Annotated in this window: 45 protein-coding genes and 1 riboswitch (1 of these 46 running past the window's edge); of the genes, 24 read left to right on the plus strand and 21 right to left on the minus strand. The window is 40.0% G+C overall.

The features are described 5' to 3' along the window. Positions 1-37 precede the first annotated feature (37 nt). The 4 genes from AAW12_RS10690 to AAW12_RS10705 form a co-directional block, all read right to left on the minus strand. Positions 38-1,330 (minus strand): sugar MFS transporter, encoded by a 1,293-nt coding sequence (locus AAW12_RS10690; RefSeq protein WP_084823138.1) that lies wholly within the window; start codon positions 1,328-1,330, stop codon positions 38-40. Between the two features lie 322 nt (positions 1,331-1,652). Beyond that, the gene (locus AAW12_RS10695) at positions 1,653-2,078 is read right to left on the minus strand and encodes a hotdog fold thioesterase (RefSeq protein ID WP_046673622.1); all 426 of its coding nucleotides are present in this window, start codon (positions 2,076-2,078) and stop codon (positions 1,653-1,655) included. Beyond that, entirely contained in the window at positions 2,044-2,592 is a 549-nt protein-coding gene (locus AAW12_RS10700; RefSeq protein WP_046673623.1) for a DinB family protein, read from the minus strand. The genes AAW12_RS10695 and AAW12_RS10700 overlap by 35 nt, the downstream gene beginning before the upstream one ends. Then, the gene (locus AAW12_RS10705; RefSeq protein ID WP_046673624.1) at positions 2,573-3,802 is read right to left on the minus strand and encodes a sensor histidine kinase; all 1,230 of its coding nucleotides are present in this window, start codon (positions 3,800-3,802) and stop codon (positions 2,573-2,575) included. Before AAW12_RS10705 ends, AAW12_RS10700 begins: the two co-directional genes overlap by 20 nt. A 121-nt stretch (positions 3,803-3,923) precedes the next feature. Between AAW12_RS10705 and gltX the strand changes: the two genes are divergently transcribed. After that, entirely contained in the window at positions 3,924-5,444 is a 1,521-nt protein-coding gene (gene gltX / locus AAW12_RS10710) for a glutamate--tRNA ligase (RefSeq protein ID WP_046673625.1), read from the plus strand. Between the two features lie 241 nt (positions 5,445-5,685). On the opposite strand, the gene AAW12_RS10715 is transcribed toward gltX, so the two are convergent. Further along, positions 5,686-7,257, minus strand: a complete 1,572-nt coding sequence (locus AAW12_RS10715) for an MFS transporter (protein ID WP_197084016.1) — start codon at positions 7,255-7,257, stop codon at positions 5,686-5,688. Between the two features lie 11 nt (positions 7,258-7,268). After that, positions 7,269-8,318: an HlyD family secretion protein gene (locus AAW12_RS10720; RefSeq protein ID WP_046673627.1), complete on the minus strand. Its 1,050-nt coding sequence runs from the start codon at positions 8,316-8,318 to the stop codon at positions 7,269-7,271. Between the two features lie 336 nt (positions 8,319-8,654). Here AAW12_RS10720 and AAW12_RS10730 point away from each other — a divergent pair, with 336 nt between their 5' ends. Then, positions 8,655-9,464, plus strand: coding sequence for a helix-turn-helix domain-containing protein (locus AAW12_RS10730; protein ID WP_046673629.1), 810 nt, complete (start codon positions 8,655-8,657; stop codon positions 9,462-9,464). 8 nt (positions 9,465-9,472) lie between these two features. Here AAW12_RS10730 and AAW12_RS10735 read toward each other — a convergent pair whose 3' ends face one another. Together AAW12_RS10735 and dapF are read right to left on the minus strand one after the other, a co-directional pair. Next, the gene (locus tag AAW12_RS10735; RefSeq protein ID WP_046673630.1) at positions 9,473-12,358 is read right to left on the minus strand and encodes a DEAD/DEAH box helicase; all 2,886 of its coding nucleotides are present in this window, start codon (positions 12,356-12,358) and stop codon (positions 9,473-9,475) included. A 254-nt stretch (positions 12,359-12,612) separates the two neighbouring features. Continuing rightward, positions 12,613-13,392 carry a diaminopimelate epimerase gene (gene dapF, locus AAW12_RS10740; RefSeq protein WP_046673631.1) on the minus strand — a complete coding sequence of 260 codons (780 nt, stop codon included), beginning with the start codon at positions 13,390-13,392 and terminating at the stop codon, positions 12,613-12,615. Between the two features lie 230 nt (positions 13,393-13,622). Between dapF and AAW12_RS10745 the strand changes: the two genes are divergently transcribed. The 5 genes from AAW12_RS10745 (at position 13,623) to AAW12_RS10765 (ending at position 18,261) form a co-directional block, all read left to right on the plus strand. After that, complete coding sequence (locus AAW12_RS10745) at positions 13,623-15,176, plus strand: Do family serine endopeptidase (protein WP_046673632.1); 1,554 nt, start codon at positions 13,623-13,625, stop codon at positions 15,174-15,176. Between the two features lie 596 nt (positions 15,177-15,772). Continuing rightward, the gene (locus AAW12_RS10750; protein ID WP_046673633.1) at positions 15,773-16,219 is read left to right on the plus strand and encodes a low molecular weight protein-tyrosine-phosphatase; all 447 of its coding nucleotides are present in this window, start codon (positions 15,773-15,775) and stop codon (positions 16,217-16,219) included. A 37-nt stretch (positions 16,220-16,256) separates the two neighbouring features. After that, complete coding sequence (locus AAW12_RS10755) at positions 16,257-16,604, plus strand: hypothetical protein (RefSeq protein ID WP_046673634.1); 348 nt, start codon at positions 16,257-16,259, stop codon at positions 16,602-16,604. Positions 16,605-16,662: 58 nt separating this feature from the next. Further along, on the plus strand, positions 16,663-17,421 hold the full coding sequence (locus AAW12_RS10760; RefSeq protein WP_046673635.1) for a peptidylprolyl isomerase: 759 nt from the start codon (positions 16,663-16,665) through the stop codon (positions 17,419-17,421). Positions 17,422-17,493: 72 nt separating this feature from the next. After that, the gene (locus tag AAW12_RS10765) at positions 17,494-18,261 is read left to right on the plus strand and encodes an exodeoxyribonuclease III (RefSeq protein ID WP_046673636.1); all 768 of its coding nucleotides are present in this window, start codon (positions 17,494-17,496) and stop codon (positions 18,259-18,261) included. 83 nt (positions 18,262-18,344) lie between these two features. On the opposite strand, the gene AAW12_RS10770 is transcribed toward AAW12_RS10765, so the two are convergent. Continuing rightward, positions 18,345-19,409 carry an Mrp/NBP35 family ATP-binding protein gene (locus tag AAW12_RS10770; protein ID WP_046673637.1) on the minus strand — a complete coding sequence of 355 codons (1,065 nt, stop codon included), beginning with the start codon at positions 19,407-19,409 and terminating at the stop codon, positions 18,345-18,347. Positions 19,410-19,910: 501 nt separating this feature from the next. Between AAW12_RS10770 and AAW12_RS10775 the strand changes: the two genes are divergently transcribed. Next, positions 19,911-22,085: a transglycosylase domain-containing protein gene (locus AAW12_RS10775; protein WP_046673638.1), complete on the plus strand. Its 2,175-nt coding sequence runs from the start codon at positions 19,911-19,913 to the stop codon at positions 22,083-22,085. A 27-nt stretch (positions 22,086-22,112) separates the two neighbouring features. After that, positions 22,113-22,652 (plus strand): hypoxanthine phosphoribosyltransferase, encoded by a 540-nt coding sequence (gene hpt, locus AAW12_RS10780; RefSeq protein ID WP_046673639.1) that lies wholly within the window; start codon positions 22,113-22,115, stop codon positions 22,650-22,652. 44 nt (positions 22,653-22,696) lie between these two features. Here hpt and AAW12_RS10785 read toward each other — a convergent pair whose 3' ends face one another. Beyond that, positions 22,697-23,098: a hypothetical protein gene (locus AAW12_RS10785; protein ID WP_156167617.1), complete on the minus strand. Its 402-nt coding sequence runs from the start codon at positions 23,096-23,098 to the stop codon at positions 22,697-22,699. Between the two features lie 105 nt (positions 23,099-23,203). Beyond that, a complete protein-coding gene (locus AAW12_RS10790; RefSeq protein ID WP_046673739.1) occupies positions 23,204-23,767 on the minus strand; it encodes a DNA-3-methyladenine glycosylase I in 564 nt (187 codons plus the stop codon). 123 nt (positions 23,768-23,890) lie between these two features. Between AAW12_RS10790 and AAW12_RS10795 the strand changes: the two genes are divergently transcribed. From AAW12_RS10795 to AAW12_RS10805, 3 genes are all read left to right on the plus strand, one after another. Next, positions 23,891-24,865 carry a DUF4271 domain-containing protein gene (locus AAW12_RS10795; protein ID WP_046673641.1) on the plus strand — a complete coding sequence of 325 codons (975 nt, stop codon included), beginning with the start codon at positions 23,891-23,893 and terminating at the stop codon, positions 24,863-24,865. An 11-nt stretch (positions 24,866-24,876) separates the two neighbouring features. Further along, on the plus strand, positions 24,877-25,647 hold the full coding sequence (locus AAW12_RS10800) for a uroporphyrinogen-III synthase (protein WP_046673642.1): 771 nt from the start codon (positions 24,877-24,879) through the stop codon (positions 25,645-25,647). 423 nt (positions 25,648-26,070) lie between these two features. Next, positions 26,071-26,940, plus strand: coding sequence for a cupin-like domain-containing protein (locus AAW12_RS10805; protein WP_046673643.1), 870 nt, complete (start codon positions 26,071-26,073; stop codon positions 26,938-26,940). 108 nt (positions 26,941-27,048) lie between these two features. Here the strand turns inward: AAW12_RS10805 and AAW12_RS10810 are convergent, their stop codons facing one another. Beyond that, positions 27,049-29,928: a PD-(D/E)XK nuclease family protein gene (locus AAW12_RS10810; protein ID WP_046673644.1), complete on the minus strand. Its 2,880-nt coding sequence runs from the start codon at positions 29,926-29,928 to the stop codon at positions 27,049-27,051. A 7-nt stretch (positions 29,929-29,935) separates the two neighbouring features. Continuing rightward, entirely contained in the window at positions 29,936-33,286 is a 3,351-nt protein-coding gene (locus tag AAW12_RS10815) for a UvrD-helicase domain-containing protein (protein WP_046673645.1), read from the minus strand. A 442-nt stretch (positions 33,287-33,728) separates the two neighbouring features. Here AAW12_RS10815 and AAW12_RS10820 point away from each other — a divergent pair, with 442 nt between their 5' ends. From AAW12_RS10820 to AAW12_RS10840, 5 genes are all read left to right on the plus strand, one after another. After that, entirely contained in the window at positions 33,729-34,250 is a 522-nt protein-coding gene (locus tag AAW12_RS10820; RefSeq protein ID WP_046673646.1) for a 30S ribosomal protein S16, read from the plus strand. Positions 34,251-34,369: 119 nt separating this feature from the next. After that, positions 34,370-34,894 carry a ribosome maturation factor RimM gene (gene rimM, locus AAW12_RS10825; RefSeq protein WP_046673647.1) on the plus strand — a complete coding sequence of 175 codons (525 nt, stop codon included), beginning with the start codon at positions 34,370-34,372 and terminating at the stop codon, positions 34,892-34,894. A 110-nt stretch (positions 34,895-35,004) separates the two neighbouring features. Further along, positions 35,005-35,856 carry a hypothetical protein gene (locus AAW12_RS10830; RefSeq protein ID WP_046673740.1) on the plus strand — a complete coding sequence of 284 codons (852 nt, stop codon included), beginning with the start codon at positions 35,005-35,007 and terminating at the stop codon, positions 35,854-35,856. A gap of 229 nt (positions 35,857-36,085) precedes the next feature. Beyond that, a riboswitch (SAM riboswitch) is annotated at positions 36,086-36,188 on the plus strand. Between the two features lie 70 nt (positions 36,189-36,258). Continuing rightward, positions 36,259-37,215 (plus strand): methylenetetrahydrofolate reductase, encoded by a 957-nt coding sequence (locus AAW12_RS10835; protein ID WP_046673648.1) that lies wholly within the window; start codon positions 36,259-36,261, stop codon positions 37,213-37,215. 244 nt (positions 37,216-37,459) lie between these two features. After that, positions 37,460-40,489, plus strand: coding sequence for a DUF2723 domain-containing protein (locus AAW12_RS10840; RefSeq protein ID WP_046673649.1), 3,030 nt, complete (start codon positions 37,460-37,462; stop codon positions 40,487-40,489). A gap of 144 nt (positions 40,490-40,633) precedes the next feature. On the opposite strand, the gene AAW12_RS10845 is transcribed toward AAW12_RS10840, so the two are convergent. The 4 genes from AAW12_RS10845 to AAW12_RS10860 form a co-directional block, all read right to left on the minus strand. Next, positions 40,634-41,299, minus strand: a complete 666-nt coding sequence (locus tag AAW12_RS10845; RefSeq protein ID WP_046673650.1) for an OmpW/AlkL family protein — start codon at positions 41,297-41,299, stop codon at positions 40,634-40,636. A gap of 456 nt (positions 41,300-41,755) precedes the next feature. Then, positions 41,756-43,426, minus strand: a complete 1,671-nt coding sequence (locus tag AAW12_RS10850) for a glutamine--tRNA ligase/YqeY domain fusion protein (RefSeq protein ID WP_197084017.1) — start codon at positions 43,424-43,426, stop codon at positions 41,756-41,758. A 178-nt stretch (positions 43,427-43,604) separates the two neighbouring features. Then, entirely contained in the window at positions 43,605-44,252 is a 648-nt protein-coding gene (locus tag AAW12_RS10855; protein ID WP_046673652.1) for a carbonic anhydrase, read from the minus strand. Between the two features lie 210 nt (positions 44,253-44,462). Next, positions 44,463-46,004: a SulP family inorganic anion transporter gene (locus tag AAW12_RS10860; protein WP_046673653.1), complete on the minus strand. Its 1,542-nt coding sequence runs from the start codon at positions 46,002-46,004 to the stop codon at positions 44,463-44,465. Positions 46,005-46,089: 85 nt separating this feature from the next. Here AAW12_RS10860 and AAW12_RS26730 point away from each other — a divergent pair, with 85 nt between their 5' ends. After that, complete coding sequence (locus tag AAW12_RS26730; RefSeq protein WP_262506854.1) at positions 46,090-46,221, plus strand: hypothetical protein; 132 nt, start codon at positions 46,090-46,092, stop codon at positions 46,219-46,221. A gap of 8 nt (positions 46,222-46,229) precedes the next feature. On the opposite strand, the gene AAW12_RS10865 is transcribed toward AAW12_RS26730, so the two are convergent. Continuing rightward, positions 46,230-46,568, minus strand: a complete 339-nt coding sequence (locus AAW12_RS10865) for a hypothetical protein (RefSeq protein ID WP_053003623.1) — start codon at positions 46,566-46,568, stop codon at positions 46,230-46,232. 167 nt (positions 46,569-46,735) lie between these two features. Here AAW12_RS10865 and AAW12_RS10870 point away from each other — a divergent pair, with 167 nt between their 5' ends. The 3 genes from AAW12_RS10870 to AAW12_RS10880 all read left to right on the plus strand — a co-directional run bounded on the left by AAW12_RS10870 (position 46,736) and on the right by AAW12_RS10880 (position 50,105). Next, on the plus strand, positions 46,736-48,277 hold the full coding sequence (locus AAW12_RS10870; protein WP_046673654.1) for a helicase HerA-like domain-containing protein: 1,542 nt from the start codon (positions 46,736-46,738) through the stop codon (positions 48,275-48,277). Positions 48,278-48,410: 133 nt separating this feature from the next. Beyond that, a complete protein-coding gene (locus AAW12_RS10875) occupies positions 48,411-49,322 on the plus strand; it encodes a sugar phosphate nucleotidyltransferase (RefSeq protein ID WP_046673742.1) in 912 nt (303 codons plus the stop codon). A gap of 99 nt (positions 49,323-49,421) precedes the next feature. Next, complete coding sequence (locus AAW12_RS10880) at positions 49,422-50,105, plus strand: TIGR02117 family protein (protein WP_046673655.1); 684 nt, start codon at positions 49,422-49,424, stop codon at positions 50,103-50,105. A 111-nt stretch (positions 50,106-50,216) separates the two neighbouring features. On the opposite strand, the gene dnaK is transcribed toward AAW12_RS10880, so the two are convergent. The 3 genes from dnaK to AAW12_RS10895 all read right to left on the minus strand — a co-directional run bounded on the left by dnaK (position 50,217) and on the right by AAW12_RS10895 (position 55,818). Beyond that, positions 50,217-52,121: a molecular chaperone DnaK gene (dnaK, locus tag AAW12_RS10885; protein WP_046673656.1), complete on the minus strand. Its 1,905-nt coding sequence runs from the start codon at positions 52,119-52,121 to the stop codon at positions 50,217-50,219. A gap of 132 nt (positions 52,122-52,253) precedes the next feature. Continuing rightward, complete coding sequence (locus AAW12_RS25440; RefSeq protein WP_053003624.1) at positions 52,254-53,138, minus strand: GLPGLI family protein; 885 nt, start codon at positions 53,136-53,138, stop codon at positions 52,254-52,256. After that, positions 53,131-55,818, minus strand: a complete 2,688-nt coding sequence (locus tag AAW12_RS10895; protein ID WP_046673657.1) for a TonB-dependent receptor — start codon at positions 55,816-55,818, stop codon at positions 53,131-53,133. The genes AAW12_RS25440 and AAW12_RS10895 overlap by 8 nt, the downstream gene beginning before the upstream one ends. Before the next feature lie 226 nt (positions 55,819-56,044). Here AAW12_RS10895 and AAW12_RS10900 point away from each other — a divergent pair, with 226 nt between their 5' ends. From AAW12_RS10900 to AAW12_RS10910, 3 genes are all read left to right on the plus strand, one after another. Then, positions 56,045-56,599 (plus strand): thioredoxin family protein, encoded by a 555-nt coding sequence (locus tag AAW12_RS10900; RefSeq protein WP_046673658.1) that lies wholly within the window; start codon positions 56,045-56,047, stop codon positions 56,597-56,599. Between the two features lie 499 nt (positions 56,600-57,098). Further along, complete coding sequence (locus AAW12_RS10905; protein ID WP_046673659.1) at positions 57,099-57,461, plus strand: MmcQ/YjbR family DNA-binding protein; 363 nt, start codon at positions 57,099-57,101, stop codon at positions 57,459-57,461. Positions 57,462-57,512: 51 nt separating this feature from the next. Beyond that, positions 57,513-57,671: the 5' portion of a PCMD domain-containing protein gene (locus AAW12_RS10910; protein ID WP_053003625.1), read on the plus strand. The gene runs 1,131 nt beyond the window's last position; only the first 159 of its 1,290 coding nucleotides appear in the window; the start codon lies at positions 57,513-57,515; its stop codon lies beyond the right edge, outside the window.

The raw sequence follows: 57,671 nt of genomic DNA on the forward strand, positions 1-57,671 counted from the left end.
GATGCCTTTTTTTCTTAAAATATAAGATGGATTTACGTTAATTCGTTTTTCCAACTTTATGACCTGCTATAGAGAAATACATAATGTATAGATAGCCTGGTACCATTGCATATAGGAATGCATGTTGAAAATCAATATGTAAATGATCTTTTAACAGCCCGTAGATCAAAGGCCATATCGCTCCACCAGCAATACCCATAATCATAATTGCTGATCCTGTTTTTGTGAATTTTCCCAGACCTTTAATTCCTAGCGGGAAGATGGCTGGCCACATGAGGGAGTTCGCGATTCCTAACAAGGCAACAAATATAAATGATGTTGTACCAGTTGTGAAAACAGAAATAACGGTGAATGTGATACCAATGATTGTGCAAATGCGTAGGGCCATTTGTTGTGATACAAATCTTGGAATGGAGATAATACCGATAATATAACCGATCAACATGCAAGATAGTGTAAATGCTGTTGCGTAGGTCGTAAAGAAGGGATCAACTTTCAGTTCGCGTGCATAGACGCCAATGATATCTCCCGCCATAACTTCGACCGCTACACAGAAGAAAATTGCCAAAGCGCCCAAGAACAAATGTGGATATTGAAATATCGATGTTTTCTTTGCCGCAACAGTTCCGCTTTCTGCGCTGTTTTCTTCTTCTGCATCCATATCGACCTCAGGCAGGTGAGTGAACTTTAAGAATATTGCGAAGGCAACGAATATAATTGCAAGAGAGATGTATGGCGTGTGTACGCGTTGAAGAAGATCATCTAAGATCGCATTCTTTTGGACCAGATCCGTTGTTGCTTCTAATTTTGCTGTTACTTTTTGAGCATCTTTTAAAAAGAGTGTTCCGAAAAGGATAGGTACAATGATACCAGCCGATTTATTGAAAAAACCAGCTATTGAAATACGTTGTGCTGCGCTATCAATAGGACCAATAATACTTAAGTAAGGGTTAACTGCTGTTTGTAATAATGCCATTCCTGAACCTTGAATAAAGATTCCTGTTAAAAATAGGCCATAGCTTCTGTTATCTGCCGCAGGAATAAAGATCAAAGACCCTAAACCTAATATAATAAGACTGACAACTAAACCATTTTGGAAACCAATTTTTTTGATGATGACTGAGCTTGGAAGTGCTAGGAAAAAATAAGCAATATAGGAAGCAAAGGTTACGAAGAAAGCTTGCAAATCTGTTTCGAGGTTACAAGCAATTTTTAAGAATGGAATTAAAGTTCCGTTTGCCCAGGTAATAAAACCGAGGATAAAAAATAAACCACAGCAGATGGCCATAGGGCGAAAAGCTGTTTTACCAACGTTAGGATTAGTGGTCATGTTTTGTTTTATTATATTTAGTTAAGTTATCGTTCGAGTAGTTAAGTTATCGTTCGAGGATTGGTAAATCAGTAGGAATAAGGAATGAACAAACGATTGCGCTTCATAATTACTGATTTTTAAAGTATCCATCCTACAAGACTACTTAAATTTCTTGAATATTGGAAATAAATAAAGGCATATTTTTGAGGGATTTTGATAATTAATTGACAAAAAAAAGGGGGATAAATTGTGAAATTTGTCCCCCCTTGCTTATAAACGTTGTCGAATTGTAATTGGAACGAGGTGATAAATCGAGTTAGCAAGAGCCGTATAATTATCGTTATTTTGGAACGATAGCTACTGTAAGTCTCGAGATACAATTTAATTTGTTGAAGCGATCGTACATCTTTATTTCCCAAATATGTGTGGATCGACCAATGTGTATTGGGCTACATTTTGCTGTTATTACGCCGCTACTGACCGGGCGTATGTGATTGGCATTTACTTCAAGTCCCACACCGCGGTATTTTTCAGGGTCAACCACGAGATTGGATGCGATACTTCCCAAAGACTCCGCCAGAACGACAGATGCTCCACCGTGTAAAATACCGTGTGGCTGTTTGACTTTATCTGTTACGGGCATGGTTGCTGTAATGGAGTTGTCGTCTATTTCTGTTGCTTGAATCTCGAGCAGACCCGACAGATATTTATTGAAGAATACGTTAATTTCCTCAATGCTGTAATGCTGAAACCAAATTTTTGACATCGTCTGAGTTTAAATAACGTTCCTGGATAATAATGCGGTGATGATTGAGATGGCCCGCAATGACATACAAAAGCGCTTTTACACTTGTTAGGCGTTCAGATGCCATCCCCTTACGTTCTAATTCCACGTCATTAAAACTGTTGAAAAGCATCATGTTAGCTTTGCGAAGAAAGGTGAATTCTTTGCTTAGGCTTTCTAATGTACGGTCGTTGTAACGGGAATATTGAATGAGATAGTCTTGGTCATATCCGGCAAGCTCTTTAAGATCATTACGTGAAAAACGCAATGCCCGGTAAGCCATGATACGTTCATTATCGATGACGTGGCCAACAACTTCTTTGATGGTCCACTTATCCTCGGCGTATTTAAAATTACCTCTTTCCTCAGGAATCGTGTCCAGAAATGCTGGAAAGGAGAGCGTTTGTTCTTCTAGTGCATCAAACACGTTATCGACGACAGTTTCAATATAAGGCGCGTAAACTGCTGGATATTCGTCAGATTTGAGTGGCTTCATATTTTAAATTGCTTTTTAAGATTATTCGAAATGTTGTTCCTTTACCTACTTCAGATTCTTTTACAAAAATTTGTCCTTGGTGATACCGCACCATTCTTTTTGTCAGACTAAGGCCAAGCCCCCAACCTCTTTTTCGTGTTGTGAACCCCGGCTGGAAAACAGATTCAAAATTAGATCTCGGAATTCCTTTGCCCGTATCACTAATGTCTATAAAAATTTCTTCTTTCGCAATATTTTCTGAAATATTAACAGTTATCTTTCCTTCTGTGCCAATGGCGTTTACTCCGTTTTTCAATAAATTTTCGATAATCCAATCAAAGAGTGGAATATTGAGCTGTGCTTCAAGATGCCTGTCGCCTTTTAATTCGAAAGTAATTTTATTACTGGTTCGTATGCGAAAATAATCCATATAATTTTTGATGACATCATAGAGGTTATGGTTGGTCAGTACGGGAGTAGATCCTATTTTGGAGAAGCGGTCAGCGACGATTTCAAGTCGTTTAATGTCATTTTCCATTTCATTTAGCGTGTCATCGTCTTCGGCATCAAATTTTATGCGAATCAATTCTAACCAGCCCATCAGTGACGAAATAGGGGTGCCCAACTGATGTGCCGCTTCTTTGGTTAGTCCGACCCAAACAAGATTTTGTTCGGATTTTCGGATGGAGTTGAAAACCGTATAGGCAATAATGAGAAAGAGGGCAATCAATGATAATTGTACATAAGGAAACACTCTCAACTGTTGCAAAAACCACGAATCCTTATAATAAACATGCCATTTTTGTCCATTTTCCAATTCCAATGTAATCGGAGGATGGCTCTTCTTCATAAACGCAAGCTGCTTTTGAAAATATGCCGGATCATAATCGAGATGTTTTGTAACACTGTCGTTGTGTCCGGGTTTAATATTTGTCTTTGTGGAGTCGAGGTTACGCCAGAAGATAATGTCTTCCTTATCGTCAGTAATAATTGCTGGTAAATTGAGACTGTCTCTTACGGCGTAAATAAACGTAATGAATTCATCATCAACGTCGGGCATGGTCATGATATTTTTGGTACTCATGGCCCATACCTCAGCCTTTGAACGTTCGGCATGCGCAAGATTTCGAACGAGGTAATTGGTATAAACCAAAGAGGCGACAGCAATGACTGCTGCAAAGATAAGCAAGATAAATTTCCAGCGTTGCTGGCTAATCTGATAGGGTTTCATGATTACGTATTCGTGTCCTTCATTTGCAAATTACTGAATAAATGTCTGTTTTCTGCACTTTTATTTCATTGAAGAAGTTAACGTACCATCCAAATCAAAAATTTTGTGGTAATTTTGCGGCATGAGTTCAGAAAGAAAAGTAAGAGTGCGTTTTGCACCGAGCCCGACAGGTGGTCTTCACCTTGGTGGGGTACGTACAGCTTTGTTTAATTTTCTCTATGCGCGTCAGCATCAGGGAGATTTTATTTTACGTGTCGAGGATACGGACCAAACTCGTTTTGTCCCAGGTGCTGAGGAGTATATCAACGAATGTTTAGCATGGTGTGGTCTTTCTCCAGATGAAAGCCCGTTAAAAGGGGGCGAGTACGGACCTTACCGTCAAAGTGAGCGAAAACCATCTTACCGGAAATATGCTGAGCAGTTGATCGAGAATGGTTATGCTTATTATGCATTTGATACTGCAGAGGAATTGGATGAGCAACGTAAGTTGCAGCCTAATTTTCGCTATAGCCACGAAAATAGACTTCAATTGCGTAATTCATTGAGTCTGTCTGAGACTGAAACTCAACAATTATTGGATGCGGGGACTCCGCACACCATTCGTATAAAAATTCCTACCGATGAAACGGTAACATTCACGGATATGATCCGTGGAAAGGTTGCTTTTGATACCAATCTTGTCGATGACAAGGTGTTGCTTAAAGCAGATGGCATGCCGACTTATCATCTGGCAGTTGTTGTAGATGATAAAGCTATGGAAATATCACATGTATTCCGTGGTGAGGAGTGGCTGCCTTCGGCGCCTATCCATATTTTATTGTGGGAATACCTCGGCTGGGGTGATAGCATGCCAGGTTGGGCACACCTTCCATTAATTCTGAAACCAGATGGAAATGGTAAATTAAGTAAGCGTGATGGCGATCGCTTGGGCTTCCCTGTTTATGCAATGAACTGGACTGATGCGAAATCTGGTGATACAACAAAAGGATTCCGTGAGATGGGCTTCTTGCCAGAAGCTTTTGTCAATATGCTTGGGGTGTTGGGCTGGAATGATGGAACTGAACAGGAGATTTTCTCCTTAGATGAATTGATCCAGAAATTTGGTGTTGACCGTATCAGTAAAGCTGGGGCAAAATTTGATTTTGAAAAAGCAAAATGGTTCAACCATGAATGGATTAAACGCACATCGACAGAATCTCTGTTGCCACAGATCAATACAGTTTTGGAGCATCATCAAGTAGAAGCCGATGCCGCTTATGTGAGCCGAGTATTGGATGCCGTGAAAGAACGTCTAACCTTTGTTGAAGACTTTTGGAGCCAGGCGTCCTTCTTCTTCTCGCAACCTGCGGAATATGATTTGAGCGCCGTGAAACCTAAATGGTCTGCTGAGAAAACAGCATTTTTTGAACATATTAACCAATCTTTCGAAGGGTTTAATACCTGGAAGGCTGCTGAATTGGAACCTTTCTTCAAAGATGCGATTCAGGCATCGGGAATGAAGATGGGCGAGCTTATGATGCCATTCCGGATTATGCTGGTAGGGGGTAAGTTTGGACCAGATGTATTTCAGATTGTTGAATTACTTGGTCAACAAGAGGTCATAGCGCGTGTGAAAAAAGCACTTAAAGAATTCGATGCTTAAATAAATTAAGTACAAGATACCGAAAAGGGGTTGTCTGCATTGCTATGCAAATAGCCCCTTTTTTCTGAACGAGGCTGTTTTATTGATTCCTGTTGTTTTTATCAAGTCATCAATGCGCGATTAAGTCATCAATGCGCGCGCGATACGCGGTTGATTAGCCAAAAAGAATCTTCCGTTCGGGTTCTTAACTGTTGTTGCTCGCGAAATCATGGAGCTTGTCTATAGGGGGGAGCGGCCTCATTTACAAGTATGGTATCCTTAGGCGCATGAAAAGTGTTTTGGCTGGGCCGAATAAAAATATAAGCCCCGTTATTAGTATTCCTAGTATCCCTAGATAAGTAAATATCTCCATGTTACTGATTAACGTTGCTTGCTGACTTAGGGTTCCCGAAATACTTTTGCTGGCAATACGGCTTGCTATCTGATCGCCATATATTCCGGCATATTTCTCCATTAATGTATCCCAATAGTTTATTGTTAAGGTATTGCTTGTATTCAATGTTTGTTCGAGTTGAATATAATGTTTTTGATTTAGTACATAACTGACGTTTTGGATAAGAGCAAATCCGACATTCGTACTCCAGAACCGAGCTGTTGTGCCCATAAGACCTGCATTGCCAACGTGATGGGATTCGACACCAGTCAAGATATAGATAACAAGCGGTGTAAAGAGCCATCCCTGACCTATTCCTTGAATAAACAAAGGAAGACCGATTGCCCAAATTGTGGTGTCAGGGTAAAATGTGGGTACAAATAGAAAACATGAGGTCGCCAAAATCAAAAAGCCGAAACCAAAGATATATTTAGGAGATACATCGCGCAGGAGTAAAAAACCTGAACTACCGACACCCAGTATTGTGCCAAACACGTTGATGTACTGTACATCAATAATATAATGCCAGGGCCACTTCCAAACTGTAGCCATTACAGTATAAACATTATTGAGGCAGCTACGAATAATATAAAACAGAAAAAACAGGGTAACACCAAAGATCACATTTTTGTATCTCAAGATCTCAAAATGAAAAAGGGGTCTTTTGACCGTCTTTTGTTTAATCATAAAGAGTGCGCCGAAAATAAGGGAAAGGGCGAAGTTTATGGTGATATTGGCGTGTTCAAACCAATAGTATTTGCGACCATAAATTAAGACATAAGCTCCACAGCTCAATGATATCAATAAAAACAAGCAACTTGCCAGATCTAATTGATAGAGGGGGAATTTTTTACCCAAGCGATTATTGTTAAGTAACAGCAAAGCTATTGCAATCACAATCAAATGCCAATAGAGCACGACGTGGATCATATCTTGCCATCCATAATCCATAATACTTTCTTTGAGTAAGGAGGTCGTTAAAGTTGATCCCGTAAGCATAAAGGTGTACAGGAAAAAATAAGCAATCGTACGGCTTTTGGCATGCCTAATCTGCATCATAAGCAAGGGAAGAAAGCAAGCTCCTTCCAATACACAGAAAATACCTTCGACCACGCGTAGAATGCCAATAAGAAATGGATCTCTTGTCAGCGAAATACCTAGTAGGATCAAAATGGAAAGACTGCAGGTCAAAAGAATATATGTTCTAACTCTGAAGAAGGAAAATAGCCGCTGAAATAGAAGTAAAGCAACGACTATGGCACCATACATCAAGGACAGAAAATACTGAATATCCTCGGCTTCGATATCCAGTGCCGAAGCGGTAAATGCTGTATTGGAATGGAAGAGCGACATTAACATCAGGTGTGGGAACATCGCTAATATCATTAGCGGAAGTTTTATCCATTCGGGCACCCAGCTATAGTATAAAGATTTATTCATACGCATGATAATTAGGATTGATGGGTAGCATGGATAACCACATTCATACCGGCACGCAATTTCTTAAGATCCTGTTTTGGATCAAATACAATTTTAATAGGAATCCGTTGTTCAATCTTTACGAAATTTCCGGTTGCATTGTCTTGAGGTATCACGGAAAATTTGGAACCTGATGCTGGGGAAAAAGAATGAATTTTTCCTTTAAAACTAAGTTTGGGAAAGGCATCAACCTGTATCGTGACTACAGTACCTTCTGAAAGGTTTTCGAGTTGAGTCTCTCTAAAATTAGCGTTGATCCATTTTTCCTCGCTAATGACGTTGGCTAGTGTCTGGCCTTCCTTTACAAATTGTCCTGGTTGGATCGTTCGTTTGCCAACAAAGCCATCGTAGGGAGCGGTTACTACGGTATAGGAGAGAAAAAGCTGTGCATTTGTTTTCGCAGCCTTTTTGATATTGATATTAGCTCTTGCCGGCAATTCGTTTGCTTTTTCTTTGCTGCTGTTCAGTTGAGCTGAATTATATTCTTCCGTAATGGCGTGCAATTGCGCCAATGCGATATCGTATGCTGCTTTGGCATTATCGTACTGCTGTTTGGTGGCAGCCTCAGCTTCAAATAAATTCTTGAACCGATTGTAATCCTGTTGGGTCTGCCATACACTTACTTTTGCAGCCTCTAATCTTGCCTTTTGAACCGAAATACTATTAGCTGCCGCATCGGCTGTTTTGCTGAGAACCTCGGCATTTCTCTCACTACTTTGGAGTTCGGCATTCGCCATATCCACCTTGGTTTGATACTCGCTCGCGTCTATAATAAGCAGCGTGTCGCCTTGATGAACATATTGATTTTCCTCAAATCGTACCTCTTTAACAAAACCAGCGATTCTACTGGCAATGGGTGTTACATATTGATCAATTTGAGCGTCATTTGTCGTGACATACTGATTAGTAAAAATGAGGTGTCTGACTAAGACGCCAATACCGGTCAATAATAATAGGCTGGCAAATATGACGAGCACTTTATTAAATCCCTTTGTTTTGTCTTTTTTATCTTCTTTATTCATTGTTGTTTAATTGCGCGTTTTTCAATTGTGTGCTTTGTCTGTGCTTATTACTTTGTACGTGCTTGACGTATCCATTTACCTTAAAATCATCAAAGCTTCCAGCTAAAAAGTCTCGGAGCCATTCTTCCAGTTCAGCTATGCTGTACTCGGAGTAGCAATCTTTCTGGTTTTGTATTTGACTTAAACAGGAGTACTCGGAATACGAGCAAATTTCCTCTGAGCACATGAGCCTATGGCTGTACAAAGATACTGTGAGATAGAAATGTTTTGTTTTGTATAGTCGGACGAATATCTGTTCATTTGCGCCATGTTGTAGGAAAAGTGTAATTTTAAGTTATGGAAGAGGAAAAACTGGCAGCTATTGATGCTGATCAATATGATTTTTATATAGACCACATGTATGTCGATCGTATCGATTCTCGTGAGTATAAACATAAAAAGGCACGGTTGCTCTATGCCGAGGGTGGAATTGTTCATGTGTTTACGGAAACGAAGCACTGGTACTTACCGGCAAGATTTTACATGTGGATTCCGGCAAATACAACCTATCATCTGGAAAGCACAAGCTCCCGTATCCCCCTATATAGTTTTTATTTCAAGGAGCGGCAGCAGATGCCGTCCGTACTTTCAGTACCGAATATATTTCTTAGCAATGATCTGGTGCGTGAAATGTTTTTATTTGCTCAGGATTGGAGCGGAGGGGTCAGTAAAACGGCCGATTATTCAAAATACTGTCTCTTGCGCGCGATGATGGCTATCATTCCGGATACAAGTTCACCAATAGATGCTTTCCCGATGCAGCATCCCTATCCTAAAAGTGAGAAACTCAGGAGTGTGGCTAGATATCTGAACAGCAACATTGATCAGGCCTTTACCATAGAACAGATTGCGGCTCGCTTTGGAATGAGTAGCCGCTCGTTGTCCAGACTTTTCAAAGACGATATGGGCATCAGTTATATTCGGTTTTTAAGAGCCATACGAATTGCAAAAGCTTTGGAGCTGATGTCCGAGAATAGCTATTCCATTCTAGAAATAGCTATGCGCGTGGGATACAACGAGCTGTCTTCTTTTAGTAATATTTTTACGCGTGTAACGGGTATCCGTCCATCGATATATATGGCGAAGATTAATGAATATAAACAGTAATATTTTATTTAGGCCAAAAGTTCCTGCAGATCTTCCTGAGATAGTGACTTGATAAAGCTTTCTTCTGTCGTGATCAGGCTTTGTGCAATCGATTTCTTTTTATTCTGTAAAGCCAGTATCTTTTCTTCGACGGTATCTTTACTGATAAATTTATAGATAAATACATTGCGCGTTTGACCGATGCGGTGTGAACGGTCTACGGCCTGTTGTTCCACAGCTGGGTTCCACCACGGATCCAGAATAAAAACATAGTCCGCTTCAATCAGATTGAGTCCCACCCCACCTGCTTTTATCGATATAAGGAATAACTTAGTATCGTTGTTTTTACGGAATTGGCTAACGGCTTCATCCCGATTCTTTGTGCCGCCATCCAGGTAGGCATAATTTATTCCTTTATTATCGAAATACTGACGGAAGATATTGAGCTGTTTTACGAACTGGGAGAAAATCAGTACTTTGTTGCCCCTTTGCATGACCATTTCAAGCGTTTCAATGACAGCGTCGAACTTGCCGGAAGCACCCGAGAACTTCTCATCCACCATTCGGGGATGATTGGCTAATTGTCGGAGCTTTGTCAAGCCCTGCAACAGCGCAATTTGGGTAGATTTTGGCTTGCTGTCCAATTGTCCGTCAAGAATGGCATTGCGATATTCAGATTTGACTTTTTCGTACAACTCGGATTGTTTTTCCGTCATTTCACAATAAAGTACCTGTTCAGTTTTTGGCGGTAATTCTGTTGCCACCTGATCTTTTGTACGTCTTAATATAAAAGGTTTGACAATCGCTTGAAGACGCTGCGCCTTTTCTTCATCTTTTTTCTTTTCTATGGGCTGCACAAATTCCTTCTGAAAATAGGTATAGCTTCCTAGTAATCCTGGATTGGTGAAGTGCATCTGTGCCCAAAGATCCGAAACGGAATTTTCCACTGGAGTTCCACTCAAGGCCAATTTGTTTTTGCTTTTTAGGCTCTTGATAGCTTTAAACGATTTGGAAGTTGGGTTTTTAATATTCTGGCTCTCATCAAGGATAATGTAATTAAAATAAAAGCCACTCAAGGTTTCTTCGTCAATACGGGCAATCCCGTACGTGGTAATTATCAAATCATATTTGGCGAAAAGCGAGGCATCTTTAATGCGGTTGTTTCCGGTATGAAGGTGAATATTAAGTTGGGGCGCAAATTGCTGTGCTTCTTTTTGCCAGTTGTATACCAATGATGTTGGCAAGACCAAAAGTGAGGTACGGACATCCTGTTCGTCTTGGAGTTGTTCTTTTTGCTGTTGCAATAAAGCTAAAGTCTGTATGGTTTTACCTAAACCCATATCATCCGCCAGACAGCCGCCAAATTTATACTGCTTCAAAAAATTAAACCAATTGTATCCTGCTTTTTGGTATGGGCGAAGGTTTCCCTTGAAATGTTTTGGTTCGGGAATATCAGCAATCTCTTCAAAGTTGGCTAGATTCTGTAGTTTTCGTGTAAATACCAGTTTTGTATGCTCACTAATTTCAAAGAGTAGACCAATATGTACCTTATTTAGTTTGAGCTCATGTCGGTCTGCAGAAAATTGGAAGAGATGGTTGTATTTTGCAAACCATTCTTCCGGAATCATGGCAATTTCTCCATTTGGTAAGGTGAATTCCTTAATATTATTAAGGATATGGTTGCGCAGCTGAATAAATGGAATCTCATAGGGCCCAAATTTTGCGATAGCACTTATATCAAACCAATCATTGTCTTCATCAATGGAGATATCTAAGGAGGTGTGTCCTATGAAGAAGCGTTTTTCTTCACTATTTTGTATAATGTGGAATCCAAGAGCCTCCAGTTGTTCTTGATGGTTGTTCATCCAGTCAAATACTGAAAGCCGTTTTCCAGTATGGTTTGCTGGCGTTAATAAGCCGAGTTGGAGATCAACATCCTGTAGTCCCAATTTTTTTAAGCTTTCATGTTGTTGTTCTTCCCATTGCAACGATCGTTTGACACGGTGGAATATATATTGATCATCTTGCACATTATATTCCATACGAACAGTAACTTTATTCTCGGCTCCCGCGGTAAAGGTATGCGGTCCGTACTTGAATTGCAGTTGTAATTGCGAGGCTCCATCCTCGACATAAATCAAATGGAGGAGTGGAATTGCTTGATGCTGGTGGGTCTGAATTTCAAATCCTTCGGCATAGACATGATAACGTTCAATCAGTCCACATACAAAGGTTTCGAAATATTTTTTTTCAGTGCTTCTACCGACAGAAATGTAACGTTTATTCAGGAAAGGGCTGAGCTTCTTGCCCTCAAGGGCCTGATCGAAATAATATAGGGTATTGTTTAAAAGTAACCATGCTTGTACATTGGTCAAGACAATGGCATTTTTGAACATAAACTCCAGACGCTGATTTTCGTATTTGATTGTCGGGAAATAACGTGTTTCTTCTTCGTTTCGTCGAAAATGAAATAGAATCGATGCCGCAGAGGTTGCCAATTTAATTTCTTGATCTGCTGGATAACCATCCTTGCTCATCATGAAAAGTGGTTTGTCTCCAACAGCTTCAAAAAATTGGATCATTTTTTCATCTATTTTAGGCCGAAGAAGTTCATACAACTTTTTATCAAAAACTTTGGAAAAGAAATCGACAGGTCTAATTGCTTTTTTGTAGTATTTTTTAATAAGGTGCGTTTGTTCGATTTCATCAAGCAATCGAATTAGTTTGTAATCTACTTCATCCAATTCCGCGGCGTAAGCATCGACAGTATTGCTAAATATGCGTTGATAGCGCAGTGAGTAAGTCCCGTTGGGATTGAGTTTGACCATGTGTGGCTCAATAAGATAGCCAAGATAGGGGTGCTCACATATAGAATAAACGATTTTATATACTGGAAATGACTTTGACTGTTGCATTAAAAATAGCGGACCTTATAAATAAAGGTTTCTAATATACAATAAAATATACCATAAATCGCAATTTGCACGTTGAAATTTTAAAAAATCGATTCCAAGGGATAGCCTCGTTAAGATGCTGTACTAACCTTCATTATGAAGTTGTTCACAGGTATCGTTAAATACCAAAGATAACAGGTCGTCCTTCACGGCTTGATTTACCTGAATTGAAAATTTGGGTTGTAATTAGCTTGACTCGCTATAGGAGTAAAAATCTAATAGTTTCCTTCAAAGACAAATTGTGCTGGACCTTTTAAGAATACCTCTGAGAAATGGGAGTCCTTCTTATGGAATGAAATATAAAGCTGCCCTCCTAATACGCGGATAGGAATAGTGATATCACCTTCTAAATTTTGCTGCAGGGCAACAGCCATCGCTGCTGCAGTTGCTCCAGTGCCGCAGGCATAGGTTTCATCTTCAACACCGCGCTCAAAAGTACGGAGGAAATAACCATCTCCTTCCGCTTCAATGAAATTTACATTGATGCCTTCTTTTTCATAAGTAGCATTGTTGCGAATAGCGTAGCCATCTTGGAAGACATTTTTATCCTGCAGATTTTTTACAAACTCAACATAATGTGGAGACCCCGTTTGTAATACATAAGCTTCACCATCACGTGTATAATCTTGTACATCGATCATTTGCAGATTGACAAGGTCTGCTGCTAGCGAGGCATGGTGTATGCCGTCTACTGCCAAAAAGACAGTTTTGTCAGTAATGATGCCTAAGTCGCGTGCAAAAGCGACGATACAACGGCCCCCGTTACCACACATGCTGCCTTCTCTGCCGTCGGCATTATAATAAATCATCTCAAAATCGTAATTTTCCTTGTTTTGAAGCAGCATTAAGCCATCGGCACCAATGCCAAACCGACGGTTACAGAGCTTTTCTACCAATGCTTCATCTGCGCGGTCAAATGCACTGTCGCGGTTGTCTACTAAAATGAAGTCATTTCCTGCGCCCTGATATTTTGAAAATCTTACTTTTGATGCCATTACGTTGATTTGTAGTAACAAAAATACGTTTTTTTGTTACAAAAAACCGGGTAAAAGTTAAGATTTGTTAAAATGATTGCATTTGTCTAGCAATTAACATTTTTTAACGTGTCGGATTTTCCGAAGGCCTTGAAATGGTATTACATTTGAACATATCCGAATAAAATCGGTAATTTTAGGAGCAAAAGTTATCAGCATATATTAGGACATTTTAAAATAGAAATAAGTTTATGAATAAGGTCGGTTTAACGCTATTAACGGCTGTTTTCGGTGGAGCGGTAGCATTAGGTGGTTACAAGCTTATTGAGAATAAGAAGTTGGATGGTATGTCTTTCGAAGACAAACAAAAAGTTTATTTTGCAAACAATCCTACAGGAGTTATGTCTTCAACAGGCAATCCTGATTTCACCCAGGCTGCCGCAATAGTGTCGCCAGGTGTAGTGCATATTAAGACAACCTATAGCCGTAAAGGATCACAGCAATCGCAAGGTTCTCCGTTCGATATGTTTGAAGAGTTTTTTGGCATGCCACAAGGTGGTGGACGTCGTCAAATGCAGGCGCAACCTGTGCAGGCATCCGGATCAGGTGTAATTATCTCGGATGATGGTTATATTGTAACGAATAACCACGTCGTAGAAGATGCAGATAAAATTGAAGTCGTATTAACAGACAAACGTACGTTTGAAGCCAAATTGATCGGACGTGATCCGAATACAGATTTAGCCTTGTTGAAAGTGTCAGGCAAGGGGCTTCCTGTGGTCAAGTTAGGTAACTCAGATAATGTCAATGTCGGTGAATGGGTGTTGGCTTTTGGATACCCGCTAGGGCTTCAATCTACAGTTACCGCAGGTATCATTAGTGCAAAGGGTCGTCAGATCGGTATTCTGAGTGAAGGTCAGCAACAACGTGGTAATCCATTTGGTGGTGGACAGGATCAAATCCCGGTGAGTTCAGCGATAGAGTCCTTTATTCAAACAGATGCTGTTATCAATAAAGGAAATAGTGGTGGTGCGTTGACGAATGCTTCGGGAGAATTGATTGGTATTAACTCTGCTATCGCTTCTCCGACAGGAACCTATGCGGGTTATGGTTTTGCGATTCCGGTCAATTTGGTGAAAAAGATTGTCGATGACTTTGTCGAATACGGTAATGTAAAACGTGGTTATATCGGTGTTACCTATACCGAAATAACACCTGAACTTGCTAAAGAGAAAGGTTTTACAGATGTTGATGGCTTGTATGTTCAAGACGTTGTAGCTGGTGGTGCCGCAGAGGCTGCAGGTGTTAAAAAAGGAGATATCCTGACCAAGATTAATGGAAAAGTGATCACAGGTTCACCTGTCTTAAGTGAAACTATAGGTCGTGCGCGTCCTGGAGATAAGGTCAATGTCACCTACAAACGTGATGGTAAGGAAAAACAAGTAACCATGACATTGAAAGGGGAAGAATCCTTGAAGACCGCAAATACCGGCGGTAAAGCTTCTAAAAGTGCAACGGAGATTTACAATAAATTGGGTGCAAGCTTTATTCCTGCTTCAGCTCAGAAGAAAAAAGAGCTAGGTGTCAACTCTGGAGTTGTTGTGACCCAAGTGAATCGTGGTGGCATCTTTGATTACTTCGGTGTAGAGCGTGGATTGGTCATTACTGAGGTTAATGGAAAAGCTGTAAATACAGTAGACGATGTTGAAACTGCGCTTGGCGCAACACAACGTAATATTGTGCGATTGAAAGGGGTATCTCCTCAAGGTGGTGCTGTTCAATTGAGCTTCCCAGTAGAATATTAAGCGTTGAATTAAGAATTGGTTGATTAATATAGTTTAGGTGGTTCTAGCCGTAAGGTTAGGCCACCTTTTTTTTTCTGAAAGTGTCTGATCTTATTGGCCAGAAAAAACCTTCAGTTTGCTTTCATTGCTGTTGGTGGCTGCGAAGTCATGAAGGTTTTATCCTTTGTATTATGATCACGTTTTTTCATTAAGGGAGTAATGAACTCGCTATGCTTGGTTTACTAAGCATTATTTAATTTCATTGGCTTTAATGAACTCAGTTATTGGTCAGAATGATTTTTAGGCGGGTTTTTCCGCTGTTTTTGTATGCGAAATCAGGAAAATTTGGTGGAAATGCTATGTCACTTGGTAACATGTAGGTCAATTTTAAGCTGGTTGTTTCCTTAATAATTTTAGTTTAGCTATTTTGCGGAATGAAGTACCAAAACAGCTCCAGTATTTTTATGCTGAGCCGGTTTGGCCTGGTGATTTATTAGATATTTTGCTATTGGCAAATGTGAGAACCTGATTGTGTGAGCTAATAAAGTTCTTTACTTTGTTTCGTTGGATCGCAGAACGGTATTACTCTTGTTTGATAGTTTTTTTTAATTATAGAGATGAAAATTTTAATGGTTTGTTTGGGCAATATCTGTCGTTCGCCCCTTGCACATGGTATATTAAAACAAAAAGTTGCGGATAATCAATTAAATTGGGTCGTTGAGTCGGCGGGTACAGGTGACTGGCACATTGGTGAAGCACCCGACCGTAGGGCGATAGCCATTGCAAAGAAGTATGGTGTCGATATTTCCGGTCAGCGGGCCCGACATTTCAAGCCGAATTTTTTTGCCGAATATGATCTTATATTTGTGATGGATAGACAAAATTATGAAGATGTATGCGCTCAGGTGATTGATAAGGAAGACCTGAACAAAGTGAAATTGTTTTTAGGAGATGATGTTGTTCCCGATCCGTATTTTGACGATAATTTGTTCGATCCAGTTTTTCAGATGATTGATCAGCGCTGTGCAGAGGTTATTGCAAAAGGAGGGAATCTAACGGCATAAGTGTATTTATTTATCTTAGTTTGTTTAAAACAAAAAAATGAAGGCAGCAGAAGTAAATAAGAAGTGGAGCATTCTACAGGATGAAATTGCTTCACTATTCGATATGGAAAAGCCGGACATCAAAGTCTGTTTATTCCTCATTGGTGTTCAGGAATTGGGTAAAGGTGCTCAAAAGTTCTCAAAACGGGAAAAAGAAGAATTGATGCATATTGCAACTTGCCGTCTTTTCAGTGCAATGGGATTTTATAATCTGAAAGGTCTGGATGAAGAGGGGTGGCCACATTGGGAATTGGTAAAACCTATTCCTAACTATACGCTTTTGGAACAAGAACTGATTATGAAGTCCTTGATCATAAATTATTTTGAGGAATTAAACGTTATCTAGAAGATAGCACAATTGAAAAAATTGGAAGTTCTAATTGGGAGCATATAATTATTAACAGATGAAATTTTTAAAGGCTAGTTTAATAGCAGTATTCTGCTTTCTGCAGGTTTTGGCATTTGCGGCTAAACCCGAGTTTAAATATGTACAGATCGTTACTGACAAGGGGACCTGTGTGCTGCGGTTGTATAATGAGACACCTAAACATCGGGATAACTTTGTCAAATTGGCAAAAAGTAAATATTACGACGGGACTTTGTTCCATCGTGTCATCCAGAATTTTATGATTCAGGGTGGTGATCCTGATTCAAGAAATGCCGTTGGCGGCGCTCAATTGGGTAATGGAGGACCAGGGTATACAATTCCTGCAGAGATTCAGGATGGTTTATTCCATAAAAAAGGTACTATCGGAGCGGCTCGAGATAATAATCCCGCAAAGGCTTCTTCAGGTTCTCAATTTTATCTCGTTCAGGGAAAGGTATTCACCCCTGAAGACCTCGATCGTTTGGAGCAAACACGAATGAACGGTAAGAAATTTTCGGAAGTGCAACGTCAGGCGTATACGACTATTGGTGGAGCTCCGCATTTGGATTGGAATTATACCGTATTTGGTGAGCTGGTCAAAGGCGTGGATGTCATCGATCAGATTGCAGCTGTGAAAACCGATAAGCACGATAGGCCAGAAGTCGACCAAAAAATGAGCATGCACGTGCTCACAAGACGAGAAGCGTTAAACCTGGAGCGAGAACTAAAAGGTCTAAAACCTCAGACGGGTATCTTTTCTAAAATTGGTGATCTGTTCTCTTCCAAGGATTATTAATGTCGTTATGATTCGCAAATCAGGGGTTGAAGAGCTTTTTCCCTTATTATTTAGCATCTCAATATTCAAAAAATGAAAATAGTAACCTATAATGTGAATGGTTTACGTGCAGCCTTGAAGAAAGATTGGTTAGGCTGGTTGAAAACTGTAAATGCAGATGTCATCTGTCTTCAGGAGATTAAAGCTACACCGGATCAAATTCCTGAAATTGCTTTGTTGGAACAGATGGGCTATGAGCATTACTGGTATCCCGCTCAAAAAAAAGGCTATAGCGGAGTCGCCTTGTTTACGCGTATCACACCTAAGCATATTGAGTATGGTTGCGGCCATGAAGATTATGATTTTGAAGGACGTATTATCCGTGCTGATTTTGATCAGGTTTCCGTGATGAGTACCTATTTTCCATCAGGTACAACAGGAGACGTGCGACAGGATTTTAAATACCGTTTTCTGGCGGATTTTCAGTTATATAGCGACAAGCTTTTGATCGAAAAACCGAATTTGGTCGTTTGTGGTGATTATAATATTTGTCACCGTGCTATTGATATTCACAATCCAAAATCAAATGCAAATTCTTCGGGATTTCTTCCAGAGGAGCGCGAATGGATGGAGAATTTTATTAATTCGGGCTATATCGACTCTTTTCGCCATTTAAATCCGGATCCGCACCATTACAGTTGGTGGAGTTACCGTGCTGGAGCACGTGCGAAAAACCTAGGTTGGCGTATTGATTATAATATGGTTTCAAAGCCTCTGGCAGAGAAAATCAAATCTTCAAGCATAATGCCAGATGCTGTCCATTCCGATCATTGCCCGGTATTGTTGGAGCTTGCCGTCTAATTAGATGGCATCTCACAAAAAAAGGCTTTCATAATGCATGAAAGCCTTTTTTTTGTGAAGCACGAGGGACATTTATTAACTAATTATTTCCCCTGGCTATGGATAATGGAAAGTTGCTGGGCAACTTTCTCTGCGATCGTTAAAAATGATTTCGTTACAGGGTCTTCCGTATCTATGGCAACTGGGAAACCATTATCTCCAGCATCAGAAATGCCTTTTAATAAAGGGATTTCACCAAGGAAAGGAACTTTATATTCTTCTGCTAAACGTTTTCCACCGTCTTTACCAAAAATATAGTATTTATTCTCTGGCAGCTCAGCCGGGGTAAAATAGGCCATATTTTCTACGACACCCAATAATGGAATATTGATGCTATCCATTAAGAACATTCCGATTCCTTTGACGGCGTCGGCCAGGGCAACGTGCTGCGGCGTAGTGACAATCACAGCTCCGGCAATAGGGAATGTCTGCGATACGGTGATATGGATGTCACCAGTGCCTGGAGGCATATCAACGACCAAGTAATCCAGTTCGCCCCAATGCGCATCGTTAAAAAGCTGCTTGATTGCGGAGGTGGTCATTGGACCACGCCATGGAATAGGTTGGTTTGGATCGGTGAAAAATCCTATTGAAAGTAATTTCAGCCCAAATTTTTCAAGCGGTTCAATTTTAACCTGTCCGTCTGGCATTTCTACCGAACCTGGCTTAGCGCCTTCCAATCCAAACATAATCGGAAGCGATGGTCCATAGATATCGGCATCTAAAAGTCCTGTTTTAGCACCTTTGGCATGGAGAGCAAGAGCTAGATTGGCGGCAACCGTAGATTTACCAACTCCACCTTTGCCTGAAGATACCAAAATGATATTTTTAATACCCGACACTTGTGCACCTTGCTTCCCAATCACATTGGAAGTCATATTGATCTGAACTTCGAGATTTTTGTCGATGAAATGGGCTATAGCGTTTCGACAAGCATGCTCAATATGGTCTTTAAGCGGGCAAGCTGGCGTAGTTAAAATGACATCGAAAGAAATTTTTTGGCCTTCGATTTCGATATTTTGAATCATATTCAATGTTACAAGATCCTTTTTCAAATCAGGCTCTTCAACATAGGATAATGCATTTAATACTTGTTCTTTGGTAACCATCTGTTATTCATTTGTAATCACGGATTACAAAACTACTCATTGCAGATCAATTTCATGTCATTTCTTTGTTTTTAATGGGATCTAGAAAGCTGTATTACACCAAAAGGGATGGGACATTAATCTTCCATAGTTCAGGTTCAAAACATGAAGTGAATATTTCTATTCTTTAAACGGACCTAATAGGGACCTGATAGGGACCTCATTCGGATGAATCCCTATAAAACCCGTTTTAAATCCCTATAAAATAAGTTGTAAATTCCTGCTAGAAAATAAGCTTATTGGAAGTTGTCATGCCATTGGTCGGAATGGTTTTTATCATTTTTATCCGTCTATGTGTGCTTAGAAAAACTTCATGTATATTTCCTCAATAAATAAATTCCTCAATAGGCAGAGGAGAGATCGATAAATTACGTATATATGCTACGCAATTAAATTGCATATAAAAGCTAATTTATCTAAGTTTGACTGTTGATATGCACGAATTTGCATTAAGTAATAATTATGTCCAATCGATTTATAACATCTTTTAAGTCCCGCAAGTGGCGATGGCTTTATATTGCGCTAGCTGCTATGCTGGTTTTGGCTATTGCAGTTGGTACCTATGCTTATCAGAAAAGAGATGCCATGCTCATGGGAGCAATCAACAAAGCGAAAGCAAAGTTGCTTGAAAAGTATGATATGGAATTGAAGATCCAATATTATGCCTTCCAGGGAATTAGTGCAGTACAGTTTAAGAATATACAATTGTTGCCCAGACATCGCGATCAATTGGCACAAATCAATGATCTGACGGTATCTGTAAAATTGTGGCCTTTGCTATTCGGAGATGTAAAATTGGGGCAGGTTATTTTGGATAATGGGACCGTTTCTCTTGTTAAAAAAGACTCGGTCAGTAACTACGATTTCTTATTCAAGAAACAGAAAAAAGATACCGTAGAAAATGATAACCCAAAACAGAATCTGGCAGCTTTAGCAGATCGATTGTTGAAAAATGTGTTTTTTAAGGTTCCAAATGATCTTGATCTCAAGAATCTTGAGCTTTCCTATCGCGATGACAGCACTTCACAGCGCATTGTCATTCCCTCTGCGGTGATCGACGGTGGAGATATGGAAACGAAGTTCCTGCTAAACGACCATGAAGCGGCCTGGAATCTGACTGGAACAATAGATTCGGATAATCAAGAATGTGACCTTCGCCTTTTTTCTGATAAAAAGGAGGTAAATCTTCCGTTGTTGCAACGCAAATTTGGTCTTGCAGTAAGTTTTGATGAAATATCCTTCCGACTGGACAAGGCGCACAGGAGGAATAAGGAATTGCTGGAATTGCATGGGCAATGGGGCTTTAAAAATTTGAAAGTAAATCACTGGCGTATTTCTAGTAAAGATGTCATCTTTCCTGAAGCCATCATGCAGGGGGCATTGAATATTGGAGCATCATCGATTGAAGTGAGTAAAGAAAGTACCGTACAGGTCAAAGATTTTGTGTTTTCACCTTATGTCAAATATGTGCACAAGCCGGAGAAAGAGCTCTTCTTCGCTATTCACACAGATAAGATCGAGGCTCAGCACTTTTTTGATGCCATGCCAGTTGGATTATTTCCAGGTTTAGACGGTATTCAGGTGGAGGGGCACATTCAATACGATCTAAACTTTGCGCTCGAAATAAAAAAGCCCGAAAAGCTTCTTTTCTCTTCCAAAATGGATGATAGGGATTTAAAAGTCGTTAAATGGGGAGAGGCTGATATTGCGATGCTAAATACACCTTTCACGTATACAGCTTACGAAGATGGTAAGCCGATGCGGGAGATTGTGGTGGGGCCTCAAAACCCTAATTTTACACCGCTAGATCAAATATCCCGTTATATGCAGATTAGTTTGATCAATACAGAAGACCCCTTTTTCTTTAAACACAAGGGCTTTGAGGAGAAGGCTTTTAAGCTCTCCATTGCTACAAATATCAAGGAAAAAGGGTTTAAGCGCGGGGCGAGTACGATATCTATGCAACTGGTAAAAAATGTTTTTCTAAATCGGAATAAGACCGTTGTGCGGAAGCTGGAAGAAATTTTGCTGGTATGGCTGATGGAGCGTTCACAGCAAGTCAGCAAACAACGCATGTACGAGGTTTACCTGAATGTCATCGAATGGGGGAATAATGTATATGGTATCACCGAAGCTGCGCGTTATTATTTTGGAAAAACACCAGCACAGTTGGGGCTTGGAGAGAGTATATTTTTGTCCAGTATCGTTCCACGACCTAAAAAAGGACTCAACTTTTTTGATTGGACAGGGCACCTGAAAGGGAATATGTTGCGCTATTTTAATACCTATGGTCATATTATGACCAAAACAGGGCAGATTAGTGTGGATTCAACAACTTCAAATTATGGTTTTTATGAAGTTGTTCTGCAACCGCATCTGCGGGCAGCTCGACCAGCTGTGGTAGATTCGGTTGATGTATTTGATATGGGAGATGATCCATTGTTGTTCGATCGTCTCGAAAGTAGCTCTCCTGCCGATAATCTTGAAAGTGTATCTGTTCCAAAGAAGCTAAAACAAATGGATCTAACGGAAAAGAAAGATGAGGAGGCGACTGAACCAGAGAAACCAAAACGATCGCTATTTGACAAGATATTGGGACGTAAAAAAGAAGAAAAACAAAACGACGCACACAAATAGTGTCTGTGACGAAAGAAGGATATTAACATGAAAAAGATAGAAATTGACGGATTGCTTTTCGAACCTTTATTTGAAGAAGAACAAATTCAGAAGCGAGTGCGCCTAATGGGGATTGATATAAGCCGGCGTTATGAACACAAACTGCCTGTTTTTATAGGCGTCTTGAATGGATGTTTTATGTTTATGGCAGATTTGCTTAAGCAAATTGATGTTCCTTGTGAGATGTCCTTTATTAAGTTGGCATCTTATATTGGAACGGGACAATCTGAATTAAACGAGCTTTTAGGCCTTGGTATCGACCTTGAAGGCCGTGATGTGATTATTGTAGAAGATATTGTCGACTCCGGGCATTCACTTAAATACACCTTGGATGCAGTAAAAAAATTAAATCCAGCCAGTGTGATTGCCTGTGCACTTCTGGTGAAACCTGAGGCACTGCAGTATCATTTCGAGGAATTAACTTATGTTGGCTTTGAAATAAGTAAGGAATTTGTAGTTGGGTACGGTATGGACTTTAATGGTCTTTGTCGGAATCTCCCCGATATTTATAAAAACGTAGCAATCTAATGTGCTATCAAGTGATCGTTAGATTTTAATGGTAGAATTTCGCTCTATTCAAGCGTTTGATCGCTGTATAATGCTTTCAGATTGATGAGCAAAATTTCCAGATCAGACAAGGGGAATTTAGAGACAGTTTCAAACATTTCCTTTTCATCAAATTTAATGACCAAGACACCTTTATGATCTTCTTCATAGCCCGCTTTTTGTATTGTAAAGTCTATCTTTTCAAAATCAAATTCTTTTAGACTTCCTTTAAACCATTGGTAGTTAGCTGCGTAATTAAATTTGTTTTTTTGAAGTGTTACCCCGTCATTGAGAACATTGGCAATGAAGCCGCCTAATGGGAGAATTATCGTCATTATGGTCAGTAAATAGATGAATATTCTGGCAATTAGCGGCCCCTTTTTTTCTTTCAATACCAATTGGTTTTGTGTTAGGTCGATTTGATTCATAGCTGGCATTTCTGTTCTGAAAGGTTCGTTTTTTATGGGGTAGAACACTTGTTTTGAATTCTTTCAAATTGATTTGCGAAATCGATGCGCATTTTACTGGCTAGTCTATTTAAACGAACAGGTTTCGATATGGTCGTTCACCATTCCAACGGCCTGCATGTACGCATAACAAATGGTAGAGCCGAAAAATTTGAACCCTCTTTTCTTCATATCTTTTGCTATCTTATCAGAAATAACTGTCGTTGCAGGTACCTGTTGCAAACTGCTCCAGTGGTTTACAATCGGTTGTTTTTCAGGTAAAAAGCTGTATAAGTAGTCATAGAAGCTACCATATTCTGCTTGGATTTTCTTGAAATGTTGCGCATTGGTAATGGTGGATTCAATTTTATTTCTGTGTTTGATGATTCCCGAATCGCTCAAAAGCCTCGCAACATGTTCGTTGGTATAGGCCGCGACTTGATCAACATCAAAGTTGGCAAAAGCTTCTTGGTATGCTGCTCTTCGACGAAGAATTGTAATCCAGCTTAAGCCAGCTTGTGCAGACTCCAGGATCAAAAATTCAAATAAAGTTTTGTCATCGCGGACTTGTCGCCCCCATTCTTTATCGTGATAGTCTACATATTGCGGATCAGACCCGCACCATTGACAACGTATGATTTCTTTGTACATGTTCTCTGAAGATTTTTTGAATGCAATATAACTTTTTATCCTAACTTTACGACCAAAATTAAAGAGTTTCGAATAGAGACGGTTCATGAGTATTTCATTGCCGTTAAGAGACAATTCATTTTAATGAGCGTAACTATCTTCAAATATCATCTTCTATTTGTAGTGCTTCTGCTATTTTCAATTACGGGATTGAATGCGCAGCGGCGGACTTTTCGGGCGGTTGTACAAAACAGCAGCACAGTTAAGGCCGATAGTCTAAATGTAGTAAAAGATTCTGTTGAATCGCCAAACCAGAAAGTCTTGGCATCTTTGAACCCTGCGTTACAGAATCAATATCGGATCGTAACCGTGAACGGGGAAGGGCTGAAGGTTCATAACATTTATAATTTTGATGTACAGCAGTATTTTCAGGGTGAATTAAGAAGTAGCAATTTGGATCGGCAATATGGCACGCTCAAGGCTCATCGTGAAAATTGGATTTTATTTACAGTTCTCGCATTAATTTTTGGTGTTGGGATGATTCGGGTATTCTTCCCGTCAGATATCAAATTGGTTTTTCAGGGCTATTGGGACGATCGGGTCTTACTATCAGTAAGTAAGGAGGATACGATCCTGACATCTTGGCCATTTATTTTTCTGTTTATATTATTCTCTGGGGCAATAGGCTTATTTGTAAGTCTATTTTATGCGTATGAATTAAATAGATTTGATTTTATTACTTTTCCCAATTATATGAAGACTGTGGGAATGGTTGGCGCTTTGTTTGCACTAAAAATCGGGTTTATTCGGTTCTTATCCTTTGTGTTTCAAATCAGAAAGTTGGTAAAAGAATATGTGACCGTGCTGTATCTGATTTATTTCAATACACTTTTTTTAATGCTTCCTGTATTATTAATTTTGAGTCTTGTGCCTTTGACATCGGTGGGTGTGGTGCTGCATTTGGCCATCGTTGGAGCGGCCTTACTCTTTTTCTATCGATTTCTGAAGACAGCGACTCATATTATGTCCATGTATAAATTTTCAATTTCCTATTTAATTTTGTACCTTTGTTGCCTAGAAATAGCACCAATATTAATACTGTTAAGATTATTGAGCTAAAACTGGTTAATATGCAAACTTCAGACGTAGAAAGAGCAAAGAAGGTAAAAAGTGTACTGGTGACTTTACCAAAACCTGAAAACGATAAGTCCCCTTATTATGATTTAGCAAAGAAATACGGGTTAAAATTAGATTTTCGAGGTTTTATACACGTAGAAGGAGTTCCTGCCAAAGATGTGCGTAGGGATAAGGTTAATCTAGCAGATTATTCTGCCGTAATATTTACGAGTAGAAATGCTGTAGATCATTATTTTAGAATTTGCGAAGAGATGCGGTTTGAAGTGTCTGCAGAAATGAAATATTTCTGTATTTCAGAGACGATTGCCCTTTATCTTCAGAAGTATATTCAATATAGAAAACGGAAGATTTTCTTTGGTAAACAGACCGCGAAAGACCTTGAAGAGGTATTGAAAAAACACAAAGGGGAGAATTTTTTGTTCCCTTGTTCGGATGTTGCTAATGAGGAAACAAGTAATTGGTTACTACAAAACGGCTATAAATTTACACCAGCTGTGCTTTTTAGAACTGTGGTAAGCGATTTGACGGATTTGAAAGATGTTTTCTACGATGTTATCGTGTTCTTTAGTCCTTCAAGTGTACAGTCCTTATATGATAACTTCCCTGATTTTAAGCAGAATAATACAAGGATTGCAGCCTTTGGCGCTTCTACGCAACAGGCTCTTTTAGATCACGGATTAATTTTAGATATCCCTGCTCCAACACCAAAAGCGCCAAGTATGACGATGGCTGTCGAAGAATATATCAAAAAAGTAAATAAGTAGTAGCCTAACATAAGGTAAATAACAAAAAAAGGGTTCTTAAGACCCTTTTTTTGTTATTTATGCAATTTTAAGTACCACAAGATCGCTAAAGACTTCTATGGGGAAGGGCGTTTTATCATTCCGAATCGATGTCGGTACGACGACAATTTTACGTATCGGCAGATGGTCAATAGGTGTGGTATGTTCCTCTTGTAAAAGATAGATGAATAGTATGTTTATCTGTAGGGGTGTAGAAATGGTTGCGAGTCGAATCGATGATGTTAAAATGTAATAAAAGTGACGAAGGTCATGGAGATTTTAAATATATTTCTATTAAATTGCTAGGAGTAATTTGTTCCAATTAAAAATAAAGCATAGGCAATATTTTTAAAATTTGATAGAAATATTTTTTTTATGTTTGTAATTAAGCAAAATTAGTCAGTCGTGAAGTTAAAGCAAGTTGATAAAATTTCGGGCATTCAATCAGAGGACTTCTTAAAGAATTATCTGAAACCAGGTTTTCCTGTAATTATATCAGATTTTATCAGTGCAGAAAGTCCAGCATGGAAGAAATGGAGTTATGATTACTTTAAGGAAATCGCAGGAGATATAAAAATAGATGTCTATGGAAAAGAGGAGGAATCAATGGACCGTGCTGCCAGTGCTCCTGTTGGCCATATGACATTTGCAGAGTATTTGGATCTGATCACAAAAGAACCTACTGAGTTACGGTTGTTTTTGTTCAATCTGCTCAAAATACGTCCTGAACTGAAAAACGATGTTATTTATAATGATGTCACAGGAGGTAAGGTCTTGCAATGGTTGCCATTTATGTTCTTTGGTGGAGAGGGGTCAAGTACCCGTAATCATTTCGATATTGATATGTCACACGTATTTATCTCTCAATTTCAAGGATTAAAACGTATTTGGCTTTTTCCGAATGATCAATCTGATTTGATGTACAAATTGCCCTACAATTTTCATAGTATTGCCAACCCAAAATATAGTAGTGAAGAGGAATATCCCGGGATTAAGTACCTAGAGGGTTATGAAGCGGTCATTCATCCTGGCGAAACCTTATATATGCCAGCAGGCTGGTGGCATTACATTCAATATGAGACCGAGGGCTATTCGATTTCTGTTAGGGCATTAGCAAATTCGATCAGTGAAAAGTTGAAGGGGGCGCGTAATCTGTTTATCACGAGACATTTTGACAATACCATGCGAAAGATCTTCAAAGACCATTGGTTCCATTACAAAATCAAAACGGCGAAACGTCGAGCCAATAATGCAATTAAAAGAAACAAACGTTAATATAGAAAGGGGAATGTAAAATTCCCCTTTTGTTTTTAAATACACTTTATGTACCACTGATGTACCGCATTTAGTTTGATCTCTCCCTAATTAAAGCCTTTGTTGTACTTATTCTTCTGCATCAGCCCATTTACTCGCTTCCCGGTAGAATAGTGTATAAGGGTCGCTTGGATAAACTACCGTGTCCGGATTATGTCGAAATGGAATAGCCGGATTAAAGATTTCCTGAAGAGTATCCCGCAAGAATTCGACAAAACTCTCTTTCTGGAAAGCAAGGAATTCATCGGTCAATACCCCTTCTTTACCACTGAATAATGTTCCCTCTTCCCGCATTTTACGCGCAACATATAGATGGGGTTCAAGTTGTTTTCTTCCTGTCTTCTGTTCGAATACATAGGCATAGAATAGGGTTTGGACCATCGCCTTATTTTCGGTGTTTGGCGCAAATACCTGATCAATCCCTTTAAATATGATCGAATCACCACCTGTTTTGTAATCGACAATTCTACTGATAATACGATCGTCGTGTGTTACGACCTCGTCTACCCGGTCAATAATACCGTAAAGTGTGACCTGTTGTTCTTCTCCATTGATCTGAATAGGAAAGGGCAGTACATAATCGTTGTCATTCTCGAGTTCAATAATCCGAAATGCTTTGTAGTTGTTGATGTCATATTCGAGATACATCTTGACATACTCGGAGGCAATTTTCAGCATGATCCGCTGCAAGCTGTTTAAATCATTTGTTGCCTTTAATTCGATCTGATATTGCAGGCCTATTTCACGGATCACCTGTGCCTCTACCTTGTCGAACTGCTTCTGCAAGACACTTGTGGGCGTAAAGTCCTGTTGTCCTTTGAACGGTAGGAATATCTTCTCCATCACATTGTGGATGACAGTTCCCAGTTTATTCATCTCAAATTCCTGAGAGATGGAAGGGGGCTCTTTAATGCCGGCAATATGTTTTAGAAAAAATTGCAACGGGGACTGCAGATAAGTCGTCAGTGCCGTTGCAGATATCCGTTTCTGGTTGACGATAAAGTCCTGGTACATCTTTTCCCAAACCTCGCCACGCTTCTCAATAACAATTTCTTGGGCTTTATCCGCAAATTGAATGGTCTGTTGCTGAATTTTTCGGTCAAATCTAAATTTACTTTCAAACTCCAGCTGTTTGATAAAGCGACTTTCTTCGCCAGTAGAGCTTTCGTCAACCAAGCCATTGTAGAAAATATGTATTCCTTCACTGTATTGAAAATGGCGATAAAATAAATAGGCCGACAAGGCATCCTGATTTTCTAATATAGGAAGCCCATAAGCACTTCTTAGGCTGTTAGGTATAAAAGTAGGTGAATTTGACGTTTTGGGTAGAATGCCTTCATTTGCTCCTAGAATATAGACGTTGTCAAAATTTAAACAACGACTTTCCAAGAGCCCCATTATCTGAATACCTTCTAGGGGATCACCTTCTATGGCCGAATTTATTGGGGCGATGGCTTTTTTAATCAAGCCGATTTGGAAGCTGATACTTAATGGAGCAACAGTTTCAAAGCCCAATAGCAGCTGATTCAATGTTTTCTTTGTTTCAATCAGGAGGTTGTTGTCAATTTGGCGGATACGCTCCTGAGAAGAAATACTGTGCAACAGATCATCAACGAGCAGGATGAGCGAGGGTATCAAATAGGCTGAATTTTCAATCGGTACAAAAAATTGAGGCAAAGAGCTTTTGATATGAAGTTCTTCCAATGCGATCTCAAAGAGCTGTTTATCGGCAATCTCTTTCTGAATCTGAAGTTTGTCGGCTAAAGAAACCATACTGAGCGGATGGTTGATGAAGGTTTCAATTATCTGATAAGGAATCTTCCGTTTCTTGAACTGGGATATCTCCAAATGAACTTCCAACCATAGGTCTAGTATTCCGTAAATAGGAGACTGTGTCAAGGGATATCCTGTTGTGATATTGGGTTTGACCTCGGGTAGACTTTGCAGCAAAGGGACAAGTAGGTTTTCATCCGCTAGGAGAATGGCGGATGTTTGTTCCATTTTATTATTGCGTTCGAGAATGTCATACAGCAATTTTGTTTGGCTGATCTTTCCGGTACTGGCATATAGATTTACGGTTGAGGTCCTATTGCCAATAATATTCGGGCTATCGCCTAAAGCGTTGACCAAACCTGTTTGAAAAATATTACGTCGAATAAAAAGGCCGGCCTCTTGCATCGTGTCTTCGAGGTAATAAGCATCGGCATCAAAGTAGAATAATGCACGGCCTTCATCCTGCCATTGTCTAAATAATTTTGTTTCGGCCTTATTCAGTGCATTGAAGCCGACAAAAAGGATGTGCTGGAAGGAAGATGCAAACTGCTGATTTGTGGCCTTACCTTCAACCAGATCACGGTAGACTGTCGGATAGTTCGTTTGGCCTTCTGTTTTAAGCTTTTCTTTGAATCGATCATATAATATGGGCAGTCTTTTCCAAAGTTGAAGAAAACGCTCTTGTACTCCACTATGTCCCGCAATAGAAAAGGACTGCCAAAATTGACGGATAAACCCTTGCTGCTCTTGTGTGAGATGTTGAAAAGCAAGGTCGATTTTGGTATTGTCATAAAGTTCTAAGTAAATCTGCTCGATGGGGACGAGATCGTAATCCAGTTGGCCGAAGTCGCTCAATATAATTTCGGCAATCGGATAAAATTCTTCCAGCGTTTCTGGCAGTTTGCCTTCAGCGACCAATAACTCATTATGAATATTAAACAAGTGGAAAAATTGGGTTAAAGGACTGGCTTCGGTATCATCGGTCGAAAGCCTAAGAAACTCTTGGATCGTAAAGAACTGTGGCGACCAAATGGCCTGTCCGTACACTTCAGAAAGATGTTTTTTGAGATAGGTAATTGGCCGTTTATTATTAAACACGATGGCTATTTCACTCAGGTCGTTTCCAAAACGCTTTTGAATGTCTGCTGCTACTAATTTTAGAAAGGCTGTTTGCATCGTGCTATTATTTTACTTCAGTTAATTGATTTGATTTCGCATAGTAGAGATAGGCTTTAACGTTGCTGTAGCCCAGGTTCTCCAAATTCTTTTTATAATTGTCGACTTGATATTTGTGTCCGATATAATCTGTTTGTGTGAATTTAAAATCAAGTACAATTGTTTCCTCTTTGGAAGTGAAGACTTTATCAGGACGAATGGTCTCTCCTTTGGCGGTAATGATGCTTGCTTCGTTCCAGATTTTATAGTTTCCTGTGAGCCATTTATTGATCATGGGGTGCTGCCAGATCTGATTGATTTCCTGCATGAGAAAAGGCTCTTCTTCCTTGGAGAGGATCCCTTCCTGAATCAGCTGGCGTACCAGTTTGTGGATATCTTCTTCCTTTGAAATTTGGGCCATAATATCGTGGGCCAATATGCCGTACTGTGCGGCTTTCTCCAGCATCATAATATCGTTGATGTTGCGCGTACTGGATTTTTCTAAGGCCATTTCCAATTCTTTGGAAATGGGATAATGGTGAAGGGAAATAATATTGTTTTTTTGAGCCTGATTTTTTTTTCGTTCGATTATCTGATCGATATATATGCCTCTTTCTTCCAGTGTAAACGGGGATGTTGAAGTCTCTAAGACCTGATAGAGTACATCGCTGATATATTCATCTTTGATATCATAACCAGTAATTTCGCCCGTCTTCTTGTCAACAGATTCTTTGAAGGAAGGTGCCGTAATATAGAGGTGTTCAACAGCACGTGTTGTTGCTACATACAATGTATTGAGGGCATCCATGTAGTTGAACAGCATCTCTTCAAAATATTGCTTGAAAAATACTGATTTGCCGACCGTGGAAGTATATTTTATTGGAATTTTTCCCAATTGGGCAAAAGGGGTATCTGATGTCTCGATCCAAAAATCGCCATTAATCATTCCGTCAAGATCCCACGAACAGAATGGAATCATCACAACATCATAAGCCAGGCCTTTTGATTTGTGGATTGTCGTTACCTCGATCGCATCAATTTCTCCGTTGGAAGGGAGCACAGCCCGATTGCCATCCTCTTCCCAAAATTCCAGGAACTGTATAATGCCACGTTCGCCATTGGTGGAGAAAGCTGAGATCATATCCTTGAAAGCTAGGAGGTAGGGGAGGTGGATATTGTCTTTGGTTGTGAAACCGTAGATTTCAATAAGTTTCTCAATTAAATGGACTAAAGGCTGCTTCTGTGCCATTTCCCAGGAGTCAATCAGCGCCTCAGGGAGATAATCTTTCAGGGTACGGATGTCATTGCTAGCAAATTTTAACCATGCATTCTGATCGATTGTCTTATTTTGAATATGCTGGTAGAGATAGACCATCTTTGCTTTATGGATGGTATGTTTGTCCGAATTATAGACTAAAGCCTTCAACGTTTCGATCAATAATCCTACAGCATCATTGCTCGCTAGGGATAATGCATCGCCTGATATCACTTCAAATGTAAGCTGTTGCTCTTTTTTGAAATCCATGAGCTTTTGGATCACCAATTTAGCCTGCGCATTACTCCGTACCAGGATACCGATCTGCTGCGCCTGATAACGACCGCTGCCGATCCAGTCGCCTATTTTTTGACATAGCTGTAGGAGCGATTCTTCAACAACCTGATTTCTTCGATAGCGTCCATCAGTGACAGGAATGTAGGAGATTTCAATAGATCCTAATTGGTCGAGTTTTCCTTTTTTATGCTCAGGGACCTCTTGTTGACTGTTTTCATAAGCTTTGACCAACATGTTGTCATTGCCGGCAGAAATCCACCACTGTTTACCTTCTTCATCGAGGCTTTCGGATACTTTTTCATTCAGTACCTGCTGCAGATGTTGGGGGATACTGCTAAAGAGGTAGTTGTTTAAATGAATGATATTTGGAAGACTTCTAAAATTGGTGTCAAGGCTTCCGTTTTCGATAAAGGTTGTTTTGCTATCCTCGTCCAGGTGAAAGGTATGACCAATCTGTTGTTCTACCTGTTGGAGTAAAATTCGCCAATCACCATTTCGCCAGCGATAGATACTTTGTTTGACATCCCCAACAATGAGGTGTTCGCTCACTGTGCCCTTGGCATCGGCCAATGCATTAATCAAAAGCGGACTATAGTTTTTCCATTGGATACGCGAAGTGTCCTGAAATTCGTCAAACAAAAAGTAATTAAAACGATTGCCTATCTTCTCCCAGATAAATGTTGGATCGCTATTTTCATCCAATCCGAGTTTGTTTAATAGAATTTGTGAGTCAGAGATTAATTGAGCGCCATTGTCCCGTCGCCATTGCGTCAGTAAGTCGCTCATTTCCTTGAGCAGGCGTAGATAATAGAGATTATTTTGTACCGCTTGATAAGCGATGTAGGCGGATAGATTATCATGTAGCTTCTGGAAAGATGCCAGGATGGGGCTGAGTGCGGCGATAAGATCATAACGTATATTTTTGTCACTATCTGTAAACGCATCTTCATTGTCGATCAACTGCAGGTACTTTTCCAATACTTTGGCGATTTCAGAAGCGCTCAGTTTTTCCGTTTTTTTGTTGGTTTTGCTAGCGGAGATTATTTTGTTGCGCGATTTGCCTTTCAGGTCATTTTCGGAGATGTTAAAATTTTTGAACGTTTCACTAAACGCTTCAATCGTCATGGAGAGCGCTTCGGTAAAGGAGTTTATCTTCTGTTCAACCTCCTGATTCAGGAGATTAAAAACCTCCTTGGGATTAGCAGAGTTGATATAGCCGTCAAATTCCTGGAAGTTTTCAGAGAAAATAAGGCTTGCCAAACTCATTAATTGTTGGCGGTAGTTCCAATTTTCATTTTTTGCTATTTTCTTTTCCGCATACGCTATAATCCAGTCAAGTAAGTCGGGGCGTTCATCCAGCAATTGATTAAGCATGACTGTTAAGTCATTTTTCACTTTATTGACATTCATTTCAATCTTATAAGCTGCATCAAGATTGAGTTCATAAGTAAATGCACGAATGACTTTTTGGGAAAAACCATCAATTGTACTTATGGTAAAATGACTATAGTCATGTAGGATACGACGGTAGACACGGTAAGCTTTCTCTTGTATTAGATGCGGGTTCCAATCTGGCTGTTGCTCGAGAAGAAGCTTTCTGAAATCTTCAATTTTAGGGCTACGATCGCCTGTTGCCAAGCCATGGAGTACCGAAAGGATACGTTCCTTCATCTCAGCGGTTGCTTTATTGGTAAATGTCACCGCCAAAATCTCCTTATAGCTATTCTCGTTGGATAGTAGGAGTGTGAGATAGTGTAAAGTTAAGCTAAAGGTTTTTCCCGAACCGGCCGAAGCTTTGAGTATTTTTAATGGCGCAACAGATTTCATAGAATGAAGGTAGAAAGTAAAAAGTGAATTGGCAAAAATGTCAGTGACTATTTCGAAGGCATAGGACGCAAACAATTCATCCTGTTTACATTTGGTAAAATAGCTTTTTTTTGAAAGTGTCTTATTTTATTGGCCAGAAAGAACCTTCAGTTTGCTATCATTGCTGTTGGTATCTGCGAAGTCACGAAAGTTTTGAAGAAAAGGGCTATTTTGTACACTGATTTTTTGAAAGACTTGTTTCACCTACAGTATGGTAAGGGCAAAATCTTAACGTGCGTAGGACGTGTTTAACCTGAAAGAGGTTACTGAAAGAAGCTAACCCTGTCGTTTTCAGTGAAGTTTTATTAAATTATAACGCTGATTAAAAAAAAATAACTATCTTTGCATCCCCTCTAGTATGAAGCTCGGGGGATATGTTGAATACATAAAATAAAATTAAAAAATGGCAACTAAAATCAGATTGCAAAGACACGGTAAAAAAGGACGTCCTTTTTACCACGTAGTCGTAGCGGATTCTCGCGCTCCACGTGACGGTAAATTCATTGAACGTATTGGTTCTTACAACCCAAACACAAATCCAGCAACTATCGTTTTGGATTTTGAAAAAGCTTTGGATTGGATGAATAAAGGTGCTCAACCAACTGACACTGCTCGTGCTATCCTTTCTTACAAAGGTGTTCTTTACAAAAAACACTTGCAAGGTGGTGTGAAAAAAGGTGCTTTTGATGAAGCTGCTGCTGAAGCTAAATTTACAGCTTGGACTGACGCTCAAGAAGCTAGAATCTCTGGTAAAAAAGATGGTTTAGCTCAAACTAAAGCTGAAACTAAAAAAGCTGCTTTAGCTGCTGAAGCTAAGAAAAAAGAAGAAAAAGCTGCTGCTGTAGCTGCTAAAAATGCTCCTGTAGCAGAAGAAACTGCTGCTGAAGAGACTGAAGCTCCTGCATCAGAAGAAACTGAAGGTTAATTCTTTCATAAAGTATTCGAGAAAGCCGACTCAATCTTGAGCCGGCTTTTTTTGAAACAGCCAATAGGCTAATCGTTTGCCAAATCATGTCTCACAGCTAATCGCCAAATAAGAAAAATATGACTATTGATCAATGCTTTTACATCGGTTACATCAGTAAAACAAGAGGTCTTAAAGGAGAAGTACAACTGTTTTTTGAATTCGAAGAATACGAGAGTTTGGATATCGATGTTGTCTTTGTAGAAGTGAACAAAAAGCTTGTTCCTTATTTTGTTGATGCCATTAAATTTCAAAAAAATAGCACTGCTTATGTAACATTTGAGGATGTGGATCATATCGATAAGGCTCAGGTACTCGTCCGTAAAAAGCTATATCTTTCCAATGATAAAATGCCCGAGCGCGACCCGGATGATTTTAGATATACTGATTTAATCGGATTTTTAGTGATCGATGAAAACCATGGCGAACTGGGGCAAATAACAGATGTTCAGGAATTCCCACAACAATTTGTCGCCACAGTAGATATGGATGGCAAAGAACTGATGTTTCCGCTGTCCGACGATTTGATCTTAGGAATTGATGGCGAAGAGGAGATCATTGAAGTTGAATTGCCTGAGGGATTGGTCGATCTGTATAAGGAATAGGCATATCCCCAAGCTTATTCAATTGAATATCCTATACTTACTATTGCAGTAATTTCTTATCTTGGTCCTTATATATTAATATTACTATTGGCCATAATTATTAATTGATTTTGAAACCGTTATTACTGCTGTTACTCACACTCTCATTGTCTTCGTGTACTTTCTTTGGGAAGAAAAAGGAGTTTCCTGAAGGCAACTACCAAATGATATTGGGCTATCCAAATGATGAGTATCATAAATTAAAAAGAGAATCTCCCCAAAATGTGGAGGCAGATACCTATGGTAATGATCCTATTCTATACCGATCCTTTCTTTCGCTTCATGATAAGGACCAGTTTGTCATGGCGATCGATGATATTTTACTCTTTGGTAAGTACAAATTTGACGGTGATAGATTAGAATTGACGGATGAGAAAAAAGGTAGTGTCGCTTTGGATATTGTTAAAATAAAAAAAGATTTTGTTCAGCTGAGAGGTGATTTTTCACAGTTTAGCTCAGCACGTATACCCACTAGTGAAAGACTTTATATCAACTTTGCGTTAGATAAAACCCTTATCCGGGAAACGCCCAGTAAATTTGATAGCCAAGTGAATTTATGGCGAAATGCTCCGGTAAAATCAGAAAGTGAAAAGGAGATAAAAGCGAGGGCCTTGAATTTCGTAGATTATTCTATCGCTTATTTCCAACACATATCAAGTTCTGGCACCCATCACGATTATCGAATGGATGGTGTCGAATCACCAATTATTTATGCTGAGAATGGCATTGTGCTCAAGGCATGGGCAGATGTTCCCGATTCTTGGAAGGAATTATTTTACAACGAACAAGAGGCATTGGTCGCCTATCACTATTTATTTGACGGATTTAAATATGGATCGAAAGAGGAGTACCATGTTACAGGACTCTTATTGGTCACATTTTATCTCAAAAATTTACGAAATTCTTTGGCAGCTAATCTTTAGCCAATGTTCTTGTGGCATAGTCAATCTCTTCGCTGTCAATGATCCTCGATCGTTAATTCTACTGGTTTTTCTAGGTCTTTTGCTCTTGGTAGGGCGAAGAATCCTGTCGTAGCATGGACACAAAGCTAAAGTGACGTTGAAACATCGTTTATTGAAGTCTTTTTGCTGCTATTTTTGCCTTTTCGAAAAATAATTTTTGTCTTTTGATTTTTTAAAACGATATTAGCAACGCTTATAGAGAAAGGCCGAGGGACTAGACCCGTTGAAGCCTTAGCAACCTGTATTGTTCAAGGTGCTAAATTCTACCCTACTCCATGTGGGAAAGATAAGTTACATGTAGATAAACGATTCCTCGACGTGTGCGTTTCGATGTAAGCCAACCAAACTAAAAACAGTTTTTTAATGAAGATTATCGATCATATCCAGAATGCCAAAGGAAAAACATTGTTTTCTTTTGAGCTATTGCCACCGGCGAAAGGGCAGGGCATCCAAAGTATTTTTAAAACCATGGATGAACTGATGGAGTTTAAACCTCCTTTTATCGACGTCACCTACCATCGGGAAGATTATATCTATAAAGAGCATGCGAGTGGATTACTGGAACGTGTTTCCTATCGTAAACGTCCTGGGACAGTGGCGATATGTGCTGCAATCATGAATAAATATAAAGTGGATGCGGTGCCACATTTGATATGTGGGGGTTTTACAAAAGAGGAAACTGAAAATGCATTGATCGATTTGAACTTCCTGGGGATAGATAACGTTTTGGTGTTGCGGGGTGATGCACGTAAGGGCGATGCCGATTTTATACCAACCGATGGTGGACATGCTTTTGCAACAGACCTATTGGAACAGGTAACCGATATGAATAAAGGAAAGTATCTGCATGAAGACATTATCACGTCGGAAAAGACCGATTTTTGCATCGGAGTAGCCGGGTATCCCGAAAAGCATTTTGAATCTCCAAATTTCAATACTGATTTTAAATATCTGAAACAAAAAGTCGATATGGGAGCAGAGTTTATTGTGACTCAGATGTTCTTTAATGTTGAAAAATACAAGGAATTTGTAACAAAATGTAGGGACAATGGAATCCATGTGCCCATTATTCCGGGATTAAAACCACTGACAACAAAAAAGCAATTGGTGACCTTGCCAAGAATTTTTCATTTAGATATTCCAGAGGAACTGAGTGACGCTGTCGCGGCATGTAAAACGAATGCCGACGTCAGACAGGTAGGTGAAGAGTGGTTGGTACAACAGTGTCAGGAGCTGATTAAATTTGGCGCTCCGGTATTACATTTTTATACGATGAGTAATCCTGGTCCAACAAAGAAGATTGTTGAAAAACTAGCCTAACTCATAAAATGATAAAAAAGGGAGCAGATAAGCTCCCTTTTTTTATGATAATATTCATTGTGAAAGCCTGAAATAGGTTGAAAGTCTCGGCAGCGTGGTTTAGGTCGATCTCTATATTCAGCGTTGAATAGCCTGTTTATAGTCAGGTACTGGTGTTAAATAGTGTTAATTCGTGTGTCGGAGTCAGGATAACTTTTTAACTTAAAGTGCTAAAAAGGATTTTAACAATAGACCAATTGACCTTATGACGTACAATAGATTAAATTCTCTACTCGGTTTTGCTTGCGGACTAATTGCCACCTGTGTATATATCGCTACAGTTGAAAAGACGGTAAGCTGGTGGGATTGCGGTGAATTTATAGCCTGTGCCTATAAATTGGAGGTGGCACATCAACCGGGAGCACCATTGTTTCTTCTTATTCAGAATATATTTTCTAATCTCGCTTTAGGGAATAAGGGGCAGATCGCCTATTGGATGAATATAGGTTCTGCAGTTTGCAGTGGAATTACTGTTACCTTTTTATTTTGGACAATAACCGCCATTGCTAAAAAGCTACTCAACAAAGACAAACAAGCTCCTTTGTCAACCTACCTGCAGATCTTCGGCGCAGGAGTTGTCGGTGCAATGGCATTTAGTTTCAGCGATTCATTTTGGTATTCGGCGGTAGAATCTGAAGTTTATGCAATGTCTTCCTTATGTACAGCAGTCGTATTTTGGGCAATTTTAAAGTGGGAAGTCCGTGCAGATGAAGACGGTAGCGATCGTTGGCTGGTTTTTATTGCTTTTGTTATGGGGCTTTCGATCGGAGTGCATCTATTAAATCTTTTAGCAATCCCGGCTATCGCGATGGTTGTTTATTTCCGAAGAGCGCGACAGGTTAATGCGAAAGGGACAATAAAAGCTTTCCTCGTCGGAGTGCTGATCTTGGGGGCCGTTTTGTGGGGAATTATTCAATGGTTAGTCGGTCTAGCGGCTAAAGTGGATCTCGTATTTGTGAACTCATTGGGAATGGGATTTGGTACCGGAATTTTTTTCTCGTGCCTATTATTGGGGGGATTGATAATTTACGGTCTATATTATTCCTATAAAAAGCAGAAATATACACTCAATACAGCCTTGCTGGTTCTTTGTTTTGTTTTATTTGGATACAGTTCCTACACCATGGTCATGATCCGTGGGAAAGCAAATCCATCCTTGAACAATAATGCGCCGGATAATGTATTTTCTTTTTTAGGATATTTGAGCCGTGAACAATATATACGGGAACCGTTACTCAAAGGACCTTATTATGACTCGCAAGTGGTTGGCGTCGATAGTAAGACGAGCTATCGGAAAGATAAGTCGGAGTATGTTCCCTTCACACAGGTAGACAAATATCAATTTGATAAGGAAACCTTTTTCCCGCGTATCTATAGCCAAGATGGAAGCCATCAAGCTTATTACAGAAGTTACCTCAATTTGAAAGAAGGGCAACAGCCAACGTTTTCCGATAATTTTAAGTTCTTTTTTAATTTTCAACTGGGAGATATGTATACCCGATATTTCTTATGGAATTTTGTGGGTAGACAGAATGACAGGCAAGGATATGGGACCTATAGTGACGGCAACTGGTTGTCGGGGATCAGACCATTGGATAATTGGCGTTTAGGGGGACAAGATAAAATATCTCGATCGCAGGAGCATGACCCGAGCCGGAACACTTATTTTTTTCTTCCATTGCTACTCGGAATAGCTGGTGCGATCTGGTTGTACCGAAACAATAAACCTTATACCTTGGTACTGACCTTGCTGTTTGTGTTTACGGGGGTAGCGATCGTAGTTTATCTCAACCAAACTCCTATGCAACCCCGGGAACGAGATTATGCTTACGTGGGGTCTTTCTATGCTTTTGCGATCTGGATTGGGCTGGGAGTAATAGCATTTGTTCGGTTTTTCAACCGTTTTGTACAAACACGTTATGCTTTAGCGACAGGTATTTCTTTTGCGCTGTTGGGAGGCCCTATTATTTTGGCTCATCAAAACTGGGATGATCATAATCGGTCCGAGAAATCGTTGGCAAGGGATATGGCACGCAATTATTTGGAATCCTGTGCTCCAAATGCTATTCTATTTACCTATGGCGATCATGATACATTTCCTGTATGGTATTTGCAAGAAGTAGAGGGCGTACGTCCGGATGTTCGGGTTGTCGTGTTAAGCTATCTCACAGGCGATTGGTATATGCAACAGGCCAAACAACCCACGTATCAAGCGGCAGGGCTCCCCGTGACGATTCCCGCTGAAAAGACGAAAAAAGGCGTTCGTGATTATATCCCTTTCGTAGATAGACAACTTGACAATGCGGTAGATATACAGCAGTTATTGCAGTTTGTCACATCGGATGATGCGGAGTATAAAGTTCAGCTGAATTCCGGTGATATGGAAAACTATTTCCCTTCCAAGAAAGTCCAATTGCGCATTGATAAAGACGAGGTGGTTAAGAAAAATGCGGTTCCGGCGTATTTTCAGGGAGCTATAGTTTCTGCAATGGAATGGGAAATTCCGAATGATCATCTGACCAGGTCGGATTTAACCCTGTTATCCGTGCTTGAAAATAATCATTGGGACAGACCGATATATTTTTCGAATATGCTGCCAAGTGATATTAAGTTGGGACTGGATAAATACCTGGTCAATGAGGGCTTTACTTCTCGATTGATGCCTGTCACTGCTACAGATCGATCGACAGGAAAACGAAGTGAGCAGGGTGGGCTAGTTAATATGGAGGCGTTATATAGCAATATTATGCATACGTATCATTGGGGTAATGTTAAAAATGCACAATACTTGGATACAGATTCGTTCCGCTTTGCAAGCATGTACGCCCGTGATATATTTGGAAAAGCTGCCCGAATGCTTTTAGCCAATGGCCAGGTCAAACAAGCTGGGGAGGTGGCAAAAAAAGCATACGATCAATTGCCCGATCGCGTATATGCGATGTCGGACGCCATCAATTATGCCGATATTATCGATAGTCTGTATCGCTCGGGGCAACCTCAGCTGGCCAACAGGATGATGGACCGGAACCTTGATTATGTCGCTGAAAATATGGAATACCTACATCAATTGGTAATGGATAAGAAAAACCTGAGCTTTGAGTGGAATGATATTCAGACCGGCTTGGACTCTGTAGACCGGTATAAGGCTATTTTATTGGAAGCAAAGGATACCAAACGATTGGCACGTGTTGAGCAGTTGAGACAGCAATATCAAAATTGGTACGACGTAGAATAATTTTGATGATGAACTGAACCAAATTACCAGGCACGCCTAATGGAGGATTGGATTAACGTATTTGAGATAAGAAACCAGATGAGGCCTCTTCTAAAATATTGGAAGAGGCCTCGATACATATAGGATAGGGAATGAGCCGAGTTATTAAAATTTCATACCGACTCCAAAGCCGAGCAGGAAGGGGTTTATGTCAACTTTTGCCGGTATGGATAGGTTGGGGGCGAGGTTTGATGCATCCACATTGACATCGGTCTTTAAAAGAATATACTTAGCATCTAAATTCACGAAATATTTTTCAGATAGCTTAAAATCAATTCCCAGTTGAGTCGCAAAGCCGAAAGCATTATCATATTTTACATTTTTAACCGTTTGCCCCGCATTGACGCTATAGAATATGGTGTAATTTATTCCCGCTCCTACATAGGGTTTAATGGCACCGTCGGGGAGGAAGTGATATTGCGCTGTCAGTGTGGGAGGGAGGAGCCATACACTCCCAAGATCCACATTGCTGGATGGACTGCCACCAATGGCAGTTAAATTCGAACCTGTTGTATTAACTTTATGTTTTGTAGTCCCAAGGATCAATTCCGCCGCAATGTTTTTTGTGAAGAAATAGGTGAAGTCAAGTTCAGGGATAAATTTCGTATTGATGTCGACGTCTCCGCCTATGGTATTAATATTGGCCGATTCGTTTGGCATGACTGTCACACCTCTGAGTCTCATTTGCCAGCGTTGATTAGGGATTGTTTGTGCCTGTAAACTTAGTGCGCCTAGGGTAAGTGTTAGTGCAATTAAAAGTAGCTTTTTCATATCATTAAGGGTATTTTGTTTGCTGTAAAACTATTGCTAAAATCAGGGCAAAAGAGTGACGATAATCAGGTTGAAAAATGAATGATACGATGTTTTTCCTATTGCAGATGATGTACCTTTATAAATTACTGTTGTAAAAAATAGGAAAGTATGGGTAGGTGTAAATCCGCTGTAATAGTTTTTCAAGCCACATTGGGATAATAGGCCTATTACACGCATTTGTCTCGCCTGAGGACGAGCAAACGTTATGAAAGTATGTCATTCGCGCAACTGCGGATTGTGCACCAGAATAACTGCTAGGAGAGTTGGGGGCAAGGGGGGGACTGGAGTCTCGTTTAGCAGGGTTAATGGGGATACAAATCCGGCATGTCAATGCATATTGAATGGAATAGGAATGCTTCTAAAATAGAACAGGTCGGATTTATTCCGACCTGTTCTATTTTAGAAGTTACGGTTTTACGCGTTTTTCTTCACTTCCTTACCCCAGGAGTCTTTTAATGTAACCGTACGGTTAAAGACTAGATGGTCTGGCGTTGACTGTGTGTCTAATGTAAAATAACCCAATCGTATAAATTGATATCCCTTTCCAGGCGTAGCGTTAGCCAGATCCGGTTCAATGTAAGCACGTTGGATAATATGTAAACTTTCAGGGTTGATCGATGCTTTAAAATCTTCTGCAGCGGCAGGATTTTCATCATTGAACAATCTGTCGTACAACCTTACTTCGGCTTCTTTCGCATGTGGAACCGAGATCCAATGGATTGTTCCTTTAACTTTTAATCCTGAAGTATCTTCTCCTGATTTTGAGTTTGGAACATAGGTACAATGAACTTCCGTCACGTTTCCGTTTTCATCTTTCACAAAATCATGACAGGTAACGATGTAAGCATGTTTCAAACGTACGGAAAGCCCAGGGCCCAAGCGGAAGAATTTTTTTGGTGCATCTTCCATAAAATCATCGCGCTCTATCCAGAGCTCTTTTGAAAATGGAATGGAGCGTGAACCTTCACCGCCTTCAACTTCAGGGTTATTCTCACCAATAAGATCCTCTACCTGACCATCAGGATAGTTTGTGATCACCAATTTGATTGGATCAAGGACAGCCATTCTGCGCCATGCCGTTTTGTTGAGATCCTCACGGATACAGAATTCCAAAAGACTGACATCGATCATGTTTTCACGTTTTTGAACACCGATTTTTTCACAGAAGTTGCGGATACTCGCCGGTGTATACCCCCTTCTGCGCAATCCTGAGATCGTAGGCATGCGCGGGTCGTCCCAGCTTTCAACAAACTTATCATTGACCAGTTGCAGTAATTTACGCTTACTCATGACAGTATAGGTCATATTCAAACGTGCAAATTCGTATTGTTTGGAGGGGAAAATCTCCAATTTATCTATACACCAATCATAAAGTGGACGATGTGGAATAAATTCCAATGTACAGATGGAGTGTGTAATTTTCTCAATGGAGTCTGATTGGCCATGTGCAAAATCATACATCGGATAGATACACCATTGATTCCCCGTTCTGTGGTGGTGAGCGTGCTTGATGCGGTATAACAAAGGGTCGCGCAAGTGCATATTTGGGCTAGCCAAATCAATCTTTGCCCGGAGTACTTTTTCGCCATCTTGGTATTTACCGGCGCGCATAGCTGCGAATAAGGTCAAATTTTCTTCAATAGACCTGTCGCGATATGGTGTCGGAACACCGGGTTCTGTTGGGGTACCTTTTGCTGCTGCAATTTCTTCAGCAGTGCTGTCGTCCACATAAGCTAGACCTTTTTTTATTAGCTCAACGGCATAACGATATAGTGTCTCAAAATAATCTGAAGTATATAATTCCTCTGCCCACTGGAATCCAAGCCATTGAATATCTTTCTTGATGCTTTCAACATACTCGGTATCCTCAGTGACAGGGTTAGTGTCATCAAAACGTAGATTAGTCTTGCCATTATACTGCTGTGCTAATCCAAAATTCAAGCAGATGGATTTGGCGTGACCAATGTGGAGGTAACCATTTGGCTCAGGAGGAAAACGTGTCAATACACGTCCGCCATGCTTTCCTGTTCGAAGATCCTCTTCGACAATTTCCTCGATAAAATTTAATGATTTTTCTTCACTCATAATACAAAGTTAATTATTCGTAGCGAGATATTAGCTAGGAGATCGTAGATATTCGCCTTAGTATGAGTGATTGAATGTGCTGGCTGTATCGGTAAGAATGGGAAGACGTAATAAGGTTTGGACCCACAATAAAAAAGGGACGAAATTTCGTCCCTTTTTACCGATTTTTATTACTACGCTATTTATAAGCGAAGACTTCACCTAGCTCGTCATTATTGGTAAACGTACAGTGTTGATCGATCAATTCTCCAGTGCCGATATTGATAATCATGCCGTGTACGGCAAGATCATCACGCTCTTTCCATGCATTTTGAATGATTGACGTCGCGCACAGATTGAAAACTTGCTCTTGTACATTGAGCTCGATTAAACGGTCTACTTTTTTATCATGCTCTTGGATCGCATCAATCTCTGCACTGTGTAAGCGATATACATCTTTGATATGACCCAACCAGTTGTCAATAATACCGTACTGCTTGCGGCTTAAAGAGGCTGCTACACCACCACAGCCATAGTGACCTGCGATAATGACATGTTTTACTTTCAAAACATTGACCGCATAGTCTAAGACGGAAAGCATACTCATATCGGAGTGAATGACCATGTTGGCAATATTACGATGAACGAATACCTCTCCAGGCTTTGTACCTGTCAATTCATTTGCAGGTACTCGGCTATCGGCACAACCGATCCAAAGAATTTCTGGATTTTGACCTTTAGAAAGCTGTTGGAACCGCCCTGTAGCATCATTCTTTACAAACTCCATCCACTCTTTATTTCCCTTAATGATATTGTCAAATCCTATTTTTAAATCTTTATTTTCCATATTCTTCTTATTTCACTCTTGCCCGAAGGCATCGTTTCAATTTTATTATAATAATACAAATGTCTAAATTCATTGTTTACTTCAAACAACTTATTTTTATTGAATAGCTGTTCTTGCTATTCAATAACCGTCTCCCCCCCCATTTCAATCCAGCTTGCTAGCCGACCAATGGAAGGGAATGGCTTACGAGATACGTCAAAGACCCGTATCCTATGAAGGTTTCTTATAGACCACCTGCAAAAGTTCGATGTCTTTGCCTTTACTTCTGGCATTCTGTTCAAAATCTTTGATGACTTCGATGACATCCTTGTCTATAAATTTACTGAATGTCCCATCGATTCGGATCTTACTGATCGATTTTGGTAAGCTGTACAATTTTTGTTGGATAGGAACCTTGTTCAAAAATGATACTTCCTCCGCTAATGTAATGACAGCCTTATCTTCTTCATTGTCTTTTTCAATATTATATTTAAAAGCATTTTTCATATTGGCTCTTAAGATATAGAATGTCGCCACGACAATACCTATCCCTACACCCATAAGGAGATCGGTAAACACAATCGCTACAATGGTGACAAAAAATGGGATAAATTGATCTAAGCCTTTTTTGTACATTGAGGTGAATAGACTTGGTTTAGCCAATTTATACCCTGTATGGAGAAGGATGGCCGCCAGACAGGCCAAAGGAATCATGTTCAGCATTGTTGGGATAGCGAGCATAGCGACCAATAGCCATATACCATGCATGATGGCAGATTGCCTTGTTTTTCCGCCTGCATTGACGTTTGCTGATGAGCGTACAATGACGGATGTCAAAGGCAGACCGCCCAGAAGTCCACTGGTCATATTTCCGATGCCTTGTGCAACAAGTTCGCGGTTGGTTGGCGTATTTCTTTTGTAGGGGTCTATTTTATCAACAGCCTCGATGCTCAATAAAGTCTCTAAACTTGCAATAATTGCAATCGTAAATGCAGCTATCCACACATCTTTGTTGACAATCTGTGTAAAGTCCGGGAGGGTAAATAATCCTGTGAATTCAGCAAAAGAACCGACAATAGGGACTAGTACAAATTGCTTGTCATGCAACTGGAATGCTGAGCCGTTGAAAAGATAAGCTAAACTTACGCCTAGCATCACGACAACCAATGGGGCTGGCACCTTGTTGAGCTTTGGAATAGATGGCCAAAAGATTAGGATCGCCAATGACAAGGCGCAAATGATCAATGCGCCAAAGTTGATCGCAGAGGCTATCGTGTCAAAATAGGCACCGATACCATGACCATTGTCCATTTCGAAGGCATGTGTTTCCACTAAGCCCAATGCCAAAGGAATCTGCTTCATGATAATTGTGATGCCGATCGCAGCAAGCATACCTACAATGACCGCTGAAGGGAAATAGTTTCCGATCATCCCTGCTTTTAATATACCGAGAATAACTTGTACTACACCGGCAATCACGACGGCAAGTAGAAAGGTTTCATATGCCCCTAGGCTCTGAATAGCACCTAAGACAATAACTGTAAGACCAGCAGCTGGCCCACTTACACTGAGTGGTGATTTACTGATTGAAGCGACAACGATTCCACCAATTACACCAGTCAATAATCCTGCAAACAATGGCGCACCAGAGGCCATTGCAATTCCCAAACATAATGGAAGTGCCACCAAAAACACCACAACACTAGCAGGGAAGTCATATTTTAAGTCTCTTTTCGATAGTTTCAGAAAAGCCGACGTACGAGTTCCAAACATAAAATTTGTGTTTATCTGTAAAAAATTTTCATCAGGCGACCTTTAACTGGCGTTGTATCATGTATACCGTTTGGCGTTCAACAGCATGAACAAAGCGTTAGTGCCGAACCAAATCAACGATAACATCAACAGAGCCAAAGCCGATTACTTCAGAAAAATCAAAGATTACCGCACATACATTACCTTTAGCATGCGGGTTGACGGGATACATCCCTAGGGATGCCTTTATGAATAGTTAGGAGGCGGTGTTGGAACCGTAGGATGGAAAGCTAAAATGCTTTTCTCATTTTTAAGATAATTCTTCTGTTTTCCTTGGTTCTCAACGAGAATGGTTTCAAATACAATAGGTTCTTCTGTTTTTGTATTGAAAAATTTTGAGGCAGTTTCAAGTGTATCATTACTTGCGCCGTTATTGTTTTCGATTTCCAGTTGTAAAACGACCTGTAAGATGGTACTTTGATCTAAGCTGTTTGAAAAAATAGGCGAAATAGAGATGGCCATCTTTGTGAAAAAGATGATAGCACAAAGGAATGCTGCCACAAATCTAAACTGCTTATTTAACATTTTTTATTACCTTTAATCTTACTGTTTACATCGTAAAAATAGTAATTCTATGTTAAATTCAAATTAATAGTGCACTAAAAATAAAATTTGGCACGAAATTGTGACGAAGAGATTATTTTTTGAAAAGTTTTCAATTTTTATTGATTTATAAATATTAAGCCTTTTGTATGGCAAATAAAGAACAATTTATAGAGAAGGTTCAGGCTTCCTATAATCCCAAAGGAGCGTTTATCTATCTGGGAGCGGGAATGCTTAATGGCGAAATTCTGGCAGAGGCAAAAGTGAATTTAGCCTTGAAAATGATGAACCGTCACGGACTTATTGCAGGGGCTACCGGAACCGGTAAAACACGTACGCTACAATTGATCGCTGAACAATTGTCGGATGCCTCTGTACCAGTATTTATGCTGGATGTTAAAGGTGACCTATCGGGCCTAGCAGTGCCAGGGGTGACCAACCAAGCCCTTATTGATCGGGGAAATGCCGTGGGGGTGCCGTTTGAGCCATCGTCGTTTCCGGTAGAACTGTATTCACTGTCCGGCAATAAGGGGATTCCGATGCGGATTACCGTAGAAGATTTTGGCCCCGTCTTGTTGGGCCGGATACTCGAACTTAATGAAACACAGACCGGCGTATTGGCTGCGATGTTCAAATATGCACAGGATCACCAAATGCCGTTGATTGATTTCTCAGATACGAAGAAACTGCTTACTTATCTTTCTGAAGGACCCGGCAGCGAAGAAATCAAAGGTGATTATGGTAAGATTAGTTCGGCAAGCTCGGGAACCATCCTGCGTAAGATCGTCGCATTGGAACAGCAGGGGCTAGCGCATATCTTTGGTGAGAAAGAATTTGATATTAACGATCTGTTTCAGAAGGTGGATGGTAGGGGTGTGATTAGCCTATTGAATATTTCTGACGTGCAAGATCAGCCGGTGCTTTATTCTACATTCTTATTGAGCTTATTGGCACAGCTATTTAAAAATATGCCTGAGGTGGGTGACTTGGACAAACCCAAGTTGGTCTTCTTCTTTGATGAAGCCCATCTGCTGTTCAATGGGGCTCCTAAAGCCTTTTTGACTCAAGTGGATCAAATCATTCGCCTTATCCGTTCGAAGGGGATCGGCGTTTTCTTTTGTACACAGTCTCCAACCGATGTACCTGAATCTGTATTGGCCCAGCTGGGTAACCGTGTGCAACATGCATTGCGTGCTTTTACACCCAACGATGCTGAAAATTTAAAGAAGACTGTAAAAACCTATCCTAAATCCGATTTTTATGAAATTGATCAGGTCCTGACTTCTTTGGGTACTGGACAGGCATTAATCACAGTATTGAATGATAAGGGTATTCCTACAGAGGTTGTCGCTACACATTTGGTGCCGGCGCGTGCAGTTATGGGACCTGCAGATGATGCAACGGTTAGCCAAATTATCAATCAGTCTGATTTGCGGGCAAAATATCAGGAGCGACAAGAAAATCGCTCTGCCGCGGAAATCATAGACGAAAGAATGCAGGCTGCAGCACAGGAAGAACAACGCGCGGCCCAGGAAAAAGAAGCGGAAAAAGCAAGTCGGCCAAGCTCCAGAAGACAGACACCTCTAGAAGCTGCGCAACGAACGGCAACAACGACCTTAGCAAGAGAGGGAGTTAAGTTTTTGGGCAAACTAGCGACGGGTTTATTAAACGCATTCTTAAAAAAGAAATAATACTAATTTTTGGATTCTTTTCGTTTCAATACTATACCTTTGAAGGTGGAGCCGAACTTAGCTAAATTTGCTTTTGAGGGCAAATTTAGCTAAGTTTGCGGACGAAAAGAAAATTCTATTAACGCAATTAAATATGAGTAAACCAACCCTTTTGATTTTGGCAGCAGGAATGGCTAGCCGGTATGGTTCTTTAAAACAAGTAGATGGTTTTGGCCCACACGGCGAGACAATTATTGACTATTCAATTTACGATGCTATTCGCGCAGGATTTGGAAAAGTTGTATTCATTATCCGGGAAGAATTTCTGGAAAAAATGAAAACAGTATTTGATGAAAAATTGAAAGGTAAAATAGAAGTAGATTACGCTTTTCAAGATTTTGACTTAACAAAATTCGGTGTTAATCACGTTATCGAAAGAACAAAACCTTGGGGTACTGCCCATGCGGTGATGAGTGCTAAAGATAAAGTGCATGAACCATTTTGTGTAATCAATGCAGACGATTTCTACGGATCGGATTCTTTTCAGAAAATGGCCGAGTTCTTAACAACCGAGGTTTCTGATCAACAAATGTCGTTGATGGGCTTCCAGGTTGGAAATACCATGTCCGATTATGGCTACGTTTCACGCGGAGTATGTGAGGTTACCCCTTCTGGACATATGGAAAGTGTAACTGAACGTACAAATATATACTACAAAGGCGAAGGCGACGATCGCAAAATCGTTTATGAGGAAAATGGGGTGGAGACAGATCTAGACCCTAAAACCCGTGTTTCGATGAACTTCTGGGGTTTTACACCAAAGATTTTCGAAGTAGCTCAGGCGATGTTCCCTGCATTTGTTGAGGAAAATAAGGAAAATTTAAAAGCAGAATTTTTCATTCCTTCTGTACCGGATTATATGGTGAAGCATAAGTTGGCTGATTTTAAGGTAATCCCAACTTCTTCGAAATGGTTTGGCGTAACTTATAAAGAAGATAAACCTATCGTACAAGAATCAATTTCAAAATTGGTGGCTGATGGAGTATATCCAGAAAAGTTATTTTAAGAGCTAAAAGAAATAGCTTATCTTTCACCTGTATTGTCAAGCAATACAGGTTTTTTTTTGACCTGTGCGCTAGATTAATTGAGCGGAAATAAATCTTTGATGAAAAAAATTCTTAAAGTGTTTGGTTATCTTATTTTAGGATTGTTGTCTTTTTGTGTGCTCTATATTGTTGCTGAATACAGTTTGTCAAGAATTTCGGCTCCAAGGAAAATTACAGACGAAGAGAAGACGATTCAGGTTTTTGTTCAGTCCAATGGTGTTCATACCGATATCGTATTGCCTGTCGTTAACGAAGAGATGGATTGGTCGCAACTATTTCCTTATGGGAATACGGTGGGGAAACATAGCGGATATCGGTATGTCGGTATCGGTTGGGGGGATAAAGGATTCTATTTGGATACACCAGAATGGAAGGATCTTAAAGCATCGACAGCCTTTGTGGCTGCCTTTGGATTAGGGGAGTCTGCCATTCATGTGACCTACTACAATTCGGTTCAGCAAGATGAATTATGTTTTGCTTATCAGATCAGTAAATCCCAATACCGTGATCTGATAAAATATATAGAAGATTCGTTGGATCGAAATCAAGCGGAAGCTATTTTGGTGAAAACAGATGCGCAGTATGGTGACTCAGACGCCTTTTACGAAGCAAAAGGAGCCTATAGTATGTTTTATTCGTGCAATACCTGGACCAATAATGCCTTAAAGAGAGCGGCGATGCCAGCAGGTATATGGGCTACTTTGGACAAAGGAATCTTAAGTCACTATAAGGATAAGAAGTAGCTGGAAAATGCATAAGCGTATTGCGGTGAAGGTTAAACGAGATAGTGAAAGTAATAGGCATAAAAAAAGCTCCGGGAATAATCCTGGAGCTTTTTTTATGAGGAGGAGTGATTATTTCACTTCTTCGTAATCTACGTCAGTTACATCATCACCACCTTGGTTTCCACCTTGAGCTTGACCTGCATCACCTTGAGGTTGTTGTGCACCACCTTGCGAAGCAGCATACATTTCTTCAGAAGCAGCATTCCAAGCATTTTGCAATTCTTCAGAAGCAGCGTCGATATCAGCAAAGTTTTTCGCTTCGTAAGCAGCTTTTAATTTTGTTAAGCCAGCTTCAATTGGCGCTTTTTTATCTGCTGAAATTTTATCGCCATATTCTTTCAATTGTTTTTCAGTTGAGAAGATTAAAGCGTCAGCTGCATTTACTTTGTCAGCTTCTTCTTTTATTTTTTTGTCAGCATCAGCATTTGCTTCAGCTTCTTCTTTCATGCGTTTGATTTCGTCGTCAGACAAACCTGAAGATGCTTCAATGCGGATATTTTGTTCTTTTCCAGTAGCTTTATCTTTTGCAGATACTTTGATGATACCATTGGCATCAATATCAAAAGTAACTTCGATTTGAGGAACGCCACGAGGAGCTGGTGGAATATCGTTCAAATGGAAACGGCCGATTGTACGGTTTTGGTTTGCCATAGGACGCTCTCCTTGTAAGATGTGAATTTCTACAGATGGCTGATTGTCTGAAGCAGTAGAGAACGTTTCCGATTTTTTAGTTGGAATTGTTGTATTTGCTTCGATCAATTTAGTCATCACACCACCCATTGTTTCAATACCCAATGAAAGTGGAGTAACATCCAATAATAAAACGTCTTTTACTTCACCTGTCAAAACACCACCTTGGATAGCAGCACCTAAAGCAACAACTTCATCTGGGTTTACACCTTTAGAAGGCTCTTTTCCGAAGAATGCTTTTACAGCATCAACGATTGCAGGGATACGCGTAGAACCACCTACTAAGATAATTTCGTCAATATCAGATTTGCTGAAACCAGCATTTTTCAATGCAGACTCACAAGGAGCAATTGTTCTCTTGATCAAGTCAGCTGCCAAAGCCTCAAATTTAGCACGTGATAATGAACGAACTAAGTGTTTTGGACCAGTTGCATCTGCAGTGATATACGGCAAGTTGATTTCTGTAGAAGTCGCGCTTGATAATTCGATTTTCGCTTTCTCAGCAGCTTCTTTTAAGCGTTGCAATGCCATTGGATCTTTTTTCAAGTCAAAGCCATTGTTTTCACTTTTGAATTCTTCATTCAACCAGTTGATGATTACGTTATCAAAGTCATCACCACCTAAGTGTGTGTCACCGTCAGTAGATTTAACTTCAAATACACCGTCACCTAATTCCAATACCGAAACGTCATGTGTACCACCACCACAGTCAAACACAACAATTTTCATGTCTTTGTGTGCTTTGTCCAAACCGTAAGCTAAAGCTGCTGCTGTAGGTTCGTTAATGATACGTTTTACAGATAAACCAGCGATTTCACCAGCTTCTTTTGTTGCTTGACGTTGCGCGTCGTTGAAATATGCAGGAACTGTAATAACAGCTTCAGTTACTTCTTGACCTAAGAAATCCTCAGCGGTTTTCTTCATTTTTTGAAGAATCATAGCAGAGATCTCTTGTGGTGTATATTTGCGGTCGTCAATTTCTACACGCGGTGTATTGTTGTCACCTTTAACGATTTTATAAGGTACGTGTTCAGCTTCTTTTACAGCTTCATCGTATGAAAGTCCCATAAAACGTTTGATGGAATAAATAGTTTTATGTGGGTTAGTAATTGCTTGACGCTTTGCTGGGTCCCCAACTTTGCGCTCGCCACCTTCTACGAAAGCTACGATCGAAGGAGTTGTACGTTTACCTTCGTTGTTCGTAATTACTACAGGCTCGTTACCTTCCATTACGGCAACACATGAGTTTGTAGTACCTAAGTCAATTCCTATAATTTTAGACATATCTTGTGTTTTAATTTTTTACTTAAATAAATTCTATCAGTCTATTATCAACCCTTATGCCAATCCAAAAGTTTTGTAAAAAAAACACTATTTGTCATCAATTTGTCCTTAGGTACTGCCAAACTGACATTTTCAATACACCAGTTGCTCTAATATCCTTTTTTTAGCTGACTCGTTTTGGCGATTGCGTGGCATATATCTGCCAAAGATTTCTGAGAATTCAGCAAGTTTCATTTTTTTTGATTTTTTATCCCGCCAATCAGAAGGAACAAGTTTATTGGTATAGGCGATATTTGTAGCCCAATATTGAATATGCATTTCAGGGATGACAAGGCCCAATATCATGCCCGGGAGACCATGGCTTAATGCTGGTCCCGCCGATACTGGAATCTCTTCCGAATAGTAAGCGATCAGATAGAGTGAGTCTTTGGTAGCACCATTGACTCTGCGGCAGTTTACTCCGGCAATGTTTCGGAATTCCTCCGTGAAACGCCAGGTAATGCTGTCCAAAGTTTCCGAAAGAATGTATTTTTCGTCGATGTCAAGCTGAATGTCTGCTGTGCCGTTTTTCAGATCCTGGTAGAGGACTTTGCCGTTCTTGTTGGCACCACCTCTAAATTGCCCCCTTTGGTTTCCTCCGATTCGGACCGCAGCCTGAGATCTGCCCCCTCTGCCTGCGCCCGAAGTTATCGTAGGTGCGGCCATTTTGACTTCACCACGTTGCTTTTCGCTAACTACGCTTTCCTCAGGCATCAACACGGTAGAATTCTCATCAAAGTAGAAGTTTAATTTTTCCGTATGTGAATCCGGCATCTTGTCGAGATATTCCATCATGCCCATCCCTCTGTCCATTCCTTTCGAGCTCATGTCGTTGGATAGCTGCCGCATGCGTGCTTTTGTGTACGTGACTTTGTCAAAACTGATCGTACCTCTACTTCCAAAATAGGCATATTGTGCCTGAAGCGATAAACCACGCAGGCAGCAGATGATGACGGTTAGATATATTTTTTTAATCATTTCCTTTCCCTAGATATTTGTTGAAATCCCATTTTACACCGACCAAAAAATATTGTGTCAATACCTGTTGAACGGACTCTGAATAGTTGGTGTCACTCGCATTACGACGTGTGTTGTTAAATGTATTGAACAGGTCAAAGGCCTTTAAGCTGAGTGTCATACTCTCATCTTTCAGTACTTTTTTCTCTAATTCAATATTGGTATAAAATTGATTGATTGATTTTTTATAAAGTTTCGTAGGTCCTGTATAGCTATAGTAAATGTTTGCCATGACATTAAACTTCTTCGGTAAAAAGTATTTGATGTACGCCGAAGTCCCGCCTTGAAAACTTGTTGCGTTGTATTGGGTGTTGATCGAGTTTTGCTGTACATTAAAACCAGCGTTCGCCGAAAGATCAAAGTCGAATCCTTCTGAGTCCTGCTCATTTAAGCTAGAACCTAAACTAAAGTTGGTATTCTTTGCATTATTCAGCAGAAACTCGCCGCCGGACTGTCCGCCTTCAAATTTGGTATAGCTATAGCTGTTGTTAAACCTGACGTTTGCACTCTTGTTAAAATTGATGCGACGATTGGCCAATGGCTGCATATGATTGATGTTCAAGCCGCCATTCCAGTTGGATTTACCCGATAGGTTTTCATAAGAACTGATTTGAGCCGAGTTGTCTAGTATGGTTGTTTTGTTGACAATAGGATTATTAACAAATGACAAGTTCCCGTTGATATTGATATTCGTTCCTTTCAATAAACTGAACGCGTTATAATTGGCCGAAATGTTATTGTTCACCGCGCGTTTTAGGTCGGGATTACCGACTTGTTGAAACAACGGATTGGTCTGAGGTTGCAGTGGTTGTAACTGATCAAACGATGGAATGATATTCGAACTTTGATAAGCTAAACGTATATTTTTGCTATTTGAAAGGCGATAATTGGCATCAACATTTAAATTGTTATCCCAGAAATTCCGGGCAAGATCAATTGATCTATAACTATCATTTAACTGTTGATTCTTGTAGAACGTACGGTTGGAAAAATTGATCTCCAACTTTTCTTTGCGATAGGAAAAGTGCACATTCACACCTTGATTGGTATTATTGTCGATCTGGTTTTGAGAATATAGTGAATCAAACTTTTGTGTAATATTGTTTATTGAATTTTGGGTATTTGTACTCTTCGAATGATTGAAGCTGTAGCCTAAAGCCAGATTGATATAGTCACTGATACGGTTGTTGAAATTGATCGAAGAGTTGAAGTCATTGCCTTTATTCCGGCCATGTCGCGTTTGGTTGATAATTGTACTATCCCCGGTTTTGTAAAAATAAGTCCGTGAATTGACTTTACTCTCTGAATCCGACTCTTTGTGATTATTGCCGACCATCACATTTAAAGAACGCCCCGCTTTTAATCGTTTTCTATAATTTAGGCGAAAATTATTGTTGGAACTTGAGGAGTTCGATTGATTGTTCTCCCTAAAGTCACTGATTGGGTTGCCCGATTCATCGCCCGTTTTGCTGTCTGTGTAAGTTAGATTAGCGTTGGTAGCCCAATTGGCATTGGATTGGAGTTCCATATTTTGCGTGGAATCCAGTCGCATGTTAAGGTTTGACCTGAAACCATTACTTCGGCTATGTCTCTCGCTATCGTTTTTACTGTTTTTTTCCTGAATGGATTTATCAGGAAGCACATTTTTATTGTAAGTCTCCGAGTGGTTCTTGTTGCTGTTGTTGTCATACCCATAGTTGGCGTTTACTTTTAAGGCCTTTTTGAAGAACTGATTTTCATAGTTTGCTCCAAGATTTGTATTCAGTGGTTCGCCCGTAATCTGGTTGTTCATCCGTAAAGAACCTTCACGGCCACTTGAACTCCCCATGTTATTGTGACTGCCCGTAATCCCAATTCGCTCGGTCTTATTGAATTTGGCAGCGAACAGATTTCCAGCATACAATCCTTTGGATCCCGCCAATGCCTCCATATTTCCAAAGATTCCCTTTCGTGCTTTCTCCTTAAGTACTACGTTAACGGTTTGGATCCTTACGCCATCATCGATACCTGATAACTCGGCTTCCTCGGATTTCTTTTCATAGAGCTGGACCTTATCGACAGCATCTGCACGTACATTTCGAATGGCTATTTTGGGGTCGTAACCAAAAAACTCCTCCCCATCGATAAACACCTTCTGTACAGATTTCCCTTGGGCAGTGATACTTCCGTCTCCCGTAACCGTAAAACCGGGGAGACGACGTAGTAAATCCTCTAACTTCGCATTCTTTTCCGTGGCAAAACTCGCCGCATCATATTCGATGGTGTCGCCTTTCAGTGTAATTGGAAGACGACGCGTAACAATCACCTCCTGCAAAACATTTCTTTGGGAATTTATTTTGATATCATGCAAGTCGAGATCTTTATCTGCAATTTGGATCGTATCACTGTAGAGTTCAAACTTGGGGTATGTGGCTAAAATAATATAGCTTCCGGGCTTTATATTTTTTACCTGAAACTTTCCCTCTTCATTGGCTCTGTTAAAATAACGAAGGACTGAGTCGCGGTTCAATAAAATAATTGAGGCATTGGTCAGAGGTTTGTCATCCGCCTTGTCCAGAATCCTCCCCTTGATGTTTATTTGGGCGTAGGCACTATTGAAGATGACAAATAGTAAAAGTATTAATTGAACTAATCTTTTCATGTACGGGTTGTATCTTTCAAATATAATTTACTTAATCGTTAATAAATGTAAAACATCTCTTCTGAATGTAAAATCTTTGGTATATAAGGTAGAGGAAATCACATTTTTCTTGCTGTACATGTACTTTTTGAGCATCCTATTTTTTATTGCATTCAATACAGATTGTTGGCGGAAGGTTGTTTGAGAAAGTTGGAAGTAAAATTTACCTTTGCACAAAATTGGTATTATGACGTTTGAAAATTACTTACAACAATTCGAAGATATCTTAAATCATCCTGAGAATCACCCGACCTATCAAGATGATGAATATTATCAGTACACGAAAATGAACTGGACAAGAATGGGCCGTTGGTTAAAACGCTTCGAACCAACATCGACTTTTGAACAATTTGTTGAGTCAATTACTGAAAAGCAACAATGGATCATTATTACTGAACCTTGGTGCGGGGATGCGGCGCATTCGGTGCCTATGTTGGCGAAGATGGCCTCAAAAAATCCCAATATCACGGTGGATATCCAACTGCGTGATAGTGCTCCGTTTCTGATCGATTCTTATCTAACAAACGGAGGTAAATCTATTCCAATTCTGGTGATACGTAACGAACAGGGGCAGGATTTGGCTGTCTGGGGCCCAAGACCTCAAGCCTGCCAGGAGCTGTTTTTGCATATGAAAGCGCAAGGGGCAGATTTCTCCGAAATCAAAGAGGAGATTCAAAAGTGGTACAATGCCGATAAAGGAACCGAAATCCAAAAGGAAATCCAGGCACTGCTCGAAAAATAAGAAAATTACATCCTTATAATAGACTGGCAATTTTTAAGTTTAACCGGATCATCATCTCAGGAATAGACCTGGTCTTTCCTGAGCATGGTTTGAAAAACTGCTGTTAAACCCGGAGCTATTTAAACCTATTTCCGGGTAAGATAAGTATACGATATTCGGAGATTAGTCGGAGCTTGTTCGGTGCTTCCTCGGTACTTGTTCGGTACTTCTTCGGTTGCAAGCGAAGAAGTACCGCTGAAGCTACGTTTTATGTCCGTCGCTAATCCCTGTAAAGGCTGAAGTTATCTGACACTTGCTATTGTCTAGTTCCAGTTTATTTTGGACCTATTTTCGGCGTAACGTAATTTCTTTAGGGCAAATAACCCTAATGTCACCTTTGCGAAAGATCAAAAGATTTAAGTAAAACGATCCAGTGTTTTTGTTAGCTTTATATGAATTATGGACCATTTTTATGGTGGCTTTTTCAGTTTGCTTGAGCGACAACTAAAACTAAAAAAATATGAATATTGAGGATCTAAGAGATTATTGTTTATCGATTGGGCCGGTGATGGAGGAGACTCCCTTTGGGCCAGATACATTGGTATTTAAGGTAGGCGGTAAGATTTTTTTGTTGGTAGGCCTGGATCAGGTTGATGGATTACGATTTAATGTTAAGTGTAACCCCGAAAGGGCCATTGAATTGCGGGAACGCTATGAGCATACCGTACTGCCGGGCTATCACATGAATAAAAAGCACTGGAATACCGTGGTTGCCAACCAAGAGATTGATGATAGAAAGCTAGAGGAATTGATTTTACACAGCTATCAGCTTATTGTTGAAAGTCTGCCCAGTAAAATCAGATCGGAAGTCAAAGGGCTATAACCGGACTTTGTGTGTAAAGAATTAGTTGTCTATTCAGAAAAAGGTGTTTAAATGACTTTTTTTGAGGCTAGGATTGGTAGCTTTGCTAAAATCAATGCATTGCTCAAAGCATTGGTCGATAAATTTACACTAAATATTATTTTTATGAAACGAACACGAAGTTACTCGTGGATAATCTGTTTTATGCTTCTTTTCAGTTTGGGAAGTTGT

The organism is Sphingobacterium sp. Ag1 (genome assembly GCF_000988325.1).
GTDB lineage: Bacteria > Bacteroidota > Bacteroidia > Sphingobacteriales > Sphingobacteriaceae > Sphingobacterium.

Excerpts from the sequence above, each read along its gene's own strand:
- AAW12_RS10750 (WP_046673633.1), top strand. The coding sequence starts at position 15,773 with ATGAAAATTTTAATGGTTTGTTTGGGCAATATCTGTCGTTCGCCCCTT.
- AAW12_RS10755 (WP_046673634.1), top strand. The coding sequence starts at position 16,257 with ATGAAGGCAGCAGAAGTAAATAAGAAGTGGAGCATTCTACAGGATGAA.
- AAW12_RS10850 (WP_197084017.1), bottom strand. The coding sequence starts at position 43,426 with ATGAGTGAAGAAAAATCATTAAATTTTATCGAGGAAATTGTCGAAGAG.
- AAW12_RS26730 (WP_262506854.1), top strand. The coding sequence starts at position 46,090 with ATGAACAAAGCGTTAGTGCCGAACCAAATCAACGATAACATCAACAGA.
- AAW12_RS10855 (WP_046673652.1), bottom strand. The coding sequence starts at position 44,252 with ATGGAAAATAAAGATTTAAAAATAGGATTTGACAATATCATTAAGGGA.
- AAW12_RS10845 (WP_046673650.1), bottom strand. The coding sequence starts at position 41,299 with ATGAAAAAGCTACTTTTAATTGCACTAACACTTACCCTAGGCGCACTA.
- AAW12_RS10690 (WP_084823138.1), bottom strand. The coding sequence starts at position 1,330 with ATGACCACTAATCCTAACGTTGGTAAAACAGCTTTTCGCCCTATGGCC.
- AAW12_RS10840 (WP_046673649.1), top strand. The coding sequence starts at position 37,460 with ATGACGTACAATAGATTAAATTCTCTACTCGGTTTTGCTTGCGGACTA.
- AAW12_RS10895 (WP_046673657.1), bottom strand. The coding sequence starts at position 55,818 with ATGAAAAGATTAGTTCAATTAATACTTTTACTATTTGTCATCTTCAAT.
- rimM (WP_046673647.1), top strand. The coding sequence starts at position 34,370 with ATGACTATTGATCAATGCTTTTACATCGGTTACATCAGTAAAACAAGA.
- AAW12_RS10880 (WP_046673655.1), top strand. The coding sequence starts at position 49,422 with ATGAAAAAAATTCTTAAAGTGTTTGGTTATCTTATTTTAGGATTGTTG.
- AAW12_RS10695 (WP_046673622.1), bottom strand. The coding sequence starts at position 2,078 with ATGTCAAAAATTTGGTTTCAGCATTACAGCATTGAGGAAATTAACGTA.
- AAW12_RS25440 (WP_053003624.1), bottom strand. The coding sequence starts at position 53,138 with ATGATTAAAAAAATATATCTAACCGTCATCATCTGCTGCCTGCGTGGT.
- AAW12_RS10815 (WP_046673645.1), bottom strand. The coding sequence starts at position 33,286 with ATGAAATCTGTTGCGCCATTAAAAATACTCAAAGCTTCGGCCGGTTCG.
- AAW12_RS10870 (WP_046673654.1), top strand. The coding sequence starts at position 46,736 with ATGGCAAATAAAGAACAATTTATAGAGAAGGTTCAGGCTTCCTATAAT.
- AAW12_RS10790 (WP_046673739.1), bottom strand. The coding sequence starts at position 23,767 with ATGTACAAAGAAATCATACGTTGTCAATGGTGCGGGTCTGATCCGCAA.
- AAW12_RS10795 (WP_046673641.1), top strand. The coding sequence starts at position 23,891 with ATGAGCGTAACTATCTTCAAATATCATCTTCTATTTGTAGTGCTTCTG.
- dnaK (WP_046673656.1), bottom strand. The coding sequence starts at position 52,121 with ATGTCTAAAATTATAGGAATTGACTTAGGTACTACAAACTCATGTGTT.
- AAW12_RS10800 (WP_046673642.1), top strand. The coding sequence starts at position 24,877 with ATGCAAACTTCAGACGTAGAAAGAGCAAAGAAGGTAAAAAGTGTACTG.
- AAW12_RS10720 (WP_046673627.1), bottom strand. The coding sequence starts at position 8,318 with ATGAATAAAGAAGATAAAAAAGACAAAACAAAGGGATTTAATAAAGTG.
- AAW12_RS10905 (WP_046673659.1), top strand. The coding sequence starts at position 57,099 with ATGAATATTGAGGATCTAAGAGATTATTGTTTATCGATTGGGCCGGTG.
- AAW12_RS10705 (WP_046673624.1), bottom strand. The coding sequence starts at position 3,802 with ATGAAACCCTATCAGATTAGCCAGCAACGCTGGAAATTTATCTTGCTT.
- AAW12_RS10875 (WP_046673742.1), top strand. The coding sequence starts at position 48,411 with ATGAGTAAACCAACCCTTTTGATTTTGGCAGCAGGAATGGCTAGCCGG.
- AAW12_RS10700 (WP_046673623.1), bottom strand. The coding sequence starts at position 2,592 with ATGAAGCCACTCAAATCTGACGAATATCCAGCAGTTTACGCGCCTTAT.
- AAW12_RS10715 (WP_197084016.1), bottom strand. The coding sequence starts at position 7,257 with ATGAATAAATCTTTATACTATAGCTGGGTGCCCGAATGGATAAAACTT.
- AAW12_RS10860 (WP_046673653.1), bottom strand. The coding sequence starts at position 46,004 with ATGTTTGGAACTCGTACGTCGGCTTTTCTGAAACTATCGAAAAGAGAC.
- AAW12_RS10770 (WP_046673637.1), bottom strand. The coding sequence starts at position 19,409 with ATGGTTACCAAAGAACAAGTATTAAATGCATTATCCTATGTTGAAGAG.
- AAW12_RS10775 (WP_046673638.1), top strand. The coding sequence starts at position 19,911 with ATGTCCAATCGATTTATAACATCTTTTAAGTCCCGCAAGTGGCGATGG.
- AAW12_RS10765 (WP_046673636.1), top strand. The coding sequence starts at position 17,494 with ATGAAAATAGTAACCTATAATGTGAATGGTTTACGTGCAGCCTTGAAG.
- AAW12_RS10735 (WP_046673630.1), bottom strand. The coding sequence starts at position 12,358 with ATGCAACAGTCAAAGTCATTTCCAGTATATAAAATCGTTTATTCTATA.
- AAW12_RS10730 (WP_046673629.1), top strand. The coding sequence starts at position 8,655 with ATGGAAGAGGAAAAACTGGCAGCTATTGATGCTGATCAATATGATTTT.
- hpt (WP_046673639.1), top strand. The coding sequence starts at position 22,113 with ATGAAAAAGATAGAAATTGACGGATTGCTTTTCGAACCTTTATTTGAA.
- AAW12_RS10820 (WP_046673646.1), top strand. The coding sequence starts at position 33,729 with ATGGCAACTAAAATCAGATTGCAAAGACACGGTAAAAAAGGACGTCCT.
- dapF (WP_046673631.1), bottom strand. The coding sequence starts at position 13,392 with ATGGCATCAAAAGTAAGATTTTCAAAATATCAGGGCGCAGGAAATGAC.
- AAW12_RS10865 (WP_053003623.1), bottom strand. The coding sequence starts at position 46,568 with ATGTTAAATAAGCAGTTTAGATTTGTGGCAGCATTCCTTTGTGCTATC.
- AAW12_RS10745 (WP_046673632.1), top strand. The coding sequence starts at position 13,623 with ATGAATAAGGTCGGTTTAACGCTATTAACGGCTGTTTTCGGTGGAGCG.
- AAW12_RS10785 (WP_156167617.1), bottom strand. The coding sequence starts at position 23,098 with ATGAATCAAATCGACCTAACACAAAACCAATTGGTATTGAAAGAAAAA.
- AAW12_RS10810 (WP_046673644.1), bottom strand. The coding sequence starts at position 29,928 with ATGCAAACAGCCTTTCTAAAATTAGTAGCAGCAGACATTCAAAAGCGT.
- AAW12_RS10835 (WP_046673648.1), top strand. The coding sequence starts at position 36,259 with ATGAAGATTATCGATCATATCCAGAATGCCAAAGGAAAAACATTGTTT.
- AAW12_RS10760 (WP_046673635.1), top strand. The coding sequence starts at position 16,663 with ATGAAATTTTTAAAGGCTAGTTTAATAGCAGTATTCTGCTTTCTGCAG.
- gltX (WP_046673625.1), top strand. The coding sequence starts at position 3,924 with ATGAGTTCAGAAAGAAAAGTAAGAGTGCGTTTTGCACCGAGCCCGACA.
- AAW12_RS10900 (WP_046673658.1), top strand. The coding sequence starts at position 56,045 with ATGACGTTTGAAAATTACTTACAACAATTCGAAGATATCTTAAATCAT.